We start from the raw sequence: 57218 nt of genomic DNA, 5'->3' as shown, positions 1-57218 counted from the left end.
GCTTCCAGCAGTGCGCGGTCGCCCGGTGCAAGCTGCGGCAGCACCGCCGCCGCGGCGCGTTCTCGCCAGGCCGGGCCGCGCGAGTTGTCCTGCCTGCGGCCGTAGGACATGCCGGCCAGATGCAGCCCGGCGAGCATCGCCCCGAGGCGTTCGCACTGCGCCACGGTGGGCGCCATTTCGGAGCGGCCGGCGAGCCGCATCACCATCACGGCCGGGCGGCCAGCGAGGGGGCCGAGGTAGTCATTGTCACGGTTGGCGATTGGCGCCGGCACCGGCAGGCCGTGGCGGGAAAGATGCGCCATCAGGTGCAGGTAGTACGGCAGCTCGGCGCGCGGCACGCTTTCGAACAGCGTCAGCACATAGCGGCCGAGCGTGGTCGTGACGAAGAAATTGCTGTTCTGCACGCCGGCTTCGATGCCGCGCAGCTCGACCAGCCGGCCGACGGCGTAGCCGGCGAGCCAGTCGTGCATCTGTTCCGGAGTGACGGTGGTGAAGACGGACATCGTTTCAGTTTGCTGGCAGCACAGTGCCGCGCCAGCGGCTTACCAGGACTTGATCAGCCACATCGGCACCGACAGGCTGCGTTCGTTGTCATCCGCGCGCGAAAACACGCCGTCGCCTTTGTGGTCGACCAGGTAGTAGGGTTTCCCGACCTTGGGCGTCACCTTGATCATGTAGAGCCGACCCTTGATGCGGTACTCCTCGATCTTGTCCTCACCGCGCGTCGATACGGTGACTTCCGGCGCTTCGTCGGTGTCGACGACGCCGGCCGGCGGCGGTGGCGGTTCGGGGATCGGTTCGAGTTTGGGCGGCTTGTCCTGCGCCATCACCGGCGCCGCGGCAAGCAGGGCGATCGCGAATAGATTGCGGAGTGTGTGGGGCATGGTGTGCCTCCTACAGGTTGAGCATCAGCTCGTGCTCGCCCGGCAGCGGCTCGAATCCACGATGCTCGTAGTGTTTGAAGATCGCCTCGACCACATCTTCCGGCGAGTCCAGCACCTGGATCAGATCGAGGTCTTCCGGGTTGACCATCTTCTCGGCCACCAAGCGCTCGCGGAACCAGTCGATCAGCCCCTTCCAGAACGGCGAATGCACCAGGATCACCGGGATCGGCCGGCTCTTGCCGGTCTGGATCAGCGTCAGCGCCTCCATCAGTTCGTCCAGCGTGCCGAAGCCGCCGGGCATCACCACGTACGCGCTGGCGCACTTCACGAACATGTACTTGCGCGCGAAGAAGTGGTGGAAGGTCTGCGAGATGTCCTGATACGGGTTGCCGTGCTGCTCCATCGGCAACTGGATGTTGAGGCCGACCGAGGGCGAGCTGCCGAAGTAGGCGCCCTTGTTGGCCGCCTCCATGATGCCGGGGCCGCCGCCGGAGATCACCGAGAAGCCGGAATCCGACAGCAGGCGCGCGATCTTCTCGGCTTTCTCGTAGTACGGATCGTCGGGCTTCGTGCGGGCGCTGCCGAAGATGCTGACAGCCGGGCGGATCGGCGCGAGACGCTCAGTCGCCTCGACGAACTCTGCCATAATTCCAAAGATCCGCCATGCCTCGCGCGCCATCTGGTTGTGCGTGCCGGGCGTTGCGGTGGTTACGGGCGGGAGTTTCTCTTTCGCGCTCATTCTTGTCTTTCGTCGCAGGATCGATGTGGTGCCGGTACCGGCACGACACCTGCCGCGCTCACCGGTTGAATACCCATGCCGACGCTTCTGCTGGTCGACGGATCCTCTTATCTGTACCGCGCATTCCATGCCATGCCTGACATGCGAAATGCTCGCGGAGAGCCTACTGGCGCGGTGTTCGGGGTGCTGAACATGCTACGCCGGCTACTGGGTGACTACAAGGCAGACCGGCTTGCCTGTGTCTTTGATGCCAAGGGCAAGACCTTCCGCGAAGACCTGTTCCCCGACTACAAGGCACATCGCCCGCCGATGCCGGACGACTTGCGCTTGCAGATCGAACCGATCCACGCCTGCGTGCAGGCGATGGGCTGGCCGATCGTGATGGTCGAAGGCATCGAGGCCGATGATGTGATCGGCACGCTGGCCCGGCGCGGGGAAGCGGCCGGCTATGACGTGGTGATCTCGACCGGCGACAAGGACATGGCCCAGCTCGTCACGCCGCGCGTGAAGCTGGTGAACACGATGAGCAACGAGGTGCTTGACGAAGCCGGCGTACTCGCCAAGTTCGGCGTGCCGCCGACGCGCATCATCGACTACCTTGCGCTGGTCGGCGATGCGGTGGACAACGTGCCGGGCGTCGAGAAGTGCGGGCCCAAGACCGCGGTGAAGTGGCTGTCTGAATTCGACTCGCTCGATGGCGTGGTCGCTGCCGCGCAGCAGAAGGTTGCCAAGGGCAAGAAGGAGGACTGGGCGATCGGCGGCGTGGTCGGCGATAACTTGCGCAAGCACCTGGACTTCCTGCCGCTTGGTCGCAAGCTCGTCACGATCGAAACCGATTGCGAACTGCCGGTGACGCTCGATCAGCTGGCGTTTGGCATCAGCCAGAACGAGACGCTGGCCGAATGGTTCGAGCGCCTGCAATTCCGCACCTGGCTCAAGGAGGCGCGCGCCGCGCTGGGTGGTGGCGACGCCGCTGCCGAGGAGTCGTCCGCGCCTGCCGCAAAGCCTGAGGTTGCCGCCATGCCGGCGCAGGCTTCGCTGCTGGATGATGCCGGTGCGCATCGCGCCGCCTACGTCACGATCCTCGACTGGCAGACCTTCGACGCCTGGCTGGCGAAGATCAGCGCAGCACCGCTGACGGCCTTCGACACCGAAACCGACAGCCTCGACCCGATGCTCGCGCGCCTCGTCGGCATGAGCTTCAGCGTGCAGGAGGGTGAGGCCGCCTACCTGCCACTGACGCACCACTACCCCGATGCGCCCGCGCAGCTGCCGCTCGCCGAGGTGCTCAACAAGCTGCGCGGCTGGTTCGAATCCGATGCCCACCGCAAAGTAGGCCAGAACCTGAAGTACGACATGCATGTGCTGGCCAACCACGGCATCCGCTTGCGGGGCGTCGAGCACGATACGCTGCTCGAATCCTTCGTCGTCGAGAGCGACAAGGGCCACGACCTCGACCAGCTCGCCAAGCGCCACGCCGGCATGCTCGATACGCTGAGCTACACCGATGTGTGCGGCAAGGGTGCCAACCAGATCGGCTTCCATGAAGTTGCGATCGCGCGGGCGACCGAATACGCCGCCGAAGACGCCGACGCCACGTTGCGGGTGCACAACGTGTTGCTGCCGCGCGTGACCAGCGACGCCGCGCTGGCCAAGCTTTACCGCGAGGTCGAGATGCCGGCGATGGAAGTGCTGTGGGCGATGGAGCGCAACGGCGTGCTGATCGACCGCGACCTGCTGCTGCGTCAGTCCGACACGCTCGGCCGCCGCATGCTGGAGCTGGAGGCCGAAGCCCACGCGCTCGCCAAGCAGCCCTTCAACCTCAACAGCCCCAAACAGATCCAGGAAATCCTGTTCGAGCGCGAGAAGCTGCCGGTGATCAAGAAGACCCCCGGCGGCCAGCCCTCGACCGATGAAGAAGTGCTGCAACAGCTGGCGCTCGACTATCCGCTGCCCAAACTGCTGCTCGAATACCGCAGCATGGCGAAGCTGAAGAGCACCTACACCGACAAACTGCCGCGCTCGGTGAACCCGAACACCGGGCGGGTGCATACCAGCTTCTCGCAGGCCGGTGCCGTCACCGGCCGGCTGTCGAGTTCCGAACCGAACCTGCAGAACATCCCGGTGCGCACCGAAGAAGGGCGTCGCATCCGCGCGGCCTTCATCGCCGCGCCGGGCAACGTCATCGTGTCGGCGGACTACTCGCAGATCGAGCTGCGCATCATGGCGCACCTGTCCGACGATGCGGGCTTGCTCGAAGCCTTCGCGCAAGGGCTGGATGTGCACCGCGCCACCGCCGCAGAGGTGTTCGGCCTCGTGCCGTCGGAGGTCACCAGCGAACAGCGCCGCTACGCCAAGGCGATCAACTTCGGCCTCATCTACGGCATGAGCGCACACGGGCTGGCGAAGGCGCTTGACCTCGAACGCAGCGCCGCACAGGCCTATATCGACCGCTACTTCGCGCGCTACCCCGGCGTCGCCCGCTACATGGAAGAGACGCGCCACTTCGCGCGCGATCACGGTTACGTCGAAACGGTATTCGGCCGCCGCCTGATGCTGCCCGAGATCCGCGCCGCGCAGGTCGGCCGTCGCCAGGGTGCAGAACGCGCCGCGATCAACGCACCGATGCAAGGCACCGCCGCGGACATCGTCAAGATCGCGATGCGTCGGGTGTATGACTGGCTGCAGGGCAGTACGCTGCAATCGAAACTGCTGCTGCAGGTGCACGACGAACTGGTGCTCGAAGTGCCGCAGGGCGAGCTCGATGTCGTGAAGCCAACGCTCGCGGAACTGATGAGCGGCGCGGCGGCCTTGAAAGTGCCGCTGGTGGTCGAAGTCGGCGCCGGCGCCAACTGGGACGAGGCCCACTAGGGGCTCGCGCTGCGAGGCGCGCTAGCGCTTCGCGTTACGAGGCCCACCAGGGCATCGCGCTGCCAGGCGCGCTAGCGTTTGATGCCGCCCACCCAGGTCGCAGCCAAGGGCCGCGCGCCGAGCGCGTAAGCCAGCTCGGCTGGCTCGCTGATCCGCCACAAGGCCAGATCCGCGCGCTTGCCGACGGCGAGCGTGCCGCGATCGACCAGCCCCAGTGCACGTGCCGCTTCGCGTGTGATGCCGGCGAGGGCTTCCTGCGGCGTGAGGCGGAACAGCGTGCAGGCCATGTTCGCCGCGAGCAGCAGTGAGGTCAGAGGCGAGGTGCCGGGGTTGGCGTCGGTGGCGACGGCCATCGGCACGCCAGCCTCGCGCAGCGCGGCGATCGGCGGCAGCCTGGTTTCGCGCAGGCAGTAAAAGGCGCCGGGCAGCAGTACGGCGATGGTGCCGGCCGCTTTCATCGCGGCGATCCCGTCGTCCGACAACCATTCGAGATGATCCGCGGAGAGCCCGCGGTAGCGTGCGACCAGCGCGGCGCCGCCCTGGTCGGAGAGTTGTTCCGCGTGCAGTTTCACCGGCAGGCCGAGCTTCGCAGCGGCGTCGAACACGCGGGTGGTCTGTTCGGGCGTGAAGGCGATGCGCTCGCAGAAGGCATCCACCGCGTCGACCAGGCCTTCGCTGGCGAGCGCGGGCAGCATCGCGGTGCAGAGGTGGTCGATGTACGCATCGGCCTCGCCGGCGAACTCCGTTGGCAGCGCGTGGGCGCCGAGGAATGTGGTGCGCACGGTGATGCCGCGCAGTTCCCCGATGCGGCGCGCGACGCGCAGCATCTTGCGTTCGCTGGGCTGGTCCAGCCCGTAGCCGGATTTGATCTCCAGCGTGGTGACGCCCTCAGCGAGCAGTGCGTCGACGCGCGGCAGGCTGGCGGCGAGCAGCGCGTCTTCGTCGGCCGCACGTGTCGCACGCACCGTGGAGAGGATGCCGCCACCGGCGCGGGCGATGTCTTCGTAGCTCGCGCCGTTGAGCCGGGCTTCGAATTCGTTGGCGCGGTTGCCGGCGTAGACGAGGTGAGTGTGGCAATCGATCAGCCCCGGCGTGAGCCAGCCGCCGGCGCCGTCGTGGGTCGGCAGCGCGCTGAACTCGGCGGGCAGCTCAGCTTCCGGCCCGAGCCAGGCGATGGTGCCGTCGCGCCACGCAAGTGCGGCGTTGCGGACAGTGCCGTAGCCCTCACCGACGAAGCTCGCGAGATGGACGTTGCGCAGCAGTCCGTCCCGGACCGGCGCGTCGTTCACGGATGCGCCCCCGCGGCGATGCGGGCAACCAGCCGGGCCGCGACCCGCGCCGTGTGGGCGTCGATGTCCTGCGCGGGGTTCAGTTCGGCGATGTCGGCGAGGCGCAGCTTGCCGCTGGCGACCGCCGCGTCGATCAGGGGTTCGATGACTTCCATGGCGACGCCGTGCGCCGAGGGCGCCGAGACGCCGGGGGCGAGGCCGGGCGGCAGCACGTCGAGGCAGATCGTCAGGTACAGGTGGTCGACTTGCGCGAGGAATGCGTGCAGCGCAGCGAGCGCGGCGTGCAGCTTCGCAGCGCCCAGTTCTTCATCCAGCATCCAGCGCACGCCCACTTGCTTCGCGCGCTCGAACAGCGCCGCCGTGTTCGCGAAGCGCGAGATGCCGAACACTGAGTAGTGGAAGGGCCAGCCCTGCGTGTGCGAATACTCGGCGATCTGCCGGAAGGGGGTGCCGGAACTCGCGCGGTCCGCCGCGCGCAGGTCGAAATGCGCGTCGAAGTTCAGGATGCCGATGCGCGGTGTTTCGCTGCTGCGCTTCTTCAGCGCGGTGGCCAGCCCCATGAAGCTGCCGAAGGCGATCTCGTGCCCGCCGCCCAGCCCGATCGGCAGGTGGCCGCGCTCGATCAGTTTCGCGATCTCGCCGGCGTAGTGGGCCTGCGCGGCTTCCAGTGCGTCGCCGTCGCAATGCACGTCGCCGGCGTCATAGAGCACCGAGGCCTCGGCCAGCGCGACGTTGGCCAGCGCGCGACGCAGGGCGGTGGGGCCGGCGGCGGCGCCGGGGCGGCCGAGGTTGCGGCGCACGCCGGCGTCGCAGGCGAAACCGAGCAGCGCGACACCGTGGCGCTGCGTGGCATCGCCCAGCGGCTGCACCGCCTCATGCCAGCGCTGGCTGAAGTGCGCTTCATGCGAGTCTTCGCGACCCTGCCAGATGGTCGCGTCGAAGCCGGTATGCCGTACGCCCTCGGTGCTCATGGTTCAGCCCTCGATGGATGGCATGAGATCGTGCGCCGCGTGGTCGAAGATGCCGGAGAGCACCATGCGCTGCGCGGCTTCCAGATCGGGTGCGAGGTAGCGGTCGTCCGAATGGAAGGGCACCTCGGCGCGCAGTTGCGCATGCACCTTTTCCAGCGGCACCGAGGTCTTCATCGCGCGATGGAAGTCGATGCCCTGCGCGGCGGCGAGCAACTCGATGCCGACGATGTGCGCGGTGTTCTTCGCCATGTCGGTCAGGCGCCGGCCGGCGAAGGTGGCCATCGAGACGTGGTCCTCCTGGTTCGCCGAGGTGGGCAGGCTGTCGACGCTGGCCGGGTGGGCGAGCGACTTGTTCTCCGACGCCAGTGCCGCGGCGGTGACGTGCGCGATCATGAAGCCCGAGTGCAGGCCGGGGTTCGGGATCAGGAAGGCCGGCAGGCCCGATAGCGAGGCGTCGATCAGCAGCGCGATGCGACGCTCGGACAGTGCGCCGATCTCGGCGATTGCGAGCGCGAGCGTGTCTGCCGCAAAGGCCACCGGCTCCGCATGGAAGTTGCCGCCCGAGAGCACCGACCAGTGGCCTTCGTGCTCGAAGATCAGCGGGTTGTCGGAGACCGCATTGGCTTCGATCGTCAGCGTGGTGACCGCGCCGCGCAGCAGGTCCAGACATGCGCCCATCACCTGCGGCTGGCAGCGCAGCGAGTAGGGGTCCTGCACGCGGTCGTCGTTGGTCAGATGCGACTGGCGGATCTCGGAGCCGGCGAGCAGTTCGCGGTAGCGCGCGGCAACGGCGATCTGCCCCGGCTGGCCGCGCACTTCGTGGATGCGGGCGTCGAAGGGCGCGTCGGAGCCGCGCGCGGCGTCCACCGACATCGCGCCGGCTGCAATCGCCGCGGCGAACACACGCTCGGCGAGGAACAGGCCTTGCAACGTCAACGCGGTCGAGGCTTGGGTGCCATTGATCAGCGCGAGGCCTTCCTTCGCAGCGAGCTGGATCGGCGTGATGCCGGCTTCGCCCAACGCGTCGGCCGCATTGCGTTCGACGCCATCGACCCGCACGCGGCCTTCGCCCATCAGCGCCAGTGTCATGTGCGACAGCGGCGCGAGGTCGCCCGAGGCGCCGACCGAACCCTTGCTCGGGATGCAGGGCAGGATGCCGGCGTTGTAGGCCTCGATCATCGTCTCCAGCACCAGCGGGCGGATGCCCGAGAAGCCGCGCGCGAGGCTCGCGATCTTCATCGCGAGGATCAGGCGCACGACGCCGTCGTCCATCAGCGGGCCGACGCCCACCGAATGCGAGCGGATCAGGTTGGTCTGCAGCGCTTCGAGCTGGTCTTCCGCGATGTGCGTGTTGGCGAGCTTGCCGAAGCCGGTGTTGATGCCGTAGGCGGGCTTTCCGGCCTCCACGATGGTGCGCACCGCGGCGGCCGAGGCGCGCACCGGGCCCCAGGCGGCGGGGTCCAGCGCGAGGCGGGCGCTGCCGTCCCACACCGCGCGCAGCTGCGGCATCGTGATCTGGCCGGGGACGAGGGTGATGGTCTTGGTCATGTCGGAATCCAGTGAGGGATGCAGGTCAGCCCAGCATCGGCAGGTTCAGGCCGCGCTCGCGGGCGCAGTCGCGGGCGATGTCGTAGCCGGCGTCGGCATGGCGCATCACGCCGCTGGCGGGGTCGTTCCACAGCACGCGTTCGAGGCGGCGCGCGGCGGCTTCAGTGCCGTCGGCGACGATCACCACGCCCGAGTGCTGCGAGTAGCCCATGCCGACGCCGCCGCCGTGGTGCAGCGACACCCAGGTCGCGCCGCCGGCGGTGTTGAGCAGCGCGTTGAGCAGCGGCCAGTCGGAGACGGCGTCGCTGCCGTCGCGCATCGCTTCTGTCTCGCGGTTCGGGCTGGCGACCGAGCCGGTGTCGAGGTGGTCGCGGCCGATCACGATCGGGGCCTTCAGCTCACCGCGGGCGACCATCTCGTTGAAGGCGAGCCCGGCCAGGTGGCGTTCACCCAGACCCAGCCAGCAGATGCGCGCGGGCAGGCCCTGGAAGGCGATGCGCTCGCCGGCCATGTCGAGCCAGCGATGCACATGGTGGTTGTCGGGGAACAGCTCCTTGATCTTGGCGTCGGTCTTGCGGATGTCTTCCGGGTCGCCCGACAGCGCCACCCAGCGGAACGGCCCCTTGCCCTCGCAGAACAGCGGGCGGATGTAGGCTGGCACGAAACCGGGGAAGTCGAAGGCATTCGCCACGCCTTCGTCCTTCGCGACCTGGCGGATGTTGTTGCCGTAGTCGACGACTGGCACGCCCATCGCCTGGAAGTCCAGCATCGCCTGCACATGCACGGCGCAGCTCTTCGAGGCGGCGCGGCGCAGCGCTGCGTGCATGCCGGGGTCGCGCTGCGCGGCGAGCCATTGTTCGAGGCTCCAGCCGATCGGCAGGTAGCCGTTGATCAGGTCGTGCGCCGAGGTCTGGTCGGTCACGAGGTCAGGTTTCACCCCGCGGTGCACGAGTTCCGGCAGCACTTCGGCGGCGTTGCCAAGCAGGCCGATGGACACCGCCTCGCCGTGCGCGGTGTGGTGCTTGATCAGCTCCAGCGCATGGTCGAGGTCGCGCGCCTGCACGTCGAGGTAGCGGGTGCGCAGGCGGAAGTCGATGCGCGACTGCTGGCATTCGATCATCAGCGACGTCGCGCCGGCGAAGCTTGCCGCCAGCGGTTGCGCGCCGCCCATGCCGCCGAGCCCGGCGGAGAGGATCCAGCGGCCGCGCCAGGGGGTGGCGTTTCCGTCCGTTCCGTAGTGCTGTCGCCCGGCTTCGGCGAAGGTCTCGTAGGTGCCTTGCACGATGCCCTGGGTGCCGATGTAGATCCAGCTGCCGGCCGTCATCTGGCCGTACATCATCAGGCCCTTGCGGTCGAGCTCGTGGAAGTGCTCCCAGTTCGCCCATTTGGGCACCAGGTTTGAGTTGGCCAGCAGCACGCGCGGCGCATCGGCGTGGGTGCGAAACACGCCCACCGGCTTGCCGGACTGCACCAGCAGCGTCTCGTCGTCGGCGAGCGTCTGCAGCGATTTGAGGATCGTGTCGAAGCAGGTCCAGTCGCGTGCGGCGCGGCCGATGCCCCCGTACACCACCAGCGCCTCCGGGTTCTCGGCGACCTCCGGGTCGAGGTTGTTCTGGATCATCCGGAACGCCGCCTCGGTAAGCCAGCAGCGACAGCTGCGTTCGGTGCCGCGCGGTGCGCGGACGACGCGGCCGGGGGCCAGACGGGGATCCTGTTCGGGTTGGGCGATGGGCATGGCGTACTCCGCGACTGCAAAAGTTGTCTATACATTTTTAGCGCAGGAAGATGCTTTGCGCAAGAGTTGTCTATACAATTAAATGGGAGGGCAAGCGCTTCGCCGCGGATCACACGAATGAACACGGATCTCGGCGGACGCCTGTCAAGCGACTGGGTGACGGCCCGGCGCCCCGAACCGAGAAGCGAGCCATGAGCACCGAACGCAGCGCCCCCCGCTACCAGCAGATCAAGGACGAGCTGCTCGCCCGCATCCGTGCCGGCGAATGGCAGGTCGGCGAGGCGATCCCGCCGGAGGAAGGCCTGGCGCGCGATTTCGGCGTCGCGCGGATGACCGTGAACCGCGCGCTGCGCGAGTTGACCGAGGCCGGCGTGCTGACCCGCACGCGCGGCGCCGGCACCTTCGTCGCGCCGCCGCGGGTCGAGGCTCCGCTGCTGGAGATCCGCAACATCGCAGAGGACATCGCCGCGCGCGGCCACGCGCACACCGCAGAGCTCTTCAGCCTCGCGCGCGGGCAGGTCGACGCCGCGCTGGCCGAGGCCTTCGAGCTGCCAGTCGGCGCGCCCTTGTTCCATTCGGTGCTGGTGCACCGCGAGGACGGCCGCCCGATCCAGGTCGAAGACCGCTGGGTCAACGCCGCCTTGGCGCCGGACTACCTGCAACTGGACTTCAGCACCGAAACCCCCAACGCCTACCTGACCCGCGTTGCGCCGCTTGCGAGCGCGCGCTTCACGGTCGAGGCGAGGCTGCCGCCGCGCGATATCGCAGCCATGCTGGGGATCGATGCCCGTTCGCCCTGTCTGGTGATGCACCGGGTAACGCGGGGCGCGGCCGGCGTCGCGTCGGTCGCCACGCTGTGGCATCCGGGTGAGCACTACCGGCTGCATGCGGTGATTGATGTCGAGCAGGGGCCGCGGCGGCAGGGGTACTGACGCCACTGCAGCGGCAAGCGACGGCGCGGGGCCGAGTCGCCTGCGACGCTGTATTGCGCGGGCTCATCGGCGCGTTGGCCGCTCTGGCCGCCGGAGGGCGCATCGAGCGGGCAGACCGGCGATGCTAGACTCGCCCGGCAAACTTGGCGCGCGCGACTCCGCCTAATTCCTCCGCCGGTTTGCCCGCCCCGTTAATGCAGGACTTCTTTCCCGCCGCGTTTCTTGACGCGATTCCGCCCGCGCTGCGCGACGTGCCGCAGCAGATCCGCAGCCAGACCGGCATCGCAGTGCGTGTGCAGGAAATCGACGAATCCTTTGCGCGCCGCAATCCCTCGTTTGCGTCGGCGTCTGCAGTGCTCGACATCGAGCACCGTCAGCAGTCGATCACGATCCGTGTTTCGCTGTCAGCCCTGAGCCCGCGGATCATTTCCCATGAACTGATTCACCTGAAGCGGAACGTCCTCGAATCGGTGCCGAAGTTCTTCCCGGTCGCCTCAGCGAGCGGCGCGGAAATCCAGTCGATCTACTTGCTTGAGAACGCGCTGGAGCACCTGTTCGTGGTGCCGGAGGAAATCGCTGCTCACCCGGAAGCGGCCCCGCTGTGGGCACGCGACTACGCGACGCTCGTCGACAACTCGCAACACAACGGGTTTGCGCTGTGCCTCCATTGGGTTTTCCTGCGACTCGTGCTGCCGGCGCATGAGGCGATCGCCGAAGCCTGCGCGGCACACCTGAACGCGTTGCAGGACCCGTACTTGATCCGTGTCGCGGAATACCTCCGGCGCACCCTTCAGGAACAGCGGTCCGACAAGTTTGCCATGCAGCAGACGCTGCTGAAGGCGATCGACCCCGCGCTCAGAACCCACATCGCGGTCGGGCGCTTCGCGATCCGCGACGGAAAGCTCGTCGCCGAACGATTGAACGATGGCGCGTGGTGTGCGGGCAATTGAAGGGCGTTACGCAACGCTCGGCGATCCGCGTGCCCGCTGAGCGTGCGGTGGGGCTGCGCCAGCGCGCTGCCCGCATCGGGATTCGATCTTCGATGCTGCGGGCAGGCTCTTTGAAAAGGCGCCCGCCCCGCTCGACGATTACAGGTCCAGGCGGTCGATCTGCCACTTGATGCCGTCGAAGTCCGGCATCTCACGCCCATCGTCGACACCAATCTCGCGCACGATCTGTTGCTCGAGCTTCTCCCGCATCGATTCAAGCACGCTCGCGTGTTTGGCGCGGTCCAGCGCCAGGTTCTGCATCTCCTGCGGATCGTTTTGTAGATCGAACAGCTCGACGTCGTTGCGCGCGAAGAGCTCATCGAGATTCGTGGGGCGGTGGCGTTCGATCGGCGAGAAGTAGCGCGTGAGCTTGTAGCGGCCGTCGAACGTGGTGCGCAGGCTGCCGCGCTTGCGCAGGTTGGGCCGGTAGCCGGCGGCGGCCATCGCGTTTTTCGGGTCCTGACCGGCAGCGCGCGCCTCGGACACGATGCGGGTGACCTCGCTGTCGTTGGTCGCGATGCCGCTGTAGGTGAACAGCACGGCATCGCGCACCGCATGTACCCCAGCAGTGGCCGGTTTGGAGAGGGCTGGCGAGAAGTCGCGGCCCGGCAGATCACGGCCCGCCAGTTCGCTCGCGCGCGTGGCATCAACGCCAGCAAGCGATAGGAGCGTCGGCACGATGTCGATGTGGCCGGTCAGCGCCTTGCAAGACTGTCCGCCGCGCACGTCGGGGTGGGCGACATACATCGGCACATGGATCGACTCCTGATATGCAAACGGCCCCTTGCCGCGCAGACCATGGGCGCCGCCCATCTCGCCGTGGTCGGAGGTGAAAACGACGATCGTGTCGTCGGCGAGGCCCAATGCGTCGAGTTCGTCGAGCATCCGCTTGAGTTGCGCGTCGACCGAGCGGATCGAGTTCAGATAGAAGTCCGAGAAGCGTTGCCAGCGTTCCGCCTCAAGCGGAATCGTGCCCAAGGTGTATCCCCAGGCACGGAGGAATTCGCGGTGCGCGCCTGGGCGGCCGGCGGTGTCGAGAGGTTGCCGCAGCGACGCCGGCAGCGGTGCATTCCAGCGCGTGCGGTAGGCGGGGTGCTCCGGCGCGCGCGCTGCATGCATCAGCAGGTGCCCGGTGTCCTGAACCTTCTCGCCCGGCGCGTCGGTGTTGAAGTACATGATGTCGTGCGGGTTCACCAGGCTTACGAACAGCGCCCAGGGCTTGCCGTCGCTCTGCAGTGCCTGGCCCTTTTCTCGAAGCCAGGACACCGCGCTGCCGGCGATCATGTGGTCGTGCTTGTAGCCGCCCAGCGTGTGCACCAGCACATCGCCCGGCCAAACGAAGTCGGAGAAGCCGTAGGCATCCATCTCCTTGGTGAACAACTGATCGGGCGCTTCGGTGTCGAATGCCGCATTCAGGTGCCATTTGCCTTTGTAGGCGGTGTAGTAGCCGGCCTTGCGCAGCATGTGGCCGACTGTGGGCACCTTGGTCGAGAGGGCTTCGACGTAGGGCATGTCGGCGTTCTCGAACATGCGGTTATCGGGGGTTTGCAGGCCGGTCATCATGACCGCACGCGAACTGGTGCACATCACCGCCGGGCAGTAGTGCTGGTCAAAGCGCACCCCGCGCTTGGCGAGCAGTTCGTGACCCGGCAGTGTGTAACCCTTCGGCCATTGGGTGATGTGGCGTTCCTGGTCGGTGAACACGAACAGGATGTTGGGCGCCTTACCCGCGCTGCGTGCCGGCTTCGATGCGCGGCCAGTTGGTGCGGCGGCGGCCGCTGAGCTGGAACTGCCCAACAGCGGGGCTGCTACGGCGGCCGCTCCAGTCAGCGACAGAAATTCGCGGCGGGTGAGCCCGGCGGGCTGTTCGGGTGGAACGCGATCGTGCGACATACGGATCTCCTCGTGGGGGCGCGCCGGCTGCGCGCAGTAGGGTGGCGCCGGCGGTTCGAATGCCGTCGGTCGTCGGGCGCATCGAGTCTGCCGCAACGATCAAAGTGACACAGGTGTCACTTTTGGTTTGGGCGCGCCGGTTTCGGTGTCGAGGTGGTGTCGGCGGCCCTGCGGGCGTGGGCGAGCAGGGAGTCCGCGGGAATCTCGATTGGCGCGAGCGCGCATGTCGCATGGCGCTGAGCGGCTGCCCGCGGCACACCGAGCGCTTGGAGTAATGCCTGCGCGAACTGCTCCGGGTAGTCATTGGGGGCGTTACCGGATTGCACCGTGGCAAACGCCGCGACAACCGAACCGAAAACAAGATCGAGGATCAGTGCAGCCGGCAAAGCGGCAAAGCGACCGGTCGCGATCCCCGCGTCGATGTCGCGCATGACGTTCTGGGTGGCTTGGCCGCCCTGGCGGATGGCCGCGTGGCCACCGCGCACCACAAAGGTGGCGAACAGCGGGTATGTCTTCGCAAGCCGCAAGGCATAGCGCAAGCCGGCTGCGAGTCTCGCCGCCGGGTCTCGGTGCAGCAAGACGAGGGGGTCGATGACACGAACGATCTCGTTGCTGACGGCCTCCGCCACGCCAGCCCAGAGCGCTTCATGCGTGCGGAAGTAGTTGTAGAACGTACCGCGCGCGACGCCCGCTGCGGTGATCACTTCGTCGATCACGCCCGGCTCCAGGCCACGCTGCGCGATCACGACGAGCGCGCTGGCGATCAGCCGCGCCCGCGTCCGCTCGCGCCGCTCGGCAGCCACGCGAGGGCGGTGGTCTTCGGGCGGGGCGGGGTGCGTTGGGCTGGGTGAAACCATGCCGACGAGTTTAGCGCGGCACGCTCAGGCCTTGGCGTCCGCGTCGTGCAGCGAGGCGGTCAGTGCCGACAGCGCGACCCGTTGGCGACCGTCCTCGTCGAAATTCTCCGGCGCGAGCCATTGTTCGAACAGTGCTTTCAGCGCCGGCCACTCCGCATCGATGACCGAATACCACGTGGTGTCGCGGTTGCGGCCGCGATCAATGCGCGCCTGCCGAAAGCAGCCTTCGTAGGTGAAACCGAGCCGCAGCGCGGCGCGGCGGGAAGGCTCATTGAGTGAATTGCACTTCCACTCATAGCGCCGGTAACCAAGCGCGAACGCCTGCTGCATCATCAGGAACATCGCCTCGGTGGCGGCGGGTTTGCCCTGCAGCAGCGGCGAGAAGTGCAGGTGACCCACCTCGATCGGCCCGGCAGCGGGGTCGATGCGCAAGTAGCTGCACACGCCGACTGCGCGACCGGTTGCGGCATCCACGATCGCGTAGAAGCAGGGGTCTTGCCCTGCAGCCATGTCGGTCAACCAGGCCCGGTATTCGTCGAGCGACGTGAAGGGGCCGTAGGGCAGGTAGGTCCAGCTGCTGCCGTCGTGATCCAGCGCGTCAGCCGCGAATAGTTCTTCCGCGTGGCGTGCGGGGTCGAGTGGTTCGACGCGGCAGAAACGGCCCTGCAGTGCAACGCCGCCTGGCCAAGGCGGCGGCGACCAGTTCGGAACTTCGGCGCCAACGGGCTGGCCAAAGGCGTTTGTGGTGACAGGCATCGGGCAGGCTGCGTAGTGTGGGAGCCCGCACTTTACGCCGCCGTGGCGCCGCCCGGTGAAGGTGTCGCGTGCTTGCTAGATCAGCCCGAGTTCGCGCAGCAGGCGGCTGTTCTCACGCGCAAAAGCGGTGTCGGGCAAGCCCAGTTCGTAGATTGTGCCGCTTTTGGTTTTTACGCGGCGCGTTTCTGCATCGATGTCGATGACCGAGCTCGTTTTGCCGGCTGCGGTGTGCACGAAGGCACCGATGATGCCGGTGGCGTTGGATTGCCCCGGCGCGTGCTCGAGCCACCAGCCGTTGAGGCGTTGCTTCGGCGGGGTGCTGCGGAGTGACTTGAGGGGCAGCGTGGCGCCCCAGGGGGAGTTCGAGCGCGTGTTCATGTGCGTGGATGCGAAGCTGAGTGGCGTGTTGGCCACTTCTTCTGATGTGGCCGATCACCTGCAGGGCAGGCACACGCTAGCGTAGTGCGCAATGCAAAGCTGGGCCTGCGCAGTTTTCCACGCCGCCGATGCGGTGAGTGTCAAACTTCGTCACGCAGCGGGGGCGGGGAAGGCGTCGCGGAAGGTGAATGCGAATTCCGTTGGGCCGTGTGCGCGAAGGCTGGCGAGGCGCTCGGCTGCTTCCTCCATGCTGGGGCGATGATTCGCGGGCACCCACCACAGCACAGCGTACGCATCGGCCATGCGTGCAAACCATTCGCGGCGCCGGCGCAGGATGTCGGCATGCGCCGAGCGGAAGGCGAACGTGTGCAGCGCTGCGATGTCCTGCCACACGGACATGTTGACGATCACGTCGTCCGCGAACGGCCGCATCGCCGTGGCGTCGCCCGCTTCATCCTGCAGGCGCCAGACGAAGCCGGGCGATTGTTCGGCCAGTTGGTTGATCCGTTCGAGGTTGGCGACAAAGTCCGCCAGACGTGGCGAGTCGAGCGGTTCGAGCAGGTGCGCGATATTGAGCTGGGCGAGTTGAAAGGCGGGCATCGTTCCTCCTGTGTGGCCAGATGTCTGCAGGCGCGGCGCAGCGTTCAGCTCGAGGGATAGGGCGAGAACTGGTCCGCGACGACCCACCAGCGAGCGCCTTCGCGCACCAGGAAGAACAGGTCGCGCCCGCCGGTGTCGATGGTTTGCCCACCCATGTCGAAGGACATGTCGTAGTAGTAGCTCACCACCGCCGCGTCGCCGAATACGTCGACCACCGGTTCGGTCACATCGAAGCGGTGGATCTGCGCGGCTTCGCGGAAGCCCTTCCAGCCGGCGATGCATTGCTCGGCGCCGAGGCGGCGCCAGCGGTCGCCCGGCGTGATGGCAACCATGCGGGGGTGAAAGTAGGCGGACAGCTCGTCGGGGTCGCCGAAAGTCCACGCGGCATTGAGTGCTACGACGGTGTCCCAGACATGCTGTTGTGCGGGCTCGGGAAACGTATGCTTCATGAGGCCTCCATGCAAACAGGGGCGCGCGTGCCGGCAATACCGTTGTGCTGGGCGGGCGCTGTTTTGCCATTTGGCATTCTACCGCCGCGACAAGCGGGTTCTTCCATGCAGCGTCTGTCGTATTCTGTGTGCTTCAGAAACTGAGACGCCCACCATGCAGATTTGGGTTGATGCCGACGCCTGCCCGCGCGTGATACGCGAGATCCTGTTCCGTGCAGCTACCCGCACGACGATTCCGGTGACCCTGATCGCGAACCAGATGATCGCGGTGCCGCCATCGCCCTACATCCGCTCGGTGCAGGTACCCAAGGGCTTCGATGTGGCGGACGACGAGATCGCGCAGCGCGTGTCGCCTGGCGATCTGGTGATCACCGCCGACATCCCGCTCGCCTCACAGGTGATCGAGCGCGGTGGCCTGGTACTGGACCCGCGCGGGGAACGGCTGACGAAGGACAACATCCGCGAGCGGCTTTCGATGCGCGACTTCATGCAGGGCCTGCGTGATTCCGGTGTCGAAACCGGCGGGCCGGCCGGCTTCTCCGCAGCGGATACGCGCGCCTTTGGTGCCGCGCTGGATCGCTTGCTGGCGCAGCGGCGGCGCTAATTCCGACTGCGCGTGATTGCGCAACGCCGCGCACGCGCCGAATGCGAGGCTCACCCGATATAACCGGAGCGCAGCGCCTGCGCCCATTCCGGTCGGCCGTGCGTTTCGGCCAGTTGCGCCATCGACTCGAAGTCGTAGGGTACGGCGTGCAGCGACAGATGCCAGACGCTACCGCGCTGTTCGGCGATCGCGTAGCGGGCGTCCGGCGAGCCGGTTTCTATCGTGTGCGGATAGGGGTATTCGCCGCGGAAGGCCTGTAGCCCGACGCTGCCGGGATTGAGCAGCCATTGCTCGTCAAGGCGGAGCATCCGCGGCATGTGAGAGTGGCCGCACACGACAAGGGGCGCTCTCTGGTTGCCGAGCCGTGCGCGGACTTCGGCGGCGTTGGCGATGCGTGCGCCGGCAGGGGTGAGCGTTTCGAAGAAATACTCGAGGTCGCTCGCAGGCGTGCCGTGGCAGACGAATACATCCGGCTGCAGTTGCAGCGTGCCGGGCTGGCTGCGCATCCAGGCGAACTCGGCCTCGCCCAGTTGGGAGAAAGCGTAGGCGTCCGACGCGCCCTGGTGGTCGGGAGCTTGTGTCAGCAGTTGGCGCTCGTGGTTGCCGGCCAGTGTGGGCCAGCCGGCGGCGATCAGGTACTGCGCGGTCTCACGCGGCAGCAGCGGGCCCGAAAGGCTGTCACCAAGGTTCGCGATGAGGTCCGCGCCGTGGCCGCGGATGTCCGCGACCACCGCTTCGAGTGCGGGCAGGTTGCCGTGGATATCCGATACGAAGGCAATGCGCATGATGACCCCGATCTGCTGTTCCCCCCCCTCGTTCTGCGGGGTAAGGCCGCAAGCGTAGCCGGGGCGCGCCGCAACGGGAAGCGGTAGGCGCTGGTCTGCGCCGTGTCAAAAGTCCGTGATTCGTTCGTCATTGTTGCCGACAGCGCGCAGGGCCAGCGACTACACTGCGGGCCAGACAGGCTACGCGGCGCCCCGATGTGCTGCGGGTCCTGTGCGCGGCAGCCCTATCGCCGCGCCCACGCCGCGAGTCGGCGTGGCCTCAAACGCCTGCGCAAATGAAGCTGCCGCTGGAGCTGTCTCCTGCGGTGACACGGATCCAGTTCGGGTACATCCGCGTGGCCTTACCCGTGCTGTCGAGTGGCAGCCGCCACGGCGGGTGCGCCCATGTCCGCCCTTTGCGTTGAGGAGAAATAATGCGTTCGAGGATTCTGCGTACGGCCAGCCTGCTGGCCCTCTTGCTGCTTGCGGCCTGCGGTGGTGGTGGCGACGGAACCGGCACGGTTACGCCGCCGATTGCCGGCGATACGATCACGGTGACGCAGGAGAAACTGGCGACGCCGGTCGACGGTGCGTCGAACTACCTGCTCTACCTGCCCAAGGGTTACGGCGACGACGCGACGGCGAAATGGCCGCTGATCATCTATCTGCATGGGTCGCAGCCGTTTTCCGGCCTGGTGCTCAGTAGCCTGAGTCAACAGGGCATCATGGGCTACATGAAGGACAACCAGAAAGGGCTGCCGGCGATCGTTGTGCAGCCCCAGCAGGATGTGAATACCCATGGCCATAAGGTCGACTGGCACGACCCGGCCTTCATCGACATGGTGATCCGCGATGTCGAACAGCGCTTCGCGGTGGACAAGACCCGCGTCAGCATTACTGGCGGCAGTCTTGGCGGATTCGGGTCCTGGAGCATGGTGCTGGCCTACCCGAAGCGCTTTGCCGCGGTGATGCCGGTCGTGGGTGGGCTGTCGAACGACACGGACTCCTACGATCGCCACCAGCCGATCACGACTGCGGCCGACTGGGGAGCCAGCTTCGCCCGCATCATCGATACGCCGATGCGGGTGTACGCGGGGGTTCCAGATCAGAGCGTGCCGATTGCCTGGGCACGCAACCCGGTGGCGATCCTGCGCGGCGCCGGCGGCCAACCCGACTATCACGAGACCAACAAGGGCCACGGCGAAACGCAATGGGAGGCGCTGCAAGCCGAACCGATCGGCTGGATGCTCGCGCAGTCGCGCCCGGACGCGAGTGAGGAGACGACGCTGATCAACGCCGCCGACTACGTCGGCACGTATCGTGGCGAAAACAACCTCACCGTCACGATGAGCATGGCGGGTGATCGGCTGATGCTGAGCTTTGGCAACGGGCGCGCACCGATGAGCTTCCTGCCGATCGGCGACGATCGCTTCATGGCAGAGTGGATGACGCGGGCGAAGCGCGACAGCGCCGGCGCGGTGAAATGCTTTGTCACGCCGATGTTGATGCTGCCCGATCTGATTCGCGACGGCGCAACGGAAAGCTGCAACTGATCAATTAGAAGGGTGATTCCGATGCGAAGTGAAACCATGCAAGCGCGCGGCTGGGCGGCGCTGATCAGTGCCGGCAGTCTGCTGTTGGCGGGTTGCGGCGGTGGCGGCGCCAGCGCGGCGACGCCGGCACCTACCACGCCACCCGCGGAGGTCAGCTACTTCGAATCGGCGACGCCGCAAGTGCGCCTGAGCCAGGCCGGCCATCAAGTGATGCTCACACTGCTGCGCGGCGACATGCTGCATGTTGCCTACAGCGCGCAGATCGAACCGGGCACGCCCTTCCTCTCGCCGATGATCGCGCCGCGCAACTTCAGCGGGCCGGCGAGCTACGCTTGGGATGCGGACGCCAAGCGCCTCACGACCGACGAGCTGATGGTGGAGCTCGATCAAGGCTGCTGGCGCGTGTCGGCTAGGCAACCAGAGCAACGCGTGCTGACACGGCTGTGCGTGCAGGACTGGCAGACCGAGCGACTACGCTTGACACTTTCCGGCGAGGGCGCGACCGAGGTGCTGGGGCTGGGCGAACGCCTCGTCAGCGGCGCGGGGAGGTCACCTTCCTGGCTTGGCACACAGCGCGTGCCGGCGAGCCGCTACGGCAATGCGATGACGTACTCCGACATCTCTGCCTCTGGCGACATGCAAGTGCCGGTGGCCTATGTGCTCGGCGAGGGGCGTCGCAACTGGGGCTTGTTCGTCGACTCCGCCTATCCGCTGAGTTTTGATCTTCGAGCGGCGAACTGGACGCTCGACAGCCCTTCGCCCTCGCTGGGCCTCTTCGTGTTCACTGGTGCCGACCTGCCTGATCTGCGGCGCGATTACGTGTCGCTCACCGGCACGCCGCCGGTGCCACCCTTGAAGGCATTCGGCCTCTGGATATCCGAGTACGGCTACGACAACTGGGCAGAGCTCGACGACAAGCTTGCCACGCTGCACGGCAAGGGCTTTCCGGTCGATGGCGCGGTGCTGGATCTGCAATGGTTCGGTGGCATCAACAGCGGTTCGCAAACGACGTCGATGGGCAAGCTCAGCTGGGCGACCGGCAAGTTCCCCGATCCGGCCGCCAAACTCGCCGGCTATGCCGCGAACGGCGTTGGCACCGTGCTGATCGAGGAAAGCTACATCGGCGCGGCGCTGTCCGAGTTCCGCGCGCTGGCGGATCAACGTCACCTCGCCATGGACTGCGCGCCGCCGTGCACCGAGGCAACGGTGCTCAGCAGCAACCCTTGGTGGGGCATCGGCGGCATGATCGACTGGTCCAACCCCGGTGCGGGCAGTTGGTGGCACGACGCCAAGCGTGTGGCCTTGATCAACGACGGCGTGCTGGGCCATTGGACCGACCTTGGCGAACCCGAGATGTTCAGCCCTTCGTCGCAGTACTTCGGCATCGACTGGTACGGCGCACATCCGACTCGCCATGCTGACGTGCACAACCTGCTCAACTTCTTCTGGAGCCGCAGCATCGCGGCCGACACCGCACGCACGCACCCGGAGCGGCGGCCGTGGATACTGAGCCGTTCAGGCGCCGCGGGCAGCCAGCGCTTCGGCGTTGCAACCTGGTCGGGCGATGTGCAGTCCTCGTTCGCTGCGCTCGGCGCACAGATGACGGCACAGGCCAACATGAGCCTCTCGGGCTTCGACTACTACGGCTCCGATGTCGGCGGATTCGATCGTGCCGGCATGGGTGGCGCGCCGCTGTCGAAGCTCTACACCCGCTGGTTCGCGACCAGCGCCTTGCTTGATGTGCCGCTGCGGCCGCATGTGCAGAACCTCTGCAACTGCACCGAGACGGCGCCGGACCGCATCGGCGATGCGGCAAGCAATCTCGCCGCGCTGAAATTGCGTTACCGCCTGGTGCCCTATCTGTACAGCCTGGCGCACGCGGCCCACGATCAGGGTGATGCAATGTTCCCGCCGCTCGCGTACTACTTCCAGCAAGACAAGGCCGCGCGCAGCGTCGTCACCACCAAGATGATCGGCCCCTGGTTGCTGTTTGGTGCACCGAGTGGTACCGACGCGACGATGGGCGTGTATCTGCCCGCGGGTGCCTGGACTGACTTCTATGCCCCTGCTCGGCGGATCGATTCGCAGGGGGCGCTCAGCCAGGAGAATCTGCTGGTGGCCGATCAGTTGCGCGCGCCGATCTTCCTGCGCGAAGGGGCGATCGTGCCGATGCTGCGCGACGCACCTGCGCACCTTGGTGACCCGCGCGATCGTGCGATCCACTGGTTCGACGATCTGCTCGTGCGCATCGTGCCAGCCGCCACCGTGAGCCGCTTCACGCTGGTCGAGGACGACGGCGTCACGCGTGGCTATGAAGCGGGGCAGGTGGCGCGCACCGCACTGACCGCACAGCGCGGTGGCGCCGGCGAAGTGCGATTTACGCTGCAGCCGGACAACCGTAGCGGCGCCACGGCCAAACGCAAGCTCACGCTGGAATTCCTGCTCGGCGGTGCCGGCGTGCGTGAAGTGCGCGTTGGCGGCGCTGTGTTGCCGGCCGCGGATGCGGCGGGCTCAACGGTGGGCTGGTATGCCAGCGAGGGCGGTGTCACGCTGCGGCTTGGCGAGCGTAGCGTTGATGAGGCGCTCGACGTGACGCTGCTGCCTTGAGCGTGGCGCGGCGGCCGAGGTGGGCACGCGTAGGCGATCCCGTCCGGCGCATGTTCTGATACCGGCGCCGCACCCCCTTGCGGGCAGCGCGTGCGGCGCGGAATCTGTCGCTGCCGGCTGCATTTGTGTCTCGCGCCGCGAGCGCGCTCAATTGACAATGCAACCCGGCAACGAAGACTGAAATCAAACCAAGAGGAAACATGGCAAGCGAACTTTACAAACCGTCCGCCGCGTTCGTCGGCGCATCTTGGATCGCGTTGTTCCTGGGCGTTGGCGCCTACTGCGCCGGCCTGTGGAATGCACAGATGCAGCTCAACGAGAAGGGCTACTACTTCACGCTGATCCTGTACGGCCTGTTCGCGGCGGTGTCGCTGCAGAAGAGTGTGCGCGACAGGCTTGAAGGCATTCCGGTCACCGGCATCTACTTCGGCCTCGCCTGGGTATCGGTGGCGGTATCGATCCTGCTGCTCTGCGTGGGGCTATGGAACGCCACACTGGCGCCGAGCGAGAAGGGTTTCTACGCGATGGCCTTCGCGCTGAGCCTGTTTGCCGCAGTGGCCGTGCAGAAGAACACCCGCGACAGCCGCCACGACTTCACCCAGAAGGAAGAGAACCTCTGAGCGCGCCGCGCGGCTACATCTGCCGGAACAGGTGGGCGTAGCTGCGCGATACGGTCAGCGTCTCGGGCCGGCCGGTGAGCTTGAGCTGCACGCGGCCATTGCCGTCCGGCCGCGCGCTCTGCACATGGCGCAGGTTCACGATGAGGCCGCGATGAACCTGCTGGAAGTCTGCCGGGTCCAGCTGATCCAGCAGCTCTTTCAAGGGCGTGCGGATCAGTGACTCACCTTCCTGCGTGAACACCGCCACATATTTGTCGGTGGCGGCGAAATACACCACGTCCTTCACGGCGAGCATCTTCACCGTATCGCCGACGGCTGCGCGCACCCAGTTGAGCCGGGCCGGCTGCGCGGGCGCGACACCACGCTGCAGCGCTGCGATCAGGCTGCCAAGATCCGGCGCTGCGGAAGGTTGTTCCAGGCGCTTGCGCAGCTTTGCGATGCAGTATTCCAGCCGCTGCGTGGTGAAGGGCTTGAGCAGGTAGTCCACCGCTTCGCGTTCGAATGCCTCCACCGCAAAGCTGTCATACGCGGTGACGAACACCACCAACGGCGCGATCCCTTCGTCGAGCAAGCGTTGCGCGACCGACATGCCGGACTGCCCCGGCATGCGTATGTCGAGAAACGCGATGTCCGGGCGCTGCGCACGGCAGGCGGCCAAAGCGCTGTCACCGTCACCGGCTTCCGCAACGATCTGCAGGGCGGGCCACAGTTGCTGCAGGGTGTCGACAAGGTCGGCGCGCAGCAAGGGTTCGTCGTCAGCAACGACGGCGCGGATGGTCGTGGTCATGCGGGCACTCCGGCACGATGGGCTGCAATCTCGATGCTTGCACGCACGCCGCCGGCCGGCGCGCCTTCGACCGACAGACGCGCATCGTCGCCAAAGCATGAAGCCAGGCGCGCTTGCACATTCTCCAGCCCGAGGCCGGTGCCGTGCGTTGTCGACGCGCCGAGGCCGACGCCATCATCGGTGACCGAGAGGCGCACCCAGCCGTTGTGCTGTTCGGCAAGCAGGGCAATGTGCGCCGGACCGGCCTTCTGTTCGATGCCGTGAGCGATGGCGTTTTCCACCAGCGGCTGCAGCAGCAGCGGCGGGAGCGGTAGCTCGCGCAAAGCCTGGTCAATATGGATCTCGAACGTCAGCCTGCCGCCCATGCGGATGCGCTGGATGTCGAGGTAGGCGCTCAGAAGATCGAACTCGGCGGCCAGCGTCATGTGCGGTGTGCGCGAGGCCTGCAGCGTGGCGCGCAACCATTCGATCAGGCGATCGAGCAGGGTGCGCGCCAGTTCGGGGTCGCGGCCGATCAGGCTGCGCAGGTTGGCGAGGGTGTTGAACAGGAAATGCGGTTCGATCTGTGCCTGCAGCGCGGCCAGCTGCGCGCTCGCGGCGGCACGTTCGGCTTCGGTACGCGCGAAGTCGGCCTGCGCGGCGCGGGTGGCGAGCTCCGCCGCGCGGCGCTCTGCGACTTCGCGCCACCAGAAGAATGCGAAGCAGACGGCAAACGCGATGGCCGAGAAACCAAATGTCAGTCGCCAGGCGTAGGGCGATTGCGTCAGCGCCGCGGTGGCCGGGTAGCCGCGGAGGGCCGTGGCGAGCATGAGACCGCCGACCACACCGAGCGCGCCGCCAGCAATGCCCCAGGCGAACTTCAGGGCGGGGTAGCGGATGTAGCGGATCGGGATGGATGACAGATAACAGAGCCCGCCAATGCACTGGCTATACAACAGAGCTTCGCGGAAGCCGCTGCCCGACACGGTTGTCCACAGCGCGGCGAATACGGTGTTGAAGACGAGCAGCAGCGGCACTTCCTTCAGGTAGTGCCGCGGCGGAACCGGGTTTTGGGTGCATGGTTTCATGCCGAGATGATGCCTTGCGGCCGTAGTGATCCACCAGTGTGCCAAGACGAACCGACGCCAGCGTGGCGCGAAGTGCAGAGAGTAGGAGCGAAATGCAGGCGCCCCCGTGACGGGGCGGGGACATTACCCCGGGGGGCCGCGATCGGCGGCTCGCACGCCGACAATACCCATCATCGCGCGCACCAGCATGTACGCGCCCCAGCTCGCGAAACGCCGGTACCACGGGGCGCGCTGGTGTTCGGCCAGCAGCAACTCCACCGCGCCATCCTGCATCGCATGTTCAAGACTTGAACGCAGCTCACCCGCAAAGCCGACGTCACGGACCACCACATTCGCCTCGCGCGCGAGCATCAGGCTGAAGGGGTCGATGTTGGATGAACCCACCGTCGCCCAGTGCCCGTCGCATACCGCCACCTTTGCGTGAAGGAAGCTCTTGCGGTATTCGAAGATGCGCACACCGCCGGCCAGCAGGTGCGGATAGAGGGCCCGCGTGGCGTAGTGCAGCAATACGTACTCCACGCGACCTTGCAACAGCAGCACCACGTTGCAACCCCGCCGCGCAGCTTCGATCAGGGCCTGGCGGAAGCGCCGGCCGGGCAAGAAGTAGGCGTTCGCAATCACGATCTCGCGCCGCGCCTGAGCGATCGCATCGAGGTAGGCGTTCTCGATGTCGCGCCGGTTGCGCAGGTTGTTGCGCACTACGAAGGCGGCGCGTACCGCGCCAACCGGCAAGGGGGAGGCCGCCAGTTCGCTTTGCCAGGCTGGGCGCTCGCGCAAACCGGCCCAACTCACCAGCCACCACACTCGGTGCACCGAGGTGTGGATCGGGCCCAGCAGCGGGCCTTCCACCTTCACCGCGTAGTCGAAGCGCGGTGGTGTCTGGCCGGCCGTATCCATGTCGTCGATGATGTTGATGCCGCCAACGAAGGCAATCCGTGCGTCGATGACTGCCAGCTTGCGGTGCAATCGACGCAGGCGGTGGCGGCGAAAGCGCAGGGCGCGCAGCTCCTGCCGGTAGATCAGCACTTCGACGCCGGCCTCTCGGAGCCGTGGCGCAGTGTGATCGACAAAATCGCGGCCTCCGAAGCCATCCACCAGCACCCGTACCGCGCAGCCGCGCGCTGCCGCCCGGCTGAGCGCCGCAGTGACCGCCTCACCCGTCGCATCGCTGGCGTAAATGTAGGTCTCCAGGTGCACTTCGATGCGCGCGGCGTCGATTGCAGCGATCAGCGCGGGGAAGTACTCCGCACCGCATTCGAGCAGCGTCAGGGCGTTACCGGGGAGCAGCGGCGCAGGCATGTCAGCCGGTGTAGACCAGCTCCGCAGTGAGCGGCGCATGGTCCGATACGTTCGCCCAGCCATGGCCGCGCAACACTTCGGCCTGGGTGGGGCGCAGGTGGCGTACGTAGATCCGATCGAGCGTGAGCAAAGGCAGCTTGCTCGGGAAGCTGCGCGCCGGCCGCCCCGTCAGTTCGGTAAACACCTCCTGCATACCGAGCTGGCGCGCGAGCCACTCGTTCGCCTTGCTGTGCCAATCGTTGAAGTCACCGGCAATGATCACCGGCGCGTCCGGCGGAATCTCCTCATGCACCCGCTCGATCAGGCTAGAGAGCTGGCGCCGACGTTGCGCATCGGTCAGCGACACATGCACACAGATCGCGTGCAGCGGCACACCGTTGTCCATGCCCAGCACACAATGCAGCAGGCCGCGTCGCTCGAAGCGGGTCAGCGACACATCCTGGTTATCCGCGGTCAGGATCGGCAGCTTCGAAATGAGCGCATTGCCGTGGTGCCCCTGCCGATACACCGCGTTACCGCCATACGCCGTTTGCTGCCAGTTGCCCTGCGCGAGAAACTCGTGCTGCGGCATCGCCGGCCAGTCGTCGTGCTGCGCCTGATGCCCCAGATGCAGCCCCTGCACCTCCTGCAAGAACACCACATCCGAATTCAACCCCCGCAGCCGCTCGCGCAGGTCATGAATCACCATGCGGCGGTTGAACTGCGAGAAACCCTTGTGGATGTTGTACGAGCAGATCCGGAGGCGCGTCATTGCGGCGAGCGAAAAAGGGAGTCGCCTCAGTGTGCCGCAAAGTCGCGATGGCGCACAGAGCGCGACAAGGCGATCGCGTTGGCGGCCGAGGCGGCGCGCGCCGCCGTTGTTATGTCCGATCGCCTCTCAGCTCAGGAGGCTGTTGCCCACAGCACCCATTTCGCGACGCGCGTCATGGGCGTCGCGGCGTCGAACTCAAAATGCAGATACTGCGCGTCGTCCGCGTCCAACGCGTATTCGACCTTTGCGCTGCGACCCACTTCACGGTTATGTGCGTCAAGCCCGCGTACGTGTAGCGTGCCCTTGAACTTCTGCGATGCCAGCACGTAAGCCTTCAGTGCATTCTTCGAGCCGGAGGATCCAACTTCCAACACGGCCCGTTCACTCTTCAGCCCGAGCTTTTCTGCGCCACCATCCACGACGATGTGCACTTCGGCCGCGCGGTCCAGGCCTTGCGTGACACCGCTGAATACCTTGCCGACACCTGCCGCAACCTCTTCGGCTGCCTTCTGACCATCATTTTGAAGCGCCTGGCCGATGCCCTTTGCTTTGGCAGCCTGGTCCTCCACCAACTTGGCGCCTTGCGTACGCTCGGCTTCCAACTGCTCCTCGCGGCTCTTGCAACCGCCGACGATGAGTGACAGTGCGAGCACCGAAAGTGCGCAGCGGGTGGTCCACTTCAAGTGTTTGTTCATTTCTCTCGGGGTTCTCATTCGACTGAACGTCCGGCACAGGGAAACAGCGCGCGGCAACAAGCATGGTGCTTGGCTTCAGATTGCCGCCCGCTCCTTGGCCATCCATGCGCTGGTGTATTCCATGATGTACTGCTGTGAACGGTCGAAGGCCGCCAAATCACCGTTCTGCGCCTGAACGTTTGCGCGCGCCTCATCAATCCCCTTGCGCAATGCGGCCATGTAGTCGCGCTGGCGTTGATCCAGCGCTTTGAGCGCCGCGGCACGATCGACAGGCTTGTACACGAGCTTGGGCGGGCGTGGCGAACCGGTCGTGTAGATACGGCGCCAGCGCAGGTAGCCCCACATCGAATACATCTCGTGATTCATCGCGCCGCGGTTCAGGAAGGTCTTTGTGCCGTTCTTGTAGGCGGCGATTTCCTTGTCGCATGCCGCGATTCGCGCTTCGGTGGCGGCCAGCCACTGGGCACGCATTTGGTCCGACTGGGGGGCTACCATCACGTTGTAAGCCGGCCCGGAGCGCGCTGTCGCCAAATTGCCAACGGCGGACACAGTTTGCGGTTTTGCAGCGCGCAGCTGCTCGGCGTTGCGCACCAGTTGCGCCCGCTCCTGCTCAAGCTCTTTGATTCTTGCCTTGGTCTTTCTTGCGAGCTCGCCTTCTTTCTTTTCTCCGTTCGGGCCGACACTGTCGAACCAGTCTGCATCATCGCTCGCGAGAATCTTGAACCACGCGCGCGAGTCATGGACATAGCGATCGAAGAGTTCGATGACCGCCTGGTCATTCTGCGGAGTGAGATGGGCGTGCTCCCAGATCGGACGAATCTCGCCCCAGTCTGCGAACTTTTCTTGCTGAGCGGCTGCTTCAATGGCGCCCAGCAGGGAAGTGGCCGAAAGCGCGCGTCGCCATACCGGCGTGTTCAGCAGGGCGAGCTCTTCGCGCAACTCTTCGTCCGCGAGTTTAAGGTCGGCAATGTCTTGCACGCGCGAGCCCGTTCTCGCCTCCTGCACGTTCTTCTGTGCATGGATGTTGCCAAGCCTCAGCTTGCGCCATGCAAGGTAGTGGCCGTACTGCTTGTGCATGATCTGCTCGACGGTCCCTGCGGGCTGCGTTTCTTCCGGGAACATCGGGTCCTTCATGCCCGCTGGTGCGACCTTGCCGGTTCGGGTTGCGGCGATGTAGGCGTTGAATGCGCTCTTAAGCGACTCGGAGATATTGAACGTTGCTTTGACCTTTGCACCGAGGTCTGCCTCAAGCCTCAGCGGCACCCCTGCGATGAGTGCCTCGCGATACATCTGCGCCAGCGGGATCTGTGAGAGTTTGTCTGCATCGCTTGTCGAGCGCCCTTGGTCGTGCGGCGGATATCCACCCCCCACATCCGAGTGGACTCCGGGGTAGATGATCTCCTTGCAGTTCGATGGCAATTCGTCGCCGATACACACCGAGTCGAGCGGGAAGCTGCCGCGCACTTCGTGTGCCGCAGCCAGGTGAACACAGCGCCTGACTGATTCGGGTACGACCATGTTCTCGCCATCCGCCCAGCCCATGTGGCCGTCGGCCACCAGTACGCCGTGCGCGAGGCCCACCGACGCAACGGTATCGAACACGCCGAGGAAGTCGATCTGCAACGGGATGCCCGCAATGCGGCTTCCGTAAGCCTCCAGCAGCCAGTTCACAAAGACGCGCGCTTCGGCTGCGCCTCGTGAGAAGCCAAAGACCGAAATCCGGATGCGGGTGATCTTGGGCTTGCTCTTGGTGGTCAGCCTCGTCTTGACTGGATTGGACGCTTCAAGCGTCTTTGCCCGCCCTTGCAGCACTTCAAGCCGCTGTTGCCGTGCGCTCATTCGCGCAAGCGCTTTGGCGCGCTCGGCTGGCGGCGCCACGGATAGGCCGGCAATCAGCGCGTCGCCCAGGTTCCGCACCATGACCTGGCTCGTCTGGCATTGCCGCGCGACGTTGCCGTCGTTTGCGGCGCCCGCAATCGAGCTGCCCCCGGAAAGGATCACGTGCAAGTGTTCGGTCACCTGCAGCAGCGCCCACACCACGCGAGCCTCCCCTTGCAGCGCTGCGGCCAGCCCGCCGGTACGGTCCGCCCCTACGCCACTGTCATCGATTTCTTTGAACGCGGTGCCGAGCCCGGGAATGTAGGTCTTGCGGTAGTACGCCTCTGCGCCTGTTGGCGCTCCATTCAAATCCGGCTTGTCCGCCTCACCGCCGTAAGTCGGTTTGATCAGCGTCGGGGTGCCGATGCAGGCTTCGAACAGGCGTGCGACGTTGCTCTGCGCTTGATTGGGCGTGTCGCGGTACTTGTTGTTGTTCGTACCGTCGAAGAAAAAGCTCAGGAAGATGTCCTGATTGCAGGGGGCGGGGTTGTTCTTTGTGCAGATTTGAGCGGGATTGAGTTGCAGTGCGATTGAGCGTTCGGCCTTCGTAAACGAGAGCGGTTGATCTCTGCATGGTTCCGCAAGACGGACGCTCATTGCACTTCCTTCGCGGTTTTAATGCCCTCTTCAGAACAGGCTTCCGGACCGAACTCGACGATGCAACTCCTTAACAAATCCTTGCAGATGTCGTCTGGGTTGTGCAGATCGCAACCTTCGAGTAGCTGTGGTGGTTGCATTCGCGTCATGTTCCGCGCCGACCATTGCTCGCACTGTCTCGTCTTTGACTCGGTTGCGAGGCAATAGCTCATCGGGTCGGCCTTTATCCGCCCCGGCCATTGTGGATGGCCTGCTTCATAGCGGGAGACGACCAGCTCAACGTCATTCGCGTCGTAGAACGTGACGAACAGGTTGCCCGGCTCGGTGTAGCGCGGGATCTCGAACTCCCGCGAGTACTCGTCGAAGGTTTTGTCCCGGTCGCTATTGCTCCACTTGATCAGCACCTTCAGTCCGGGGCGCCACACTTTGGGCAGAGCGATGCAACAGCCTTGATCGCCCCCGCCCAGAGGGGTCACCGACGCACCGCCGATGGCCGGCAACGTCGGTACCGTTGCGTCATACACCGTGTAATCAAAGAAATACTTGCTGCTGTAGTTGAGCGAATAGGTCGACGCCGTAAAGGTATTCGGATCTTCTTTCTTATTCTTCTCGCTAGAAACAGAGCTGATCGGCTTGCAGGCGCTGAGGGCGATCACGCAAGCGGCAAGAGCCAGGAGCATGCTTTTCTTGTGCATCGGATCTCCGGAGTTTGATTTGCGCGGGCCGCCGATGCAGGCTTCGAACAGGCGTGCGACGTTGCTTTGCGCTTGATTGGGCGTATCGCGGTACTTGTTGTTGTTCGTGCCGTCGAAGAAAAAGCTTAAGAAGATTTCTTGATGGCATGGGGCAGGGTCGGCTTTGCAAGGGAAGATAGGTGGTTCGAGTTTGCGCCTTATTGCCCACTCTGTCGGAGTTGGTTCGAGGTGCGTTTCCCTGCAGGGCTCTGCCAAGCGAACGTTCACTTATCGTCTCCACCACTGACCGATTTCTCAGAGCACGCCTCTTCTCCAAATTCCTCGACACAACTGGAGATTAAGAACTGGCATGCCTCACTCGGGTTCTGAAAATTGCAGTGCTTTAGCAGCACCTGCGGGGATGGCCTGGTCATGTTCCTGGCCGACCACTGCTCACACTGTTTCTTGTTGGCTTCGGTCGCGAGGCAATGGCTCATCGGGTCGGTCTTGATCCGCCCCGGCCATTGCGGATGGCCTGCTTCGTAGCGGGATACGACCAGTTCGACGTCATTGGCGTCGTAGAACGTCACGAACAGGTTGCCAGGTTCAGCGTAGCGCGGGATTTCGAATTCCCGTGAGTACGCTTCGTGGATCTTTTCGCGGTCCGCGTAACTCCATTTGATCAGTACCTTCAATCCGGGGCGCCACATCTTCGGCAAAGCGATGCAGCAGCCCTGGTCTCCGCCCCCCAAAGGGTCGACCGCCGCGCCACCAATCGCGGGCATTTTGCTATCGGTTGTGTCGTAAACCGTGTAATCAAAGAAATACTTGCTGCTGTAGTTGAGCGAATAGGTCGACGCCGTAAAGGTGTTCGGGCCTTCCTTTTTCTCGCTGGACGCAGAGTCGAGTGGATTGCAAGCGCGGGGGATGGTGATGCCAAAGGCAATAAGCAAACCGCAGCAAAGGTGTTGGGTTTTGGACGGTGCCATGGGGTGTCTTTTGTTCGATCAGATTTCTAGCTGGCTCAGGCAGTATGCAATCTGCGTTGCCGGGTCGTCATGCCCAATCTCTGTGGCTTCCATCAGCCACTGCGTGACGGCGGCGTGCCGCCGCGATGGCAGATCCGCCTGCCATGCGGCGGGTGCCAGTGGATCAAGTTGCGCGAGGACGGCATCAGGCCAGGCCGCGTCGATCAGCGCTTGCCAGTGCTCAGGAGCGAGGTGTGGCATGTCGTGCGCCAGCCGGTCGGGGCTGTCAAGACCGGGGGTTTCAATGAGGCTTCCGTTGCGGTCAATGTGCAGCCAGGCAATTAGAGGCGCGAGCAGGGTCACGCGTTGAGCATCGCCCAGGCTGTTGAGAATGGCGCTCAGAACGCGGGTATCCCCGATGCGAAGCAGGTACTCGTCGTCGTCCGGCGCCAGGCGGGCTTCCGTGTACTTGCGTAGATGTTCGGCGAGTGCCGCGAATGGCGCGCGCGATACGACAAAGCTCAGCATCGGCCGCCCGTCGCACGCTTGGCAGAGTCTTCTGATGGCGGCGCTCAAGCGCTCGCCGTTCTTGGGCAGTGCAACCAGAAACACGGAGTGATGGTCGCCAGCACCGCCAAGGTGGTCCAGCAAGTTGTGGTTTGGCCATTGCGAAATGGCCAGTCGGCGCCGACTTTCTGCGTCAGGCAAAAACAGTTGGTCCACCACGGCGTAGATGTGTGCGTCGGGCGCATCCGATGTATCCACCGCGCAGGTGTGTCGACGCAGCGCCTCGGTCAGCACCGCGATGTTCGAAGGGGGCAAGGGATCAATCCGCATTTCAAGCTCCTTGCCGCGCAAACGGCGCGCCGTTCTGCATTGCCTTCATCATGCATTCCACGCAGATCGACTTCGGAAAATCGGGCAAGGGCGGGTTCAGCTTGCCGGGCCCCGCAAAGCTCTTCTGACTCGCATGCACCGTGAGCGTCCCCGGACACTGCACCGTGATGTTGCCGCCTTCGATGGTGATCGCTGCGCCACCGGCGGTGGCGAGGTGGATCTTCTTGGCGGCGGCGAAGTCGGCGGAGGCGTTGGCGGAGAGGATCTTCAGATCGTCCTTCGCCGCGATCTGCAGGATGTCGCTGTGGGCTTCGAGCCGCAGCGGGCCGGCGCCGGCGATCATCGACAGGCCCATGCCGCCCTCTCCTGCCTTTTCGGCACCGGCGAGGATGCCAAGCGTCTGGCCGGTATGCAGCCGCGTGTTGCCTTGCGTAACCCACTCCTGATTCGCGCCAGTGGCGAACAAGGCCGTTTCGTTGGCGGCGAGCGTGATGCTGTCGGCGGCGGTGAGCGCGATGCCGGCTTTGCCGGAGATGGCGAGCAGCGCTGCAGCGCTGTGTGGCACGCCTTGCTTCTTGATCGGTAGCGCGGCATCGCTGTAGGCGGCGCCGAGGTCTTCCGGGGCGACGCAACCGGAGAGCGCTTCGGTGAGTGCGGCGGCGAGCGACTTTTGCGGCGTCAGGGTGCAGGCGTTGGCGCGTACTGCCCCGACATGGCTCGCGTAGGGCACCGTCTGATGCGTCTTCGCGGCGCTGTTCATCGCTTCGGCCAGCTTCTGTGCCTGGCGCGCGAGCGCGACGCCGGCCGCGTTGTCGCCTGCAACTTCGCTGCCGCGCTGTGCGTAGGTGGAGAGCAGGACGCCACGTCCGCCGTTGATCGCGCCGTAAGCGTCGGTGCGCAGCTCGAAGCCCTTGCCGCGGAAGCTGCCGCGATAGTTGTCACGGGTGTGGATCAGGTGACCCAGCGCGAGGCTTGTTGCCTGCTGTGTGGTGCTGACTTGCGTGCGCAGCTGATTGTCGGAGTCGTCGAACACCAGCTCGCTCCAGCCGCCACCCCCCCAGGCACGACTGCGGATGCCGGAGAGCGCGCCCGCGTTGCGGTGGTTCGCATCGCCCGCACCGGCGGCATGCCACAGCGGTGCATGGCCCCCAGTGAGGTTGCCCTGCGCGCTTGCAGCGCGATCGTTCGCCAGCGTGAAGACGTTCGGATCGGGCGCACTGGCACGGCCGCCGGGGGAGGGTGCGACGCCGTTCTCGCCGCGGCCGTTGAAGGCCGCGCCGACGCACACCGGCCGATCGATGTCGCCGTTCATGAAACTGATCAGGACTTCCTGCCCGATGCGCGGGATGAAGCGGGTGCCGGCGTTCGACCCTGCGTGGCGGGTGACCACGCGCACCCAGCATGATGCGGGGTCATCCGGCTGCTGCCACAGGAAGCGCACACGGATGCGGCCCAGCGCATCGGTATGCACCTCCTGCGTACCCGAGGCGACCTCTTCGCCATTGGCGCCCACGACCACGGCGTGCTGCAGGCCGGACGCGGTGGGGCGCGGGTTGAGGCGGGCACCGGTGTCATCCGTGAGTTGCGGGTGCCAGGGGATCGCGGCGCGTTGCGCGCCGAAGTGGCAGGCGAAGCCATGTTCGTCGCTCGCCGCAAGCAAGGCGGGCGAGAGCGCCATCGCGCCGTCGTCGGCGTGTCTCAGTCGAGCAGCGGCTTCGGCGAGCCCGACGGGCAGATTGTTCTTGCCGGCCGCTTCGACGGTGCAAACGAGAAAGCGCCGCGCCTGGTTGCCGCTGGCGGCGCCGGGCAGCAGTGACACGAGGTCGTCGATGAGGCTTGTTTTCAGATCGAACCAGGTGCCGGGGCGTAGGGTGCGCACGGATGCATGACCGAGCCAGCGTTCCTGCCGTGCCTCGATCGCTTCACGTGCAAGGCGCGCATACCGTTCGGCGAGGCCCGCGTTGGCGAAGGCGTAGGCGCCAACGAAGTCGTAGTCCTCCAGCGCTGGCGCGTTGGGGCCGCCGACCGAGCGCGCAGCGGGTAGCGATGCGCTGATGCTGGTGTCGCCCTTGTAGTCGGTTGAAAGCAGGGTGGTGACGGAGGCGGCGAAGCGCCGTTCGGCGCCGAACGCGAGGATGCTGTCCTGCTCCTCCGGTGCGGCGGCGCGGTGAAAGCGCAGGCCGGCGCCACCGGCGGCTGACGCTGCGCAGCGATCCTGCGGCAGCGCTGCGGCGTCGGCGAAGATCAGCCATTCGTGCAGGGCCTGTTGCGAGAGCGTTTCGGCTGCCGCACCGTCCTCGTTCAGCTCGCGGAAGCAGAAGCCGAGGCCCTCTTCGGCGAGCAGGCGTGAGAGGAAGGCGTAGTCGGTTTCGCGGTACTGCACGCACAGCGAGCGTGGCGGCAGATCGGCGAGGAAGGCGGGCACCTCGTCGGCGAGGCGCCATTGCGCCAGGCTCGCGTAAGGCGCGAGCACTGCTTCGATGATTGCCGTCAGCGGTTGTTCGAGGAATACGCGGCTCTGCGCCGTGTCGTTGGCGAACCATAGCCAGGGCACCAGCGTGAAGCGGTAGCGTGCAAGGCCGCCGTTGGCCGCCAGAAGCACGGCGTTGCTGACGTAGCCGGAGCGCTGAATGCGGCCACCGTCGGCGAGCGTGATTCTCAGGGCAGCCTGCTTGCCGAACAGGGCGCCGGTGTCGACGTTGGCATCGGTACTCAGCAGATCGATCTGCCAGCTCGACAGTTCGGAGAGCGCTTCGCGTGCGCGGAAGCGCTCAACGAGCCACGGCGTGGCGTCACCTTCGAGCGCGAAGTCGTAAAGGCGCGACTCGGATGAAAACAGCGAGGCGGGGAGGACTGCGGACAGCAAGGACGCGACCGACATGAGGTGACGGGCTCAAACGGGAATGCCGGATGATGACATTGGCAAATCTACATGTCATGGCGGCGTGCGCGGCGGCGTGATCTTCTTGGCAGCCCAGCCGCGGCGGCGAAGCATGCCGGCCGCCAATGAAAAAGGCCCCGCGTGCGGGGCCTTTGCGTATGAGGGATGGGAGTGATCAGTTCACGCGGTAGATCAGGCGCAGCCAGCCGATCGTGCCTTCGGGGCGGTTGCGCGCACCGAATTCCTGCAGCACCTTGAATTCGAGACCGAGCGACGAGTCCTCGGTCTGCCAGCCGAGCTGCGGGCCGAGCGCGAACACGCGGGCCTTGTTGCCGTTGTCGGCCACGGCGCCGGCGATGTCGGACTTGTCCTTGGTCGTCTGCACGATCATGTAGCCTGCCGCGCCGATGCGCACGCCATCGCGGATCTGGTACATCGCGGCACCGTCCGAATGCAGGTACTGGCCCGAGGTGTACTTGGTGTCATCGTTCTTGGTGTTGAACGAGTAGGTGGTGCGCGCGCCGAATTCCCAGCCGTTCTCGGTCACGTAGGCCAAGGTCAGCGCTGGGCGGAAGGTCCAGAACTTACCCGCGCCCGGGTTGACCGCGCGGTCCTTGTCGTAGCTGCCGGTCGGGGCGACGAAGGCCGGCGCGAACAGGATACGGTAGGTATCGGTCTGCCAGTCGACGAAGGGGGCGATCTCGGTGTCGCCGATGCCGGACTCTTCGCCGGTGTTGGCCGTGGCGAGTTTTGCGATCTGGGCATCCACCAGCGCACCGATCGGTGCCGGCAACGGCGTCGTGCGGGTCAGGTTGGTGGTCAGCGAAGTCTTGATCAGCGGCACGGTGGCGGATACGCCGACGCGGCCATCCCACAGTTGGTAGTCCGAGATCCAGCTCGCGCGCAGGGCGAGCACGTCGGCGCGCACCTGGCTGTCCTGCTCGGCGCTGACTTTGCCGATGCCGGGAATGCTTGCACTTTGGACCGGCTTGTTGCCTTCATCGTCCTTGAACTCGCCGGCGTAGTAGTGCTGGTAGTTCGCCTGCACGTAGAAACCCGGCATCGCCGGCGAGGTCAGATCCTGCCCGGGCAGGCCCAGCAGGGCGCGCAACTGGCCGCGCTCGGTCGCGATCGCCGGGGCGCTCGCGGTGATCGTCAGCAGCATTGCTGCGATCAGACGGTGACGGGAACGGTGTTTCATCATTTTTCCTTACTAGTACTTTTTGGCGGCTTCTTCTGCGAGAATCCGCCCTCTCGCGCGTCCGGGTCGGGTCTTTTCCATACGCTTGCGTATTGATGCAAGCCCAACAACGGCGGCGATTGTTACACAAGACAGCTTGCAAAATTACACGGGGGTGCCCATGCGGTGGCGTATTGAAGGAAAAATGTTGTGTCGGGGCATCGCTCTGGCGTTTTTGATGTTTGTCGGGCAGGCCGTCGCGGCGGTGGATGTGGATGGCGTCAGCTTTGAAGAGGGCGATACCGTGGCGGGCCAGAAGCTGGTGCTGAACGGCGCGTCTTCGTCGCAGATCCTGTCGTCCAAGGCCACTGTGGTCGGCCTGTACATGGTGCAGAAGGCGAACACGCCGGAAGCCGCTTTTGCCGTGAAGGGCGCCAAGCGGATTCGCCTGGTTGCGCTGAAGGAGATCTCGGCCAAGGATCTCGCAACGGTGCTGCTGGACCGCATCAAGCAGAACGCGACGCGCGACGAGGTGGAGAACAACATCCTGCAGTTGGCGGCGATGGGTGCGGCATTCAATAGCCGCCCGAAGCTCTTGAAGGGCGATGTGGTGACGCTGGACTGGAACCCGGGCCCCAAGACGACCGAGATCCGCATCAACGGGGATCTGGCAACGCAAGCGATTCAGGGTGACGCGTTCTACCCGGTGGTGATGAAGGTCTGGATCGGCCCGAAGGTGCGTACCAACCTGCGCAACAACCTGCTCGGCGTACCGAACTGATCGACGTGACGCAGCAATGAAAAACGCCCCGCCGCTCGCGCGCCGGGGCGTTTTGTTTGGTGTGGCCGCCGCTCAGGACACCGCGAGCATGCGATCGAGCGCGAGCTTGGCGAGTTTGGCTTCGTGATCCGGCACGCTGATGCGGTTCACGATGTTGCCGTCGGCCAGGTTTTCCAGCGTCCAGGCCAGATGCTGCGGGTCGATCCGCTGCATCGTCGAGCACATGCAGACGGTGGGCGACATGAATTCGACGATCTTGCCGTCGGCTTTCACTTCCTCCGCAAGGCGGCTAACAAGGTTCAGCTCGGTGCCGACCAGCCAGCGGGTGCCCGAAGGCGCGGCCTTGATCGTCTTGATGATGTACTCGGTCGAGCCGACGTGCTCCGACTGGCGGCAGACCTCGAACGGGCTCTCGGGGTGCGAGATCACGATGCCGTCCGGGTACTTGTTGCGCCAGCGCATGATGTGGGCGGGCTGGAACATCTGGTGCACCGAGCAGTGGCCCTTCCACAGCAGCATCTTCGCGTTGCGGATCTGCTCCGGCGTCAGTCCGCCGTACTCCTGATCCGGGTCCCACACGACCATCTCTTCGAGCGGGATGCCCATCGTGTGTGCCGTCCAGCGGCCGAGGTGCTGGTCCGGGAAGAACAGGATCTTCGGGCGCTGCGCAAAACTCCAGTCGAGGATCGTGCGCGCGTTCGACGAGGTGCACACGATGCCGCCGTGGTCGCCGCAGAAGGCCTTCAGGTCCGCTGCGGAGTTGATGTAGGTGACCGGCGTGATCTGCTTGTCGGGCGACTCGCCGAGCACTTCTGTCAGCTCGCGCCAGCAACGCTCGACTTTCGCCAGGTTGGCCATGTCGGCCATCGAACAGCCTGCCGCGAGGTCGGGCAGGATCGAGATCTGGTGCGGGTTGGAGAGGATGTCTGCAACTTCCGCCATGAAGTGCACGCCGCAGAACACGATGTAGTCCGCATCCGACTGGCCCGCCAGGTGCGACAGGCGCAGCGAATCGCCGGTCAGGTCGGCATGCTGATACACATCAGCGCGCTGGTAGTGGTGCACCAGCAGCACGGCCTTCTTGCCGAGGCGGGCGCGGGCGGCGCGGATGCGCTCCTGTGCTTCTTCGTCGCGCAGGGTGTTGAAGCGGTCAAAGCTGATGGGGGCAACTTGCATGGTTCTACTCAAGAAAGGTGCGCCGGATCGGCGCGCAGTAATGCAGACCTGAAATGCGGCGCGGTGTTCCCGCCTCAGCCCTGAATCCAGGGCAAGCCGGCGTGGCGCCAGCCGCCGATGTGGCCGCGCTGCCCGTTCGCATCACGGTCGCCCTCGAAGCCTTCCAGGATGTTGTAGCAGGCGGTGTAGCCCTGTTGCTGGGCCAGAATTGCGGCGTTGTGCGATCGCGCCCCGCTGCGACAAAGGAACAGCACCAGCGCCTCGCGATCGACCTGGTGCGTCAGTTGCGCCAGGAAGTTCGGGTTCCGCTCGCCACCCGGCCAACTGTTCCACTCGATCTCGACCGCGTTTGGCACGCGCCCGACCCACTCCCACTCAGCGCGGGTGCGCACATCCACCAAGACTGCGCCGGGTGCCTTCTGCCACACAGTGAAGGCTTCGGCGGGAGTCAGCGCGCCGGAATACGGAAGGCTGAGCTTCTCGCCGCGGTCGCGGGCAAGGCCGAGCAGGTCGCTAAGGTGTCCCATTCAGAAGAGCCGGAGTTGGGGTGAGGCGCGAAAAATCGCCGGGCGGCGAGTATGCGCGCGCGAGCGCACACCCGCAAGGTTTCTGCTGGATCAGGAGGGTGCGCCAAGTTGGCGCATGCGCACCGAAACGGTGCATTGTGTGGTGCGGTTGCACCGTTTTGGGGTGCCTTGCGGTGCTTAGGGCGAGCCCTGTGCTGTGGCACAATACCGCGCCTTTCAAACCAAGATTTGTCCGGTTCGGGTTCTCAGCGCGTAGCGTGCTGTGCGGAGCAACCGGGCGATCCTTTGGCACGCTACGTGCTTTTTGAAACCGGATCGCGGTATTTGGCACCGCAGAATGTCAGTTGGCTTCCATACCTTAGGAGTGAATATGTCCCCGCAAGACGTCTTGAAGATGGTCAAGGAGAACGAAGTCAAGTTCGTCGACTTCCGTTTCACCGACACCAAGGGCAAAGAGCAACACGTCGGCGTGCCGGTTTCGGCCTTCGACGAGGAGAAGTTCGAGCACGGCCACGCTTTCGATGGCTCCTCGATCGCCGGCTGGAAGGGTATCCAGGCTTCTGACATGCTGCTGATGCCGGATCCGGCCTCTGCCTTCATCGACCCCTTCATGGACGAGACCACGCTGGTCCTGTCTTGCGACGTGCTCGATCCGACCGACATGAAGCCGTACGACCGTTGCCCGCGCGGCATCGCCAAGCGCGCTGAAGCCTTCCTGAAGGCCTCCGGTCTGGGCGACACCGCCTTCTTCGGTCCGGAACCCGAATTCTTCATCTTCGACAGCGTCGAGTGGAACGTCGACATGTCGGGCTGCTCGGTCAAGATCAACTCGGAAGAAGGCGCCTGGGCTTCGGGCGAGAAGTTCGAAGGCGGCAACACCGGCCACCGTCCGGGCGTCAAGGGCGGTTACTTCCCGGTTCCCCCGGTCGACAGCCACAACGACATCCGTGCCGCGATGGTGCTGGCGCTCGAGCAGATCGGCATCCCGGTCGAAGTGCACCACCACGAAGTGGCGACCGCCGGCCAGAACGAAATCGGCACCAAGTTCAGCACGCTGACCAAGCGCGCTGACTGGACGCAGATGCTCAAGTACGTGGTGCACAACGTTGCCCACCAGTACGGCAAGACCGCGACCTTCATGCCGAAGCCGATCGTTGGTGACAACGGTTCGGGCATGCACGTGCACCAGTCGATCTGGAAGGACGGCAAGAACCTGTTTGCGGGCAACGGCTACGCCGGCATGTCCGAGTTCGCGCTGTACTACATCGGCGGCATCATCAAGCACGCCCGTGCGCTGAACGCGATCACCAACCCGCTGACCAACTCTTACAAGCGCCTCGTGCCGCACTACGAAGCACCGGTCAAGCTGGCTTACTCGGCGAAGAACCGTTCGGCTTCGATCCGCATCCCGTTCGTCAACAGCGACAAGGCGCGTCGTATCGAGACTCGCTTCCCGGATCCGGGCGCGAACCCGTACCTGTGCTTCGCCGCGCTGATGATGGCCGGTCTGGATGGCGTGCGGAACAAGATCCACCCGGGCGATGCAGCTGACAAGAACCTGTACGACCTGCCGCCGGAAGAAGACGCGCTGATCCCGACCGTCTGCTCCTCGCTGGATCAGGCGCTGGAAGCGCTGGACAAGGATCGCGAGTTCCTGACCCGTGGTGGTGTGTTCTCGAACGACTTCATCGATGCGTACATCGCGCTGAAGATGGAAGACGTGACGAAGATCCGCATGACCACGCACCCGGTCGAATTCGACATGTACTACAGCCTCTGATCGATTCCTCGATCCGGAGCACAAGGAGGACGGGCTTGCCCGTCCTCTTTTTTTGTCCTTCGCCGGCGTGAAAGTGCATCGAATCGTGTCGGCGCTTGGCAGGCGACGCGGCGGCGCCTACACTCGACGGCCCGTCCACCCGCGTGACGTCTGCATGTCCACGATTCGTTCCCTGGCCGCTGTTGCGGCACTTCTCTCAACGCTGCCGGCCCATGCCGACATCTTCAAGTGTGTCGATCCGGTGTCCGGCAAGGTCACCTACACCAACACCAAGATCGGCGAGAAGGGTTGCACGCTGCTGTCCCGCGACCAGAACGTTTCGTCCGTGCCGGGGCCGTCGGCAAAGAAGCCGTCGGCAACGCCGTCTCCCGCCGAGTTTCCGAAAGTCGATGCTTCGACGCAGCGCAGTCGCGACAGCGACCGGCGCAAGATCCTCGAAACCGAATTGGCGACCGAGGAACGGGCGCTGGAGTCGGCAAAGAAGGAGCTGGCGGAGCAGGAAGGCGCGCGCAGCGGCAGCGAGAAGAATTTTGCCAAGGTGCAGGAGCGTTTGAAGCCGTTCCAGGATCAGGTCGAGTTGCATGAGCGCAATGTCGAAGCGATCCGGGCGGAAATCGCCAAACTACGCTGATCCGGTGCGGGCGATCTCGCCCGCTGGTGTGTCGCGTCCGTCACTGCAACGCGGCGGGCGATGATCGGTTTGTCGCGCATCTCGGTGTCTCGCAGCGCAAATCAAGCTTGGCGCGCTTCTTGCTCGCATTGCTCCGCATGACTCGCGTAACCGTGTATTCCGACCCCGTGCCACAGGCGCATACCGACGCCCGGATCGCGGGGCTCGACTTGCTTGCGTCGGCCGTCGTGCTGGTCGACGACGGCCGTGTCGTCCGCTATATCAACCCCGCCGCAGAGAACCTGTTTGAAGTCAGCGCCCGCCAGTCTGTCGGTCGCCCGCTGACGGCGCTGCTCGGCGAGCCGCCCGGCCTCGATGCCGCGCTCGACAATGCGCTTGCAAACAACTGGAGCTACACCGGCCAGAATCTCGTGCTGGCGCGCGCCGGACACGACACCCTGCATGTGGATTGCACTGCCACGCCGGTTGATGTGTTTGGCGCCCGCCTGCTGATGGAATTTCGCCCGATCGATGCGCAACTGAAAGTGGCGCGCGAAGAGCGATTGATCGAGCAGCAGCAGGCGAACCGCGAGCTGATCCGCAACCTCGCGCACGAAATCAAGAATCCGCTCGGCGGCATCCGTGGTTCCGCCCAGCTGCTGGCACGCGAACTCAACGACGCGCAGCTCAAGGAATACACCGAAGTCATCATCGCCGAAGCCGACCGGCTGCAGGATCTGATGCAGCGCCTGCTCAACGCGCACCGCGCGATGCAGCCCGGCCCGGTCAATATCCATGACGTGCTTGAACGCGTGCTGCGTCTGGTGCGCGCGGAGTTCCCCGGCGTCGTCGTGCGGCGCGACTATGACACCAGCCTGCCCGAGCTGACAGGCGACCGCGAGCAGCTGATCCAGGTGGTGCTGAACATCGCGCGCAACGCTGCACAGGCGATGCAGGGCGAGGGTGAAGTGGTGCTGCGTACCCGCGCGTTGCGGCAGGTGACGCTGGCGAAGAAGCGCCACAAGCTCGCACTTGAACTGCGCGTGATCGACAGCGGCCCCGGAATCCCCGAGGCGATCCGCGATCGCATCTTCTATCCGCTGGTGTCGGGCCGCGACAGCGGCAGCGGCCTCGGGCTTTCGATCGCGCAGAGCTTCGTCGAACAGCATCAGGGCATGATCGATGTCGAAAGCGAGCCAGGCCGTACCTGCTTCACGATCGTGCTGCCGATCCGCAACGAAGAGTGAGTGCTGAGGCGTGCAGGTCCGCTGCGGGCCTGCAGTCCTCACCCCTTACAGAAGTGCAGACCATGAATCCGATCTGGATTGTTGACGACGACCGCTCCATCCGCTGGGTCCTCGAAAAGGCACTCACCCGCGAGAACATTCCTCACCGCAGTTTCGGCTCGGCCAGCGAAGCGTTGACCGAGCTGGATGCCGGCGCCGCGCCACCGCAGGTGATGATGAGCGATATCCGCATGCCGGGCGAATCGGGCCTGGTGCTGCTGGAGAAGGTCAAGGCGCGTTACCCGAGCCTGCCGGTGATCATCATGACCGCCTACTCGGATCTCGACAGCGCGGTATCGGCTTTCCAGGGCGGTGCATTCGAATACCTGCCCAAGCCTTTCGATGTCGATCAGGCGGTCGAGCTGGTGCGTCGCGCGATCGAAGAGAGCCGCCATCGCGGCCCCGCCGCCGAGGAGAGCACCACGGTGCCGGAGATCCTTGGCCAGGCACCGGCGATGCAGGAAGTGTTTCGCGCCATTGGGCGGCTGTCGCAGTCGCATGCAACGGTGATGATCAACGGCGAATCCGGCTCCGGCAAGGAGCTCGTCGCCCGAGCATTGCATCGCCACAGTCCGCGCAAGGACCAGCCCTTCATCGCCATCAACACCGCGGCGATTCCGAAGGATCTGCTGGAATCCGAACTGTTTGGTCATGAGCGGGGCGCCTTCACGGGTGCCACCGCGCAGCGCCGCGGCCGTTTCGAGCAGGCCGAGGGTGGCACGCTGTTCCTCGACGAAATCGGCGACATGCCGCCGGAGCTGCAGACGCGCTTGTTGCGTGTGCTGTCCGACAATCATTTCTATCGCGTTGGTGGCCACCAGCCGATCAAGGCCAATGTGCGCGTGATTGCGGCGACGCACCAGAACCTCGAACAGCGGGTTCGCGACGGCCTGTTCCGCGAAGACTTGTTCCACCGCCTCAACGTGATCCGCCTGCGCTTGCCGCCGCTGCGTGAGCGCAAGGAAGACGTGCCCCTGCTGGCGCGCCACTTCCTGTCGCGTTCGGCGCATGAACTGGGGGTCGAGACCAAGCGGCTATCCGAACAGGCGCTCAAGTATCTGCAGACGCTGGAATTCGCCGGCAACGTGCGCCAGCTGGAGAACCTGTGCCACTGGCTCACCGTGATGGCGCCGGGGCAGACGGTGGATGTCGGCGACCTGCCGAGCGAAGTGCGCGAGCAACCGGCGCGTGTGGCCTCGGAGTCCTGGCTCGACGCCTTGGCGGTGGAGGCCGATCGCCTGCTCGCGACCAAGCCCGGCGAGGTGTTCGACATGCTGACGCGCGAGTTCGAGCGCAACCTGATCCGTCGCGCACTCAATGCCACCGGTGGCCGTCGTGTCGAGGCCGCCCAGTTGTTGGGCATCGGTCGCAACACGATCACGCGCAAGATTCAGGAACTCGGCATGGACGCCGAGTAAGCAGCGCCGAGAAAATGCGGCGGGCGCTGCCGCGCGCGAAGTGCTTCAGTGTTGACGCAACATCGCCCCGCATAGGCTGCTCTTGAACGGTGCAGCCGTTACACTGCGCGTTTCCCAAGCTGGATCACGCGCAGTGTCAGATCGCACCGATCAGGAGCTGGCCCGCCTCAAGGCGCAGCTCGGCCCCGTCGCCGCCCGTTTCGACGCCGATCTGCTCGAAACCTGCCCCTCCACAAGCAGCCTGCTTCTCGACCGCGCCGCGGCGGGCGCGCCCTCGGGCGCCGTGCTGTGGGCGCTCGAGCAGACCGCTGGTCGCGGTCGTCGTGGCCGCGCATGGGTAGCGCGACCCGAGGCCAGCCTCACTTTCTCCCTGCTGTGGCGATTTCAGCCTGGCACGCGCCTCTCCGGGCTCAGCCTTGCCGCCGGCCTGGCCGTTGCACAGGCCCTCGAAGGCCTTGGTGCGCGCGACATTGCACTGAAGTGGCCGAACGATATCTGGCTCGACGGACGCAAGTTGGGCGGCATCCTGATTGAACTGCACCAAAGCGGTGCGCGCACCGCAGCGGTGATCGGAATCGGCCTCAATCTGGCGCCGCCGGCGCCCGGCGATGTACTGGATCAGCCGGTCGCAGGGCTTTCCGAGTCGAGCGCCGTGTCGACCGATCCGGTGGCTGTGTTGGCTGCCGTGCTGGCGTCGCTGGCCACCTCGCTCGACCTGTTCGAGCGCCAGGGGTTCGCGGTCCTGCGTGATGCATGGCAGGTGCGCCATGCGTTGCAGGATCAGCCGGTGCGCTTGGTCGACGACAGCGGTGAGGCGGAAGGCCTGTGTCGCGGCGTTGATGCAGAGGGCGCCTTGATGCTGGAGCGCGATGGCCTGCTGGTGCGTGTGCTGGGCGGCGATGTGTCGCTGCGGAGGCGAGGCTGATGTACCTGCTGATCGATGCCGGCAACACGCGCGTCAAATGGGGCTTTCACGACGGTAGCCGTTGGCTGTGCCGCGAGGACGTGGCGCATGACGCACTGGCGACCTGCGACTTCATGCGCTTCGGTACGCCCGAGCGGGTGTTGATCGCTCATGTGGCGTCGGAAGCGATCCGCTCGCTGATCCTCGAACAACTGGGCGATACCGCCGCGCGCGCCGAGTGGTTCGCTGCCAGCCTGTCGCGTTGCGGCGTGACCAACCGCTATGCCGAACCGACGCGCCTGGGGCCGGACCGCTGGGCCGCCGCGATCGGTGCCTGGCACCGGGTGCGCGGCGCTTGCGTGGTGGTGAGCGCAGGCACTGCGACGACGGTGGATGCGATCGACGCGGGCGGCAACTTCCTCGGTGGCCTGATCCTGCCGGGGCACGGCTTGATGTTGCGCGCGCTGGCCGGTGGCACCGCAGCCTTGCCGCTCGCCGAGGGTGATTGCGTGGCGTTTCCGAAGAACACGCACGACGCGATCGAAACCGGAATCCGCTATGCGCAGTCGGGCGCGGTGGAGCGTTTTCGCCAAGAGATGCCGGCCCACACGCCGGTCGTGTTGTCCGGCGGATCTGCTGCAGCCCTGGCGCCGCTGATCGCGCCGCCGCGTATCGACTTCCCGAATCTGGTTCTTGAAGGCTTGCTCTGCGTGGCGCGCGACACGGCCTGAGTGGCCGGCATCTGGCCCGCGCGCCCGCGGCGCAGTAGCATCCTGCGCACTACCCCAAGGAGATCCCCACCATGGCCCTGATGGATTTCATCAAGAAACAGTTCATCGACGTCATCCACTGGACGGAAGACGACGACAGCGTGCTGGTGTCGCGCTATCCGATGCAGGACATGGAGATCCAGTACGGCGCCCAGCTCACGGTGCGCGAGTCGCAAGCCGCGTTGTTTGTGAACGAAGGCCGTGTCGCGGATCTCTTCGCGCCGGGCCTCTACACGCTCAAGACGCAGACGCTGCCGATCCTGACGAACCTGCAGAACTGGGACAAGCTGTTCCAGTCGCCGTTCAAGAGCGACGTCTACTTCTTCAGTACGCGGCTCAAGCTCGATCGCAAGTGGGGCACGCCGCAGCCAGTGACGATTCGCGACAAGGATTTCGGCATCGTTCGCCTGCGTGCCTTTGGCCTTTATGGCTACCGCATCGTCGATCCGAAGCTGTTCCACTCCGAAGTCAGCGGCACCCGCGAGCACTACACGGTGGACGACCTCGACGGCCAACTGCGCGGCACGATGGTGTCGTGCATGAGCGAGCTGTTCGGCGAGTCCGGCGTGGCCTTCCTCGACATGGCGGCCAACCTGTCGGAGTTCGGCGCGCAACTCAAGGCGCGCATGGAGCCGGCCTTCGCGAAGTTCGGCCTGGCGCTCGACAACTTCGTGGTCGAGAGCGTGTCGCTGCCGGAAGAGCTGCAGAAGGTGCTCGACCAGCGCATCGGCATGAACATGGTGGGTGACCTCAACAAGTTCACCCAGTACCAGACCGCCAACGCGATCCCGATTGCCGCGGGCAATGAAGGCGGTATCGCTGGCGCGGGTGCGGGCCTTGGTGCCGGCATTGCGATGGGGCAGGCAATGGCGGGCGCCTTCACGCAAGCTACGCAGGGTGCGGCGCCGGCCGCTGCACCCGCGGCACCGGCGCAGTCCGCGGAGGATGTCGTGGCCTTGCTGGAAAAGCTCCATGGCCTGATGGAGAAGGGCATCCTTACCGCCGAAGAGTTTGCGGCGAAGAAGGCCGAACTGCTCGGCAAGCTCTCCTGAGCGCCGTGTGACGTGGATGCTTGCCGTGCATGCACGCGCTGCCGGCAAGCTCGCTGACCTGCACGCATGCCCGTCAACGTAATTTGCCCCTCCTGCGGCGCCGCTGTGCGCTTCCAGTCCGCAGCCTCGGCGCTCGCGGTGTGCGCGTACTGCCGTGCCACGCTCGCACGCGATGGCGACACGCTGAAGAACCTCGGCCGCATGGCCGAGCTGTTGCCGGACGACAGCCCGGTCCAGATCGGCACGCAGGGGCGTTGGGGCGGTACCGGCTTCGGCGTGGTGGGCCGGCTGCAGTTGCGCTACGACGCCGGCTTCTGGAACGAATGGCACATCCTGTTCGACGACGGCAAGTTCGGCTGGATGTCGGAATCAGGCGGGCAGTGGACGGTCACACTGCCGCATCCTTCGCGACCGGAATTCCCGCCGTTTGAGGCGATCCGCCCTGGCGCGCGGGTGCAGATCGCCGGCAAGGTGTTCGAGGTCAGCAACAAGGAGGAGGCTGTCTGCCTTTCCGGCGAGGGCGAGCTGCCCTTCGTTGTCGGGGCCGGCTACATCGCGCCGGTGATCGATCTGCGCGGGCCGGATGATGCGTTTGCGACGATCGACTATTCGTCCGATCCGGCCACCGTGTATGTTGGCGCCTCGGTGGACCGCGCTGCACTCAAGCTCGCGAATACGCGCGACCGCGCCAGCGAGGCGCTGGGGGCGACGCCGGCACGGAAGGCTGAAGCAATTGCCTGCCCGTCCTGCGGTGCGCCGTGGTCGCTGCATGATCAGAGCGTGCTGGTGGTGGCGTGCACCAGTTGCGGCGCCTTGTCGGATGTGGATGGCAAGGTCGCCAAGGTGCGCGACGCTGCGCGTTCCAGCTCGCGCGTGGTGCCGCCGCTCGCGCTGGGCAGCAAGGGCAAGCTCGACGGCGTCGAGTGGGAAGCCATCGGCTTCATGCGCAAAGGCGTGCCACATGAGGTCGGCACCTGGGACGAGTACCTGTTGTACGACGGCAAGGGTGGATTCGCCTGGCTCGTATCGGAGCGCGGTCACTGGAACTTCGTGCGCCAGATCGACAAGCTGCCGGTGCAGAACGTGGGCGGCGATCGACCGGAATACACGCTTGGTGGCTCGCGCTACCGCCACTTTGCCGATTACCGCGCCGAGGTGATTTCGGTGCTGGGCGAGTTCACCTGGCGGGTGCGACTGGGTGACAAGGTGCAGGTGCGCGACTTCGTGGCGCCGCCGAATGTGCTGTCGTGCGAACAGACCGACAACGAATGGACTTGGTCCGCCGGCCGCTACCTGTCGCCGGACGAAGTCACGGCGGCGTTTGCGCTCAAACGCCCGTTGATGCGCGCCTCGGGCGTGAATGCCTGTCAGCCCAATCCCCATGCTGCGACGCGCTGGCCGGTGCTGGGTTTGTTCCTGGTCTTCGCGCTGCTGGCCTGGATTGTGCACGGCATCTTCACCGGCGGATCATCGGCAGTCTTCCACCAGACCAGGCTCGATTTGCAGCCGGGTCAGGAAACATCGCTGACCTCGGAGCCTTTCCGCATTCCGTCGGACCAGCGTCGTGTCGAGGTCGACCACTTCGCGCCGGTCTCGAATACCTGGGCCGGGGTGGAGGTCGAGCTGGTCAACCGTGGCTCGGGCGAACACTTCGTGGCGGCCAATGAGATTTCCTACTACACCGGCTACGACTCCGACGGCTCCTGGTCCGAAGGTGGGCAGACCGGCAGCGCGGTGTTCTATCAGGTGCCGGCAGGTGAATACCACCTCGTCGTGCGCGGCGAGCTGCCCGCCGATGCGCCGCAATTGCTGACCGATCAAGTCACGCTGCGGGTGGCGCCGCCGCCGTTCTCGAACCTCGCCAGCTGTTGGTTGCTGTTGTTGTGCTTTCCGTTGTTCGCGTTCGTGCGCAGCTACAGTTTCGAGGTGGCGCGCTGGAGCGAGAGCGATCACCCGATGACCAGCAGTTCGGAGGATGACGACTGATGATCAAGCTGTTCTCGGTGACCGCATTGCTGGCGATTTCGCTGCTCGGCTGGATGGATTCGCGCGGCTACGGCCTGTTCGACGAGCGTGGTTCTTCATCGAGCGCCCGCTCCAGCGGCGGACGCCTCTATCACAAGTAAGCAGGAGCCCAATCATGGAACTGTTCTTCAACGCGCGGCCGCTGCTCGGCTCCATCATTTATTCGATTCTGGGCGTGGTGGTGTTCTGGGTGTCCTTCATCATCGTCGACAAGATCACGCCCTACGACCTCTGGCGCGAGATCGTGAAGGAACGCAACCTGCCGCTCGCGATCATCGTTGCGGCGATGTGCCTCGGTATCGCGATCATCGTGGCGGCCGCGATTCACGGTTAGCCGCCTGCAAGGCGCTTCGTCTGCCGCTGAGTGCGGCGGAGGCGCCATTTTCACCTCTACAGAACCCCCAAGCGGGCGCCGGTTCGATCGGCCGCGCCCCGCATCCAGATGAGCTCACTCCGCACCCAGCGCCACGCGCTGCTCGTTTCCGTCTTCATCGTCGCGTCCTGCGGGCTCGCCTACGAGCTGGTTGCGGGCGCGCTGTCGTCCTACCTGCTGGGCGATTCGGTCACGCAGTTCTCCACCGTGATCGGCACCTACCTGTTCGCGATGGGGGTGGGCTCCTGGCTGTCGAAGTATGTCGAACGCAACCTGGTGCTGCGCTTCATCCAGCTCGAACTGCTGGTGGGGCTGGTCGGCGGTTTCACGCCGGCGGCGCTGTTCGGCATCTTCGCGCTGGAGGCGGCGCCTTTCCGCGTGATGCTGTACGGCGCGGTACTTGCGGTGGGTGTGCTGGTGGGGCTGGAGATCCCGCTGGTGATGCGCATCCTGCGGCGTGAGCTGTCCTTACGCGATCTGGTGTCACAGGTGCTGACGGTGGACTACCTTGGCGCGCTCGCGGTGTCGATCGCCTTCCCGCTGCTGCTCGCACCGCACCTCGGGCTGGTGCGCACCGGCCTGTTGTTCGGCTTGCTCAATGCGGCGGTCGCGCTGTGGGCGGTGGCGGTGTTCCGTGCGCAGTTGCCGCAGGCGCGTCTGGTCGTGGTGCAGTGCGCGGTCACGTTGGCGGTGATTGCGGCTGGTTTTGGCTTCGCCGGGCGCTTTACCGGCTGGGCCGAACAGCAGATGTACCAGGACCCGATCCTCTACACCCGCACCACGCCGTACCAGCGCATCGTGCTGACGCGCTGGAAGGACGACCTGCGCCTGTTCCTCAACAACAACCTGCAGTTTTCGTCGGCCGACGAATACCGCTACCACGAGGCGCTGGTGCATCCGGGTCTCGCGAGCCTGCCGTGGGCGCGCCGCGTACTGGTGTTGGGCGGCGGTGACGGCCTTGCGGTGCGCGAGATCCTGAAGTATCCGCAGATCGAGCATGTCACGCTGGTCGATCTCGATCCCGGCATGACTTCGCTGTTCCGCGATGCGCCGGCGCTGCGTGCGCTCAACGGCAATGCGTTTCACTCGCCCAAGGTGCAGGTGATCAACACCGATGCCGGGCGCTGGCTGGAGGACTCACGCGAGCGTTTCGATTTCGTCGTGGTGGATTTTCCCGACCCGTCCAACTTCGCCGTCGGCAAGCTCTACACCACCGCGTTCTACCGGCTGCTCGCCCGCCACGTGGCGCCCGAGGGGCGCGCGGTGATCCAGGCGACCAGCCCGTTCTACGCACGCAAGGCCTACTGGACGGTGGTCGCGACGCTGGAGGAGGCGGGCTTTCAGACCGCCCCCTACCATGCGTTGGTGCCGTCCTTCGGCGAATGGGGCTACATCCTTGCGGGGCGGTTGCCCTACGAACCGCCCGCCGCGTTGCCGGTGCCCACGCGGTTTCTCGATGGCGGCACGCTGGCGGCGATGTTCAGCTTCTCGCGCGACATGGATCGCGTTGCCGCCGAGCCGAATCACCTGAACAGCCAGAACCTCGTGCGGACCTTCGAGGACGAGTGGCGGCACGCGATCCGCTGAGCGCGGCGGTGTTCTAGTGCCGGCGTTCGCCCGAATCGCTGCCTCGAACCCACGGATCGTTCGGCAGGAAGGGGTTACGCGGAGGTAGCGCTGCGGTGCAGCGGTCGTGCAGCTTCAGCAACGCGCGTAGCACCGGCTCCGGGAAGCCCTGGCGGCCGCAGCGGGTATCGGTGATCAGGCTGTCTAGGTAGTCCAGCGCGGCGAAGGGCTCGCGCCAGATCAACGCGAGCCGGTTCGCTACATGGGGGAAGCGTTCGGCGAGCAGCTCGGCATTGTCATCATGCGTTTCCGCAAGCCAATACTCGGCCAGCGGGCTCAGGTGGATCCGCGCGTCGCGGCTGTGGTCGTAAGCCCCCTTGCGCAAGGGCGGCACAACGCGCCGCAGATCAGCATCGAGCGACGCCCGTGCATCGTCGTGGTTGACGGTTTCGAAGGGCATGATGTGCATCGCAGCCTCCACCGGCTATGACTGGTGGATACAGTATGGACAAGCCTGCGGGGTCTTGCCGGGCAAATCGAGGCGGATTCGGCGCCTGTTTTTGATGGCCTGGGCCGACATCCAGCGGGGCGCGCCAGCATCGGCGCGCTGACTGCGCTGCGCGTCCGAGGGTGTATATTCATACACCTTTTGTCGTCAGGTCTGTTCATGTCCGCCGTCGCCCAAGCCCCTGCCGCATCTGCGTCGCGCCTCAACCCCGAGCAGAAAGCCGCCGTCGAGTACGCCGACGCCGCGCCGCTGCTGGTGATCGCCGGCGCCGGCTCGGGCAAGACCAACACGCTTGCGCACCGCGTGGCGCATCTGGTGCTGGGCGGGGCGGACCCGGCGAGCATCCTGTTGCTCACCTTCTCACGCCGGGCGGCGGTGGAGATGACGCGTCGCGTTGAGCGTATCCTGGGCAGCGCCAGTGATGATCCGGCGCTGGCACGCGCAGCCCTGAGCTGGGCCGGCACCTTCCACGGCATCGGCGCGCGCCTGCTGCGCGAGTACGCGGAGCGGATCGGCCTTGGGCCTGCCTTCACGATTCACGACCGCGAAGACTCGGCCGATCTGATGAATTTGGTGCGGCATGAGCAAGGCCTGTCGGCGAAGGAAAAGCGCTTCCCGACCAAGCAGACCTGTCTCGCGATCTACTCGCGCGTCGTGAACACCAGCGCGCCGCTCGCCGATGTGCTGCGCGACGCCTTCCCCTGGTGTGCGATGTGGGAAGAGGATCTGAAGAAGCTCTTCGGCGCTTATGTGGCGGCCAAGCAGCGTCAGGATGTGCTCGACTACGACGATCTGCTGCTCTACTGGGCACACATGGCGGCCGAGCCGACGCTGGCCGCCGAGCTGGGCCAGCGCTTCGCGCATGTGCTGGTTGATGAGTATCAGGACACCAACCGCCTGCAAGCCTCGATCCTGCGGGCGCTCAAACCGGATGGCCACGGCCTCACCGTGGTTGGTGACGACGCGCAATCCATCTACGCCTTCCGCGGCGCCACGGTGCGCAACATCCTCGACTTCCCCGCCGAGTTCGCGCAGCCGGCGAGGGTGGTCACGCTGGAGCGCAACTACCGTTCTACGCAGCCGATCCTTGCTGCCTCGAACGCGGTGATCGGGCTTGCCGCCGAGCGCTTTACGAAGAACCTGTGGAGCGAGCGGGCCGCCACCCAGCGCCCGCAGCTGGTCACCGTGCGCGACGAGACCGACCAGGCGCGCTACGTGGCGACGCAAGTACTCGCGCGCCGCGAAGAGGGCGTGGCGTTGAAGAAACAGGCAGTGCTGTTCCGCGCCGCGCATCACAGTGCGCCGCTGGAAATCGAACTCACGCGCCGCAACATCCCCTTCGTGAAATTCGGTGGGCTCAAATTTCTCGAAGCGGCCCATGTGAAGGACATGCTCGCGGTGCTGCGCTGGGCCGAAAACCCGCGCGACCGCGTCGCCGGTTTCCGCGCGGTGCAGCTGATGCCGGGCATCGGCCCGAAGAGCGCGGCGCGCATCGTGGATCTGCTCGAAGCCGCGAACGACCCGGTCGCCGCGCTGGCCGACTTCGCGCCGCCCGCATCCGCCGGCGAGGCTTGGGGCGAGCTGCCCAAGCTCCTGGGCGACTTGCGCCTGCGCGCCGCCTGGCCGGCCGATCTCGAACGCGTGCGCCGCTGGTATGCGCCGCATCTCGAGCGCAAGTACGAAGACGCCGCAATCCGTGAGGCGGATCTGCTGCAGATGGAGCGCATCGCCGCCAGCTACCCGAACCGCGAGCGCTTCCTCACCGAGCTGACGCTCGATCCGCCGGACGCCACCAGCGATGAATCCGGCGTGCCGCTGCTCGACGAGGATTACCTGATCCTGTCGACGATCCATTCGGCAAAGGGGCAGGAGTGGGAGTCGGTCTACCTGCTCAACACGGTGGACGGCTGCATTCCCTCAGACCTTGCGACCGGCAGTAGCGCCGAGATTGAAGAGGAACGCCGCCTGCTCTATGTGGCGATGACGCGCGCGAAGGACGCATTGCATCTGCTGACGCCACAGCGCTTTTACGTTACGCAGCAAAGCGGTGGCGGCGATCGTCATGTCTACGCGCAGCGCACCCGCTTTATTCCGCCGGGCGTGCTCGAGCACTTCGAGCAGGCCGTATGGCCGGTGGCCGGAAGCAGCGCAGCGGGGGCTGTTACGCCGCCGCCGCAGGCTGTCGTCGATATCGCCGCGAAGCTGCGCGGGATGTGGGGTTAGGCGAGTAGGGCGACTAACGGCTGATCCGCAGCGAGGGCTCGGCGTCGCCGGCTGAGATGCTGCTGGCGACCAGCGGATCGCCCCCGAGCTGTGACATGCCCAGCGCGTGCGCGACGAAGACGGCTTCGAGTGCCACGATGACGAGCGGCAGGGCGAGGCCGGAGACGCTGGTCAGCTGAGCGCGTAGCGCGAGACGGGTGCGCTCGCCGCGGCCGAGGCGGTGTTCGGTGGGCATGTCGAGCACCGCGAGGCGCTGGTCATTGCGCGACGGGGATTCGAGGTTGCGCAGCGTGTCGGCATGGCGCAGGCGGAACTCGTCGAGGATGTGCGACGAGATCGCGCCGGGGCCGACGTCTTCGCACACCTTCTCGAACTCGCGCCCCAGTTCGCGCAAGCGGTCGCCGCATTCAAGCAGCACGCGTGCGCGCAGTGCATGGTTGGCTGAGGCCACCAGCACCACACATACCAGCACCGATACGCCGAGGAAGATCTGCAGCAGGTTCAGCACGTTGGGGGCAAGCGCAAGCCGCACGCCGGCGTTCTGCAGAAGCGGGATCAGGATCAGGCCGAGCGACAGCGCGATCAGCGTTGCCAGCCAGGCGCGCCCCTGGCGCTGCAGGCGCAGCCCGGCGTGCGAGCGGCTGCGGGCGGAGGTGCGGATGGCGAGCAACTGGCGCTGCGCAGAATTCGCGCTCAGTTCGTCGGCGCCGGAAACCCAGTCTGAAAAACTCGTTTGCATGCTTGCGTCAAAGCCTCTGCCAGTAAGCACGGCGCGCGGGCGCTGTGCGGGTTCTAGGGAGCGACGGGCATTGCCGGTCGTGGGCCGGTGGGCCGCACGGCAATGCTGCGCGCATTGAACCCCAAATCGTGGGCGGCCGATAGGGCCGCGCGTCACGAAAGACTCAGCGCAGTGCCTCCGGGGGGGCGGCGCTGGTCTCCGGCGTCACGCGCGGGAATTCGAGCGTGAAGGTGGTGCCGCTGCCGGGCGTGCTGGCGACGTCGATGGTGCCCGCCAGCACCTCCTGCACGATGTTGCGCACGATGTAGAGACCCAGGCCGCTGCCGCCCGTGCCGAGGCGGGTGGTGAAGAAGGGCTCAAAGATGCGGTCCATCACGGCGGCACTCATGCCCACGCCGTTGTCGCTCACGCTCAGCTGCAGGCGGTCGTCGGCAAGCGGCGACACGATCAGATGAATTTCGCCGCGTTCGCGGCCTTCGAAGGCGTGGGTCAGCGCGTTGAGCACCAGGTTGTCGACCACCTGTGCGATCGCGCCCGGGAAACTGTCCATCACCAGGCCTTCGGGCACACGCGCATCGAGCGTTACGCCGCGGCGCGCGAGCGTCGGGCTGAGCAGGCCGACGATGTCGCCGAGCTTGTTGTTCAGATCGAATACCAGGCGACGGTCGCTCGACTGGTCGACAGCCACCTCCTTGAATTTGCGGATGGTGCCGGCCGCGCGATCGAGGCCGCGCCGCAGCAGATGCACCGCCTCGCGCACGTAGGCCGTGAAGTCGCTCAGGTCGACGCGGCGGATCTTCCCCTCGGCCACCGCTGCGTCGAATCGCTCGATTTCCTCGTTCAATGCACTCGCGGCCGTCACGCAGTTGCCGATCGGCGTATTGAGTTCATGCGCCACGCCGGCGACCAGGCTGCCGAGCGAGGCCAGGCGCTCGGCTCGCAGCAGGTCTTTCTGTGCGTGGCGCAGGCGTTCCTCCGCCTGCCGTTGGCGCGTAATGTTCCGCCCCACGCCGCGATAGCCAAGGAAGCGCCCGCGGGCGTCGTACTGCGGCGCGCCGGACAGGACCAGGTAGCGCAGCTGCAAATCGTCCGCGGTGAGGCGCAGTACTTCCTCGGAAAACACCTCGCGGCGCTGCATGGCGGCTTCAATGGCGTGGGCGTGCGTTGCTTCGTCGGCATGCAGGGGGAGCGCGGACACCACGCGGCCGAGCCAGCGCGTCGTATCGATGCCGGACGCTGCGAGATCCTTGCCCACGATCTCGCTGAAACGCAGTTCTGCATCCATCTGCCAGTAGCAGTCGGACGACAACTCGGTCAGCTCGCGGAAGCGCGCTTCCTTGTCCCGCAGCGCACGGATCAGCGGTTGAACGATGCGGCGGAGCGCCCAGCCCGCGACGAGGACAATGCCCAGCACGACGGGTAGGATCCGGTGCCACTGGTGGCGCACCGGTTCATAGAACTCGTCGGCATCCATCGTGATCAGCATCGCGAGGCCGTTGCCGGCGATGCCCATACCCATGCCCACCGGCCCGATCGGGCCATACACCAGCGTGACCGGCCGACCTTGCTCGTCCTGGCTGAAAAGCGGATCCCATGTGGGGCTGGTGTGGCCTGCCAGCGCATCCTCTACCGATGCCGTCATCTTCGCGCCGGGTGGCGGCGTGCGCAGGGATTCGCCGCTGCCCGAGAGGAAGCAGCGGATGCGCTGCGCGTTCTCGCCGCACAGGGCCATCACGCCGGTGCGGCCGAGATCGTAGGTGTCGCTGACGAGTTGTTCCCAGGCGGGCACCGACTGCTCGATCAGCAACTCGCCGACGACGCCCTCGCCGAGCAACTCAAGCTGCAGGCGCATCAGGGCGAACGGCACGCCCTGTTCCCACTTCACTTCAAGCTGAACCTTGCCGCGCGTGTCGCTCCAGATGGCATCCGCCGATGACAGCGTGCCCCGTTCGGCGAGTACTTCGCCGCGCTTGCCGCGCGCGCTGAACGCCCGCACCACCCGGAATGGCAACTGCTCCTGAATGCGCTGGAACAGCTGACGCCGGATCTTCTCGTCCGTACTGCGTTGTGCCTGTAAGGCGAGGCGGCCGATCTCCTGATCCTTCAGCAGCGCGTTGGCGTCGTAGAACTGCCTTTCGGTGGCGAAGAAGAAGACCTGCTCGCGGTTCCGCGCCGTCATGCGTTGCTGCTGGTAGAGCGAGCGCTCGATCTGGGTCTCCAGCGCCACCAGCGTGACCAGTGTGGTCACGAACGCCACCGCGATGAGAAAACCAACGCCGATGCGCGCCACGCGAACGTCCTCGCTGCGCGCGGCGGGGCGATACGCACGGCAGTGGGCGAACAGCCGCAAGCCGAGCAGCAGCAACCCAATTGATACGGCCGGCGGCGGCGAAGCAAGGGCCACCAGGCCGTAGATCAGGGGCAGCGACAGCGATGTCCAGATCAGCGCGGCGAGCGCCGTCGCGCAGATCGCCCAAGCCAGCGCCTCGGCGATGCCGCGTGTGATGCGGTCGGCGCGCAGGCTCAGCCCGATATAGCCGGCCGCCCAGATCAGGATCAGGGCGCCGAAGGCCGCCGGCGTATCGGCCGGCCACAGCGCGGCAACGCCGCCCGCTTCATGCGCGCGAACCCCGCCCAGCAGCGGCAGGCCGACCAGCACGGCGATCAGCCCGATCAGGGCGAGCACCGGTTGCCGCCGCTCGCCGCCGCCTCGCAGCGTAAGGGTGATAAGCAGCGCAATGCCGCCCGCAACGGGATGCAGCCACTGTTCGCTGGCAGGTGGTCGAGCTACGGCGCCGCTGGTGCTCAAGAGCGCCGCCGCGCCGTA

At 65.7% G+C, this 57218-nt stretch carries 50 protein-coding genes (1 of these 50 running past the window's edge); 20 read left to right on the top strand and 30 right to left on the bottom strand.

Features of this window, described 5'->3' with window-relative positions:
* The 3 genes in view from ACE3P0_RS13470 to ACE3P0_RS13460 are tightly spaced (at most 39 nt apart) and all read right to left on the bottom strand, a layout consistent with a single transcriptional unit that may run on beyond the window.
* On the bottom strand, positions 1–503 hold the 5' portion of the coding sequence (locus ACE3P0_RS13470) for a homoserine kinase (RefSeq protein ID WP_374403185.1). The gene continues 442 nt to the left of window position 1, outside the view; 503 of the gene's 945 nt are visible here — the first part of the coding sequence; the start codon lies at positions 501–503; its stop codon lies beyond the left edge, outside the window.
* 39 nt (positions 504–542) lie between these two features.
* On the bottom strand, positions 543–884 hold the full coding sequence (locus ACE3P0_RS13465) for a DUF2782 domain-containing protein (RefSeq protein ID WP_374403184.1): 342 nt from the start codon (positions 882–884) through the stop codon (positions 543–545).
* A 10-nt stretch (positions 885–894) separates the two neighbouring features.
* Complete coding sequence (locus ACE3P0_RS13460) at positions 895–1623, bottom strand: TIGR00730 family Rossman fold protein (RefSeq protein WP_374403182.1); 729 nt, start codon at positions 1621–1623, stop codon at positions 895–897.
* Positions 1624–1698: 75 nt separating this feature from the next.
* Between ACE3P0_RS13460 and polA the strand changes: the two genes are divergently transcribed.
* Positions 1699–4494, top strand: coding sequence for a DNA polymerase I (gene polA, locus ACE3P0_RS13455; RefSeq protein ID WP_374403180.1), 2796 nt, complete (start codon positions 1699–1701; stop codon positions 4492–4494).
* A 71-nt stretch (positions 4495–4565) separates the two neighbouring features.
* Here the strand turns inward: polA and hutI are convergent, their stop codons facing one another.
* From hutI to hutU, 4 genes are read right to left on the bottom strand one after another with little or no spacing between them, the layout of a single operon-like run.
* Entirely contained in the window at positions 4566–5783 is a 1218-nt protein-coding gene (gene hutI, locus ACE3P0_RS13450) for an imidazolonepropionase (RefSeq protein ID WP_374403179.1), read from the bottom strand.
* Positions 5780–6754 carry a formimidoylglutamase gene (gene hutG, locus ACE3P0_RS13445; protein WP_374403178.1) on the bottom strand — a complete coding sequence of 325 codons (975 nt, stop codon included), beginning with the start codon at positions 6752–6754 and terminating at the stop codon, positions 5780–5782. Before hutG ends, hutI begins: the two co-directional genes overlap by 4 nt.
* Before the next feature lie 3 nt (positions 6755–6757).
* On the bottom strand, positions 6758–8302 hold the full coding sequence (gene hutH / locus ACE3P0_RS13440) for a histidine ammonia-lyase (RefSeq protein ID WP_374403177.1): 1545 nt from the start codon (positions 8300–8302) through the stop codon (positions 6758–6760).
* Between the two features lie 25 nt (positions 8303–8327).
* Positions 8328–10037, bottom strand: a complete 1710-nt coding sequence (hutU, locus tag ACE3P0_RS13435; protein ID WP_374403175.1) for a urocanate hydratase — start codon at positions 10035–10037, stop codon at positions 8328–8330.
* Positions 10038–10228: 191 nt separating this feature from the next.
* Here hutU and hutC point away from each other — a divergent pair, with 191 nt between their 5' ends.
* A complete protein-coding gene (gene hutC, locus ACE3P0_RS13430) occupies positions 10229–10969 on the top strand; it encodes a histidine utilization repressor (RefSeq protein ID WP_374403174.1) in 741 nt (246 codons plus the stop codon).
* A gap of 194 nt (positions 10970–11163) precedes the next feature.
* Entirely contained in the window at positions 11164–11919 is a 756-nt protein-coding gene (locus ACE3P0_RS13425; RefSeq protein WP_374403173.1) for a hypothetical protein, read from the top strand.
* Between the two features lie 138 nt (positions 11920–12057).
* On the opposite strand, the gene ACE3P0_RS13420 is transcribed toward ACE3P0_RS13425, so the two are convergent.
* The 6 genes from ACE3P0_RS13420 to ACE3P0_RS13395 all read right to left on the bottom strand — a co-directional run bounded on the left by ACE3P0_RS13420 (position 12058) and on the right by ACE3P0_RS13395 (position 16891).
* A complete protein-coding gene (locus ACE3P0_RS13420; protein ID WP_374403172.1) occupies positions 12058–13851 on the bottom strand; it encodes a sulfatase-like hydrolase/transferase in 1794 nt (597 codons plus the stop codon).
* Positions 13852–13967: 116 nt separating this feature from the next.
* Positions 13968–14708, bottom strand: coding sequence for a TetR/AcrR family transcriptional regulator (locus tag ACE3P0_RS13415; RefSeq protein ID WP_374403171.1), 741 nt, complete (start codon positions 14706–14708; stop codon positions 13968–13970).
* Between the two features lie 24 nt (positions 14709–14732).
* Positions 14733–15464, bottom strand: a complete 732-nt coding sequence (locus tag ACE3P0_RS13410; protein ID WP_374403170.1) for a GNAT family N-acetyltransferase — start codon at positions 15462–15464, stop codon at positions 14733–14735.
* 75 nt (positions 15465–15539) lie between these two features.
* The gene (locus tag ACE3P0_RS13405) at positions 15540–15842 is read right to left on the bottom strand and encodes a hypothetical protein (protein ID WP_374403168.1); all 303 of its coding nucleotides are present in this window, start codon (positions 15840–15842) and stop codon (positions 15540–15542) included.
* A gap of 150 nt (positions 15843–15992) precedes the next feature.
* Positions 15993–16442, bottom strand: a complete 450-nt coding sequence (locus ACE3P0_RS13400; protein ID WP_374403167.1) for a DUF3291 domain-containing protein — start codon at positions 16440–16442, stop codon at positions 15993–15995.
* 44 nt (positions 16443–16486) lie between these two features.
* On the bottom strand, positions 16487–16891 hold the full coding sequence (locus ACE3P0_RS13395) for a DUF4440 domain-containing protein (RefSeq protein WP_374403166.1): 405 nt from the start codon (positions 16889–16891) through the stop codon (positions 16487–16489).
* A gap of 154 nt (positions 16892–17045) precedes the next feature.
* Here ACE3P0_RS13395 and ACE3P0_RS13390 point away from each other — a divergent pair, with 154 nt between their 5' ends.
* Entirely contained in the window at positions 17046–17495 is a 450-nt protein-coding gene (locus ACE3P0_RS13390; protein WP_374403164.1) for a YaiI/YqxD family protein, read from the top strand.
* A gap of 50 nt (positions 17496–17545) precedes the next feature.
* On the opposite strand, the gene ACE3P0_RS13385 is transcribed toward ACE3P0_RS13390, so the two are convergent.
* Positions 17546–18280, bottom strand: coding sequence for a metallophosphoesterase (locus tag ACE3P0_RS13385; protein WP_374403162.1), 735 nt, complete (start codon positions 18278–18280; stop codon positions 17546–17548).
* A gap of 413 nt (positions 18281–18693) precedes the next feature.
* Between ACE3P0_RS13385 and ACE3P0_RS13380 the strand changes: the two genes are divergently transcribed.
* The 3 genes from ACE3P0_RS13380 to yiaA all read left to right on the top strand — a co-directional run bounded on the left by ACE3P0_RS13380 (position 18694) and on the right by yiaA (position 23039).
* Positions 18694–19812 (top strand): alpha/beta hydrolase-fold protein, encoded by a 1119-nt coding sequence (locus ACE3P0_RS13380; RefSeq protein WP_374403161.1) that lies wholly within the window; start codon positions 18694–18696, stop codon positions 19810–19812.
* Between the two features lie 21 nt (positions 19813–19833).
* Positions 19834–22419 carry a TIM-barrel domain-containing protein gene (locus tag ACE3P0_RS13375; protein ID WP_374403160.1) on the top strand — a complete coding sequence of 862 codons (2586 nt, stop codon included), beginning with the start codon at positions 19834–19836 and terminating at the stop codon, positions 22417–22419.
* 200 nt (positions 22420–22619) lie between these two features.
* Positions 22620–23039, top strand: coding sequence for an inner membrane protein YiaA (gene yiaA / locus ACE3P0_RS13370; protein WP_374403159.1), 420 nt, complete (start codon positions 22620–22622; stop codon positions 23037–23039).
* A 13-nt stretch (positions 23040–23052) separates the two neighbouring features.
* Here the strand turns inward: yiaA and ACE3P0_RS13365 are convergent, their stop codons facing one another.
* From ACE3P0_RS13365 to ACE3P0_RS13315, 11 genes are all read right to left on the bottom strand, one after another.
* Positions 23053–23826, bottom strand: a complete 774-nt coding sequence (locus ACE3P0_RS13365; RefSeq protein WP_374403157.1) for a LytR/AlgR family response regulator transcription factor — start codon at positions 23824–23826, stop codon at positions 23053–23055.
* A complete protein-coding gene (locus ACE3P0_RS13360) occupies positions 23823–24893 on the bottom strand; it encodes a sensor histidine kinase (RefSeq protein WP_374403156.1) in 1071 nt (356 codons plus the stop codon). The genes ACE3P0_RS13365 and ACE3P0_RS13360 overlap by 4 nt, the downstream gene beginning before the upstream one ends.
* A 123-nt stretch (positions 24894–25016) precedes the next feature.
* Positions 25017–26192: a cardiolipin synthase ClsB gene (clsB, locus tag ACE3P0_RS13355; protein ID WP_374403155.1), complete on the bottom strand. Its 1176-nt coding sequence runs from the start codon at positions 26190–26192 to the stop codon at positions 25017–25019.
* 1 nt (position 26193) lies between these two features.
* Positions 26194–26943 carry an endonuclease/exonuclease/phosphatase family protein gene (locus ACE3P0_RS13350; RefSeq protein WP_206254019.1) on the bottom strand — a complete coding sequence of 250 codons (750 nt, stop codon included), beginning with the start codon at positions 26941–26943 and terminating at the stop codon, positions 26194–26196.
* A 131-nt stretch (positions 26944–27074) separates the two neighbouring features.
* Entirely contained in the window at positions 27075–27695 is a 621-nt protein-coding gene (locus ACE3P0_RS13345) for a hypothetical protein (protein WP_374403152.1), read from the bottom strand.
* Positions 27696–27713: 18 nt separating this feature from the next.
* Positions 27714–30113: a DUF2235 domain-containing protein gene (locus ACE3P0_RS13340; protein WP_374403151.1), complete on the bottom strand. Its 2400-nt coding sequence runs from the start codon at positions 30111–30113 to the stop codon at positions 27714–27716.
* On the bottom strand, positions 30110–31075 hold the full coding sequence (locus tag ACE3P0_RS13335; RefSeq protein ID WP_374403150.1) for a DUF3304 domain-containing protein: 966 nt from the start codon (positions 31073–31075) through the stop codon (positions 30110–30112). The genes ACE3P0_RS13340 and ACE3P0_RS13335 overlap by 4 nt, the downstream gene beginning before the upstream one ends.
* Positions 31072–31776, bottom strand: coding sequence for a DUF3304 domain-containing protein (locus tag ACE3P0_RS13330; protein ID WP_374403149.1), 705 nt, complete (start codon positions 31774–31776; stop codon positions 31072–31074). The genes ACE3P0_RS13335 and ACE3P0_RS13330 overlap by 4 nt, the downstream gene beginning before the upstream one ends.
* A gap of 18 nt (positions 31777–31794) precedes the next feature.
* Positions 31795–32592 (bottom strand): DUF4123 domain-containing protein, encoded by a 798-nt coding sequence (locus tag ACE3P0_RS13325; RefSeq protein WP_374403147.1) that lies wholly within the window; start codon positions 32590–32592, stop codon positions 31795–31797.
* Position 32593: 1 nt separating this feature from the next.
* Positions 32594–35473, bottom strand: coding sequence for a type VI secretion system Vgr family protein (locus ACE3P0_RS13320; RefSeq protein WP_374403146.1), 2880 nt, complete (start codon positions 35471–35473; stop codon positions 32594–32596).
* A 175-nt stretch (positions 35474–35648) separates the two neighbouring features.
* Positions 35649–36674, bottom strand: a complete 1026-nt coding sequence (locus tag ACE3P0_RS13315; RefSeq protein ID WP_374403145.1) for a transporter — start codon at positions 36672–36674, stop codon at positions 35649–35651.
* A gap of 217 nt (positions 36675–36891) precedes the next feature.
* Here ACE3P0_RS13315 and ACE3P0_RS13310 point away from each other — a divergent pair, with 217 nt between their 5' ends.
* Complete coding sequence (locus ACE3P0_RS13310) at positions 36892–37434, top strand: chalcone isomerase family protein (protein WP_374403144.1); 543 nt, start codon at positions 36892–36894, stop codon at positions 37432–37434.
* 72 nt (positions 37435–37506) lie between these two features.
* Here the strand turns inward: ACE3P0_RS13310 and nadA are convergent, their stop codons facing one another.
* Positions 37507–38610 carry a quinolinate synthase NadA gene (gene nadA / locus ACE3P0_RS13305; RefSeq protein ID WP_374403143.1) on the bottom strand — a complete coding sequence of 368 codons (1104 nt, stop codon included), beginning with the start codon at positions 38608–38610 and terminating at the stop codon, positions 37507–37509.
* Between the two features lie 74 nt (positions 38611–38684).
* Complete coding sequence (locus ACE3P0_RS13300) at positions 38685–39137, bottom strand: rhodanese-like domain-containing protein (RefSeq protein WP_374403142.1); 453 nt, start codon at positions 39135–39137, stop codon at positions 38685–38687.
* Between the two features lie 370 nt (positions 39138–39507).
* Between ACE3P0_RS13300 and glnA the strand changes: the two genes are divergently transcribed.
* From glnA to ACE3P0_RS13245, 11 genes are all read left to right on the top strand, one after another.
* Positions 39508–40917 (top strand): type I glutamate--ammonia ligase, encoded by a 1410-nt coding sequence (gene glnA, locus ACE3P0_RS13295; RefSeq protein WP_374403141.1) that lies wholly within the window; start codon positions 39508–39510, stop codon positions 40915–40917.
* A gap of 85 nt (positions 40918–41002) precedes the next feature.
* Entirely contained in the window at positions 41003–41548 is a 546-nt protein-coding gene (locus ACE3P0_RS13290; RefSeq protein ID WP_374403140.1) for a DUF4124 domain-containing protein, read from the top strand.
* Positions 41549–41685: 137 nt separating this feature from the next.
* Positions 41686–42774 (top strand): nitrogen regulation protein NR(II), encoded by a 1089-nt coding sequence (glnL, locus tag ACE3P0_RS13285; protein WP_374403139.1) that lies wholly within the window; start codon positions 41686–41688, stop codon positions 42772–42774.
* Positions 42775–42836: 62 nt separating this feature from the next.
* The gene (gene ntrC, locus ACE3P0_RS13280) at positions 42837–44231 is read left to right on the top strand and encodes a nitrogen regulation protein NR(I) (protein ID WP_374403138.1); all 1395 of its coding nucleotides are present in this window, start codon (positions 42837–42839) and stop codon (positions 44229–44231) included.
* A gap of 133 nt (positions 44232–44364) precedes the next feature.
* Positions 44365–45156, top strand: a complete 792-nt coding sequence (locus tag ACE3P0_RS13275) for a biotin--[acetyl-CoA-carboxylase] ligase (RefSeq protein WP_374403137.1) — start codon at positions 44365–44367, stop codon at positions 45154–45156.
* Positions 45156–45866, top strand: a complete 711-nt coding sequence (locus tag ACE3P0_RS13270) for a type III pantothenate kinase (protein WP_374403136.1) — start codon at positions 45156–45158, stop codon at positions 45864–45866. Before ACE3P0_RS13275 ends, ACE3P0_RS13270 begins: the two co-directional genes overlap by 1 nt.
* Positions 45867–45937: 71 nt before the next feature.
* The gene (locus ACE3P0_RS13265) at positions 45938–46957 is read left to right on the top strand and encodes an SPFH domain-containing protein (RefSeq protein ID WP_374403135.1); all 1020 of its coding nucleotides are present in this window, start codon (positions 45938–45940) and stop codon (positions 46955–46957) included.
* 66 nt (positions 46958–47023) lie between these two features.
* Positions 47024–48943, top strand: coding sequence for a DUF4178 domain-containing protein (locus ACE3P0_RS13260; protein ID WP_374403133.1), 1920 nt, complete (start codon positions 47024–47026; stop codon positions 48941–48943).
* On the top strand, positions 48943–49083 hold the full coding sequence (locus tag ACE3P0_RS13255) for a hypothetical protein (RefSeq protein ID WP_374403132.1): 141 nt from the start codon (positions 48943–48945) through the stop codon (positions 49081–49083). The genes ACE3P0_RS13260 and ACE3P0_RS13255 overlap by 1 nt, the downstream gene beginning before the upstream one ends.
* Positions 49084–49097: 14 nt before the next feature.
* Positions 49098–49316: a DUF350 domain-containing protein gene (locus tag ACE3P0_RS13250; RefSeq protein ID WP_374403131.1), complete on the top strand. Its 219-nt coding sequence runs from the start codon at positions 49098–49100 to the stop codon at positions 49314–49316.
* Between the two features lie 108 nt (positions 49317–49424).
* Positions 49425–50942, top strand: a complete 1518-nt coding sequence (locus ACE3P0_RS13245; protein ID WP_374403130.1) for a polyamine aminopropyltransferase — start codon at positions 49425–49427, stop codon at positions 50940–50942.
* Positions 50943–50955: 13 nt separating this feature from the next.
* Here ACE3P0_RS13245 and ACE3P0_RS13240 read toward each other — a convergent pair whose 3' ends face one another.
* A complete protein-coding gene (locus ACE3P0_RS13240; RefSeq protein ID WP_374403129.1) occupies positions 50956–51390 on the bottom strand; it encodes a hypothetical protein in 435 nt (144 codons plus the stop codon).
* Between the two features lie 198 nt (positions 51391–51588).
* Here ACE3P0_RS13240 and ACE3P0_RS13235 point away from each other — a divergent pair, with 198 nt between their 5' ends.
* Entirely contained in the window at positions 51589–53652 is a 2064-nt protein-coding gene (locus tag ACE3P0_RS13235; protein WP_374403128.1) for an ATP-dependent helicase, read from the top strand.
* Between the two features lie 13 nt (positions 53653–53665).
* Here the strand turns inward: ACE3P0_RS13235 and ACE3P0_RS13230 are convergent, their stop codons facing one another.
* Both ACE3P0_RS13230 and ACE3P0_RS13225 read right to left on the bottom strand, forming a co-directional pair.
* Positions 53666–54391: an SLATT domain-containing protein gene (locus tag ACE3P0_RS13230; protein ID WP_374403127.1), complete on the bottom strand. Its 726-nt coding sequence runs from the start codon at positions 54389–54391 to the stop codon at positions 53666–53668.
* Positions 54392–54554: 163 nt separating this feature from the next.
* Positions 54555–57218: sensor histidine kinase (locus tag ACE3P0_RS13225; RefSeq protein WP_374403125.1), on the bottom strand; the 2664-nt coding region annotated here is incomplete at its 5' end.

This window comes from Niveibacterium sp. (assembly GCF_041909475.1).
Lineage (GTDB): Bacteria > Pseudomonadota > Gammaproteobacteria > Burkholderiales > Rhodocyclaceae > Niveibacterium.
The sequence above is the reverse complement of the archived record's forward strand: the minus strand, read 5'-3'. Positions and strand labels throughout refer to the sequence as shown.

Excerpts from the sequence above, each read along its gene's own strand:
- ACE3P0_RS13465 (WP_374403184.1), bottom strand. The coding sequence starts at position 884 with ATGCCCCACACACTCCGCAATCTATTCGCGATCGCCCTGCTTGCCGCG.
- ACE3P0_RS13460 (WP_374403182.1), bottom strand. The coding sequence starts at position 1,623 with ATGAGCGCGAAAGAGAAACTCCCGCCCGTAACCACCGCAACGCCCGGC.
- polA (WP_374403180.1), top strand. The coding sequence starts at position 1,699 with ATGCCGACGCTTCTGCTGGTCGACGGATCCTCTTATCTGTACCGCGCA.
- hutG (WP_374403178.1), bottom strand. The coding sequence starts at position 6,754 with ATGAGCACCGAGGGCGTACGGCATACCGGCTTCGACGCGACCATCTGG.
- hutH (WP_374403177.1), bottom strand. The coding sequence starts at position 8,302 with ATGACCAAGACCATCACCCTCGTCCCCGGCCAGATCACGATGCCGCAG.
- hutU (WP_374403175.1), bottom strand. The coding sequence starts at position 10,037 with ATGCCCATCGCCCAACCCGAACAGGATCCCCGTCTGGCCCCCGGCCGC.
- hutC (WP_374403174.1), top strand. The coding sequence starts at position 10,229 with ATGAGCACCGAACGCAGCGCCCCCCGCTACCAGCAGATCAAGGACGAG.
- ACE3P0_RS13425 (WP_374403173.1), top strand. The coding sequence starts at position 11,164 with ATGCAGGACTTCTTTCCCGCCGCGTTTCTTGACGCGATTCCGCCCGCG.
- ACE3P0_RS13420 (WP_374403172.1), bottom strand. The coding sequence starts at position 13,851 with ATGTCGCACGATCGCGTTCCACCCGAACAGCCCGCCGGGCTCACCCGC.
- ACE3P0_RS13415 (WP_374403171.1), bottom strand. The coding sequence starts at position 14,708 with ATGGTTTCACCCAGCCCAACGCACCCCGCCCCGCCCGAAGACCACCGC.
- ACE3P0_RS13410 (WP_374403170.1), bottom strand. The coding sequence starts at position 15,464 with ATGCCTGTCACCACAAACGCCTTTGGCCAGCCCGTTGGCGCCGAAGTT.
- ACE3P0_RS13405 (WP_374403168.1), bottom strand. The coding sequence starts at position 15,842 with ATGAACACGCGCTCGAACTCCCCCTGGGGCGCCACGCTGCCCCTCAAG.
- ACE3P0_RS13400 (WP_374403167.1), bottom strand. The coding sequence starts at position 16,442 with ATGCCCGCCTTTCAACTCGCCCAGCTCAATATCGCGCACCTGCTCGAA.
- ACE3P0_RS13395 (WP_374403166.1), bottom strand. The coding sequence starts at position 16,891 with ATGAAGCATACGTTTCCCGAGCCCGCACAACAGCATGTCTGGGACACC.
- ACE3P0_RS13390 (WP_374403164.1), top strand. The coding sequence starts at position 17,046 with ATGCAGATTTGGGTTGATGCCGACGCCTGCCCGCGCGTGATACGCGAG.
- ACE3P0_RS13385 (WP_374403162.1), bottom strand. The coding sequence starts at position 18,280 with ATGCGCATTGCCTTCGTATCGGATATCCACGGCAACCTGCCCGCACTC.
- ACE3P0_RS13380 (WP_374403161.1), top strand. The coding sequence starts at position 18,694 with ATGCGTTCGAGGATTCTGCGTACGGCCAGCCTGCTGGCCCTCTTGCTG.
- ACE3P0_RS13375 (WP_374403160.1), top strand. The coding sequence starts at position 19,834 with ATGCGAAGTGAAACCATGCAAGCGCGCGGCTGGGCGGCGCTGATCAGT.
- yiaA (WP_374403159.1), top strand. The coding sequence starts at position 22,620 with ATGGCAAGCGAACTTTACAAACCGTCCGCCGCGTTCGTCGGCGCATCT.
- ACE3P0_RS13365 (WP_374403157.1), bottom strand. The coding sequence starts at position 23,826 with ATGACCACGACCATCCGCGCCGTCGTTGCTGACGACGAACCCTTGCTG.
- ACE3P0_RS13360 (WP_374403156.1), bottom strand. The coding sequence starts at position 24,893 with ATGAAACCATGCACCCAAAACCCGGTTCCGCCGCGGCACTACCTGAAG.
- clsB (WP_374403155.1), bottom strand. The coding sequence starts at position 26,192 with ATGCCTGCGCCGCTGCTCCCCGGTAACGCCCTGACGCTGCTCGAATGC.
- ACE3P0_RS13350 (WP_206254019.1), bottom strand. The coding sequence starts at position 26,943 with ATGACGCGCCTCCGGATCTGCTCGTACAACATCCACAAGGGTTTCTCG.
- ACE3P0_RS13340 (WP_374403151.1), bottom strand. The coding sequence starts at position 30,113 with ATGAGCGTCCGTCTTGCGGAACCATGCAGAGATCAACCGCTCTCGTTT.
- ACE3P0_RS13330 (WP_374403149.1), bottom strand. The coding sequence starts at position 31,776 with ATGGCACCGTCCAAAACCCAACACCTTTGCTGCGGTTTGCTTATTGCC.
- ACE3P0_RS13325 (WP_374403147.1), bottom strand. The coding sequence starts at position 32,592 with ATGCGGATTGATCCCTTGCCCCCTTCGAACATCGCGGTGCTGACCGAG.
- ACE3P0_RS13320 (WP_374403146.1), bottom strand. The coding sequence starts at position 35,473 with ATGTCGGTCGCGTCCTTGCTGTCCGCAGTCCTCCCCGCCTCGCTGTTT.
- ACE3P0_RS13315 (WP_374403145.1), bottom strand. The coding sequence starts at position 36,674 with ATGAAACACCGTTCCCGTCACCGTCTGATCGCAGCAATGCTGCTGACG.
- ACE3P0_RS13310 (WP_374403144.1), top strand. The coding sequence starts at position 36,892 with ATGTTTGTCGGGCAGGCCGTCGCGGCGGTGGATGTGGATGGCGTCAGC.
- nadA (WP_374403143.1), bottom strand. The coding sequence starts at position 38,610 with ATGCAAGTTGCCCCCATCAGCTTTGACCGCTTCAACACCCTGCGCGAC.
- ACE3P0_RS13300 (WP_374403142.1), bottom strand. The coding sequence starts at position 39,137 with ATGGGACACCTTAGCGACCTGCTCGGCCTTGCCCGCGACCGCGGCGAG.
- glnA (WP_374403141.1), top strand. The coding sequence starts at position 39,508 with ATGTCCCCGCAAGACGTCTTGAAGATGGTCAAGGAGAACGAAGTCAAG.
- glnL (WP_374403139.1), top strand. The coding sequence starts at position 41,686 with ATGACTCGCGTAACCGTGTATTCCGACCCCGTGCCACAGGCGCATACC.
- ntrC (WP_374403138.1), top strand. The coding sequence starts at position 42,837 with ATGAATCCGATCTGGATTGTTGACGACGACCGCTCCATCCGCTGGGTC.
- ACE3P0_RS13270 (WP_374403136.1), top strand. The coding sequence starts at position 45,156 with ATGTACCTGCTGATCGATGCCGGCAACACGCGCGTCAAATGGGGCTTT.
- ACE3P0_RS13265 (WP_374403135.1), top strand. The coding sequence starts at position 45,938 with ATGGCCCTGATGGATTTCATCAAGAAACAGTTCATCGACGTCATCCAC.
- ACE3P0_RS13260 (WP_374403133.1), top strand. The coding sequence starts at position 47,024 with ATGCCCGTCAACGTAATTTGCCCCTCCTGCGGCGCCGCTGTGCGCTTC.
- ACE3P0_RS13255 (WP_374403132.1), top strand. The coding sequence starts at position 48,943 with ATGATCAAGCTGTTCTCGGTGACCGCATTGCTGGCGATTTCGCTGCTC.
- ACE3P0_RS13250 (WP_374403131.1), top strand. The coding sequence starts at position 49,098 with ATGGAACTGTTCTTCAACGCGCGGCCGCTGCTCGGCTCCATCATTTAT.
- ACE3P0_RS13245 (WP_374403130.1), top strand. The coding sequence starts at position 49,425 with ATGAGCTCACTCCGCACCCAGCGCCACGCGCTGCTCGTTTCCGTCTTC.
- ACE3P0_RS13240 (WP_374403129.1), bottom strand. The coding sequence starts at position 51,390 with ATGCACATCATGCCCTTCGAAACCGTCAACCACGACGATGCACGGGCG.
- ACE3P0_RS13235 (WP_374403128.1), top strand. The coding sequence starts at position 51,589 with ATGTCCGCCGTCGCCCAAGCCCCTGCCGCATCTGCGTCGCGCCTCAAC.
- ACE3P0_RS13230 (WP_374403127.1), bottom strand. The coding sequence starts at position 54,391 with ATGCAAACGAGTTTTTCAGACTGGGTTTCCGGCGCCGACGAACTGAGC.